This is a genomic window from Nocardia sp. NPDC055050, assembly GCF_053608345.1.
This window is the reverse complement of record NZ_JBSGVG010000006.1, coordinates 56,582-113,283: the sequence shown is the minus strand read 5'-3', so window position 1 is coordinate 113,283 and position 56,702 is coordinate 56,582. Positions and strand designations below refer to the sequence as shown.

Here is a 56,702-nt window from a genome sequence, read left to right as displayed (position 1 = left end):
GCGTGGTCCACCCCGGAGCAACTGCAGTACCGCATCGTCGCCGCGGGGCCGCAAACCGATCCGGTGGTGCTGCCCGACGAGGTGGCCGCCCTGTTCGCCGACCTCGACACCGCTACCAGCCAGGTCCGCGCCACCGAGGCGGGTCGCAAGTCCACCCGGTCCGCGGTCACCACCGCGCTCCAGGAATTCGACGCCGCGCTCACCGCCTCCGGCCGCGACTACCGGCTGAACTGGGACGCCGCCGACGGACTCACCGTCGTCGCCGTCCACGACGAGAACGGCCAGGCCGCCCTCGCCGACTTCGCCGCCCGCATCGACGCCGCCCGCCGCGACCAGGAACTGCTGCTCACCGATGCCGAGCGGCGCATCCTCGAGGACGCGCTGCTCACCGGTCTGGCCCAGCAGATCCACGAACGGACCACCGACGCTCGCGAACTCATCTCCCGCATGGGAGCGGAGATGAAGCAGCGGCGGATGTCGTCGGGCAACACCATCGGTGTGCACTGGATCCTCGCCGACGGGTTGTCGGAGTCCGCGCGCTCCATGTGCAAACTCCTCGACCGCGACACCACCGCCCTGAGCCCGGAAGACCTCGGCTCGGTGCGCGCCCACTTCGCCGCCGAGATCCGCGCCGCCCGCACCGCGCACCCGGAGCGTTCGTACCCCGAAATCCTCGCCGCGACTCTCGACTACCGGACTTGGCGAGTCTTCTCCTTCACGCTGATCTCCGGCGACGGCACCGAGGACAAGCTCACCGTCGCCCGGCACAGCGCCCTCTCCGGCGGCGAACAGTCGGTCTCCCTGCACCTGCCCCTGTTCGCCGCCGCCCACGTGATGCTCGACTCCGCCGACCCGCAGGCGCCTCGCCTACTCGCTCTCGACGAAGCCTTCGCCGGCGTCGACGACAACGGTCGCAGCGAATTGCTCGGCCTCAGTGTGCAATTCGACCTCGACCTGTTCATGACCGGCTACGACCTGTGGATCACCTACGCCCACGTCCCCGGCTGCGCGCACTACGACCTGGCCCACTCCACCGCCGAGAACACCGTCAGCGCGACCCTTCTCGTCTGGGACAGCGGTGAGCTTCTCGCCGAACACGACGGCGGCGACCTCACCACGGCGCTGGGCTCCCCCAACCGCCGCCGAGTACCCAACACGATCGAGGGCGGGTTGACCCTGGAAGGGATGCCGGGCGAACCCGCTCCGGTGGGCTGATCAGCGGTACGGGTTCGCCCGGCGCGGGCCGAAGATAATCATCGTTCTGATGACACCGCGTATCGGGCCGCGATCGCTGCCGCGCGGTCGCGCAGGGTGGTGCGTAACCACTGCGGGGCAACGACTTCCGCGTTCGCGGCGAGCTGCCACATCGCCCATTCGGCGTGTCGGCGATCCTGGAAGGCCACCTCCAGCCGCAGTCGTCCGTCGTCGTCCACTTCTTCGCGGTGGACAGCCACCGCGGTGCCGACCAACTCCTCGCGCCGCGCCGGATCGACCAGAACCCGTACGGTGACGAGATCTCCGCCTGCGCGAAAGCGGGCGCTGCGCTCCTGCCAAGCCCGGTCCAGATCGACCCGGTCCGGTCGCTGGGCCGGTTCGGCGAGCGCCTCGGCGGCCACGACCCGCGACAGCCGGTAGGTGCGGTCCGCGCCGGATCTGGTGGCGAGCAAGTAGCCTTGGCCTCGGACGGTGACCAGGCCGATCGGGTCCACCGTGCGCCATGCGGGGCTCTGGTCGACGGCGGCGTAGTGGATGCGCAGCTTGTGTCCGGCGAGCACCGCGCGCCGGACCTCGCTGACGATGGTGTCGGGCAGCTCCTCGGCATCCAACCGGCGCGAGAGCAGATCGGTCTCGGGATCGATGAGCAACCGTTCGGCCGCGTCGCTCGCGGTCTCCCGATAGCTTTCGGGCAGCGCGTCGACCACCTTGAGCATGGCCGACGCCAGCGCCGAGCCGAGCCCGAATGCCTGTGCGCCACGGCGTGATCCGGCGATCAGCAGGGCCAGCGCCTCCTCGTGGTTCAGCCCGGTCAGCTCGGTCCGGAATCCGGGCAGCAGCGCGAACCCGCCGTGCCTGCCCCGTTCGGCGTAGACCGGAACGCCCGCCGTGGACAGCGCCTCGATATCGCGCAGCACGGTCCGGGTGGACACCTCCAGTTCGCGGGCCAGAGTGTCCGCCGACAGCTGACCGTGCCGCCGCAGCAGCAGCACCAGGGAGACCAACCGGTCAGCTCGCATACGAAAAACTATGCCAGGAATACACGACACAGGATGTCGTGTATTCCTGGCAGGTTCATCGCCATGACAAACATCGACCACGCGCGCCACACCATCGTCAACCCCGACGGCCTGCACGACCCGACCCCCTTCGGCTACAGCCACACCGCCGTCATCCCCGCTGGTACCGAACTGGTTCTCGTCTCGGGACAGTACGGATCCCGACCCGACGGCGCGGTCGTCTCCCCCGACTTCACCGAGCAGGTCGACCGAACCTTCCGCAACATCGCCACCGCCCTGGCCGCCCACGACCTCGACCTCAGCCACGTCGTCCAGCTCCGGACCTACGTCGTGAATCACGACGTCAGCAAACTGGGCCCCATCGCCGGTGCCGTCCAAGCGAACTGGGGCACAACCCCTCCCACCCAAACCCTCATCGGCGTCGCGAGCCTCGCCACCCCCGACGTCCTGTTCGAGGTCGAAGCCGTCGCCGCCCGCCCCTGAGTGTTCTCCCCACCTGCATCGGGCTCTCGAACCCGGTGCAGGTGGGGAGAGTTGCCGGGCCGCTTTCCGCACGGGCAGATGGTCGATGGCCGCAACCTCATCGGTGACGATCCGAGACGCTCGAACGAGCACGGGCGGTCGCTCGATCACCCAGGGCGGCTTGCAGGCGACTCGTGAGGGCACGCAATGCCGCGGTCAGTTCAGGCGAATCATGGACGCGGAACGGCACTCCCAGGGACGTCAGTTGTCCGGCGAGCCAGGTGGGGTCGTCGTCTCGGGTGGCGGTGAGGCGGCAGGTGGTGTTGCTGTCGGCGCGAAGGGTGTTCGGTTCCTCGCCGAGCCGGCCTGCGATTCGGCCGCGTGGAGCTTCGATGGTGACATCCACCTGGTATTCGGGTGTGGCCCAGTCGGTTCGGCGGCCTGCGACGTAGTCGGCCGGGTCGGCGGCGGGGAGGTCGCGGGGGGCGATCCGGGCGCCGGTGGGGTGGGGGGTTTCGATGCGGTCGGCGCGGTAGCTGCGCCAGGCGTCGCGGTCGAGGTCGTAGGCGACGAGGTACCAGCGGCGGCCTGCGGCGGCGACGCCCGCGGGTTCGGTGTGGCGGCGGGATTCGGCGCCGGTGGCATCGCGATAGGTGAAGCGGAGGCGTTCTCGGTTGGTGACGGCGGCGGCGAGGGTGGTGAGGACCTCCGGGTCTACGGTGGAGCCCTCGCCCGCTCGGACCGTGACCGCCGCGCCGACCACGCGCACTCGTCTGCGCAGTGTCGCGGGCAGGACTTGTTCGAGTTTGGTCAAGGCTCGCACCGACGCGTCCTCGATGCCCGCGACCGCCTGTCCCGCGGCGACTCTCAGCCCCACCGCGACGGCGACGGCCTCGTCCGCGTCGAGGATCAGCGGTGGGAGCGCCGAGCCCGCGGTGAGCCGGTAGCCGCCGGCCGCACCCATCGCGGCGACTACCGGATAGCCCAGGTCGCGCAGGCGGTCGATGTCGCGTCGCACGGTCCGATCGGTGACGCCGAGCCGGTCGGCCAGTTCGCTGCCCGGCCACTCCCGTGGCATCTGCAACAGGGAGAGCAGGCGGAGCAGGCGGGCGGCGGTGTCGGTCATGTTTTCCATTCTCGCGCACATCTAGGACCAGAACTGTCCTAGATGGTCGATAACGTCGACATCACACCGACGACGAGGAGTCCCGATGACCACCATCCGCCCGTTCCACATCGACATCCCCCAGGCCGACATCGACGATCTGCACGACCGGCTGAGCAGGGCGCGCTGGGCGGCTCCGCTGCCGGGCGAGGGCTGGGAACGCGGCATCCCCACCGAGTACCTGCGCGAGCTCGCCACGTACTGGGCGAACGAATTCGACTGGCGGGCACAAGAAGCCGCGCTGAACGCGTTTCCCCAGTTCATCACCGAGATCGACGGCCTCGATGTCCATTTCGTGCACGTGCGCTCCCCCGAGCCCGACGCGGTGCCGCTGCTGCTGACCCACGGCTGGCCCAACTCGTTCGTCGAGTTCATCCGCACCGTCGGCCCGCTCACCGATCCGCGCGCTCACGGTCTCGATCCCGCACTCGCCTTCGACGTGGTGATCCCGTCCGTCCCCGGCTTCGCCTTCTCGGCGGCGCCGCGCGAACCCGGCATGACCACCGCACGGGTCGCCGCGATGTGGGCCATTCTGATGGACCGCCTCGGCTATGACCGCTACGGCACGCAGGGCGGCGACCTCGGCGCCTACGTAGCGCCGGAGATGGCGCTGGCGGCCCCGGAACATGTGATCGGCGTGCATCTCGACGGCGGGATCGGCATGCCGACCGAGGCCGACGTGCCCGCGATGTCGGCCGAGGATCGTGCGCAGTGGGCGCAGATGCAGCAGTGGATGACCGGCGGCGTCGACCACCACGCCCTGTTGCGGGCGGCCCCGCAAACGTTCGCCCTCGGCTGGAACGATTCGCCGGTCGCACTGCTGGCGTGGATGATGCAGAAGTTCCAGGAGTTCGCCTATATGGCCGACCGCGCCGAAGACGTGATCGAGCGCGACCACCTGCTGACCAATATCGCCCTGTACTGGTTCACCCAGACCACCGGCACCTCGTCCTGGCCGATGTACGACGGGCTGCGCACCGGCGGCGGGTTCGGCTGGCCCACCGACCAGAACCTGGTGCCGACCGGCGTCTACGGTGGCGGTTCACCGCTCATGCGCACACTCGCCGATCGCGGCAACAAGATCACCCATTGGCCGTCGGGAAATCCGGGCAACCATTTCGTCGCGATGGAAGAACCCACCGCGTACGTCGCCGACATCCGGACCTTCTTCGCCGGGCTGCGCTGACGGGGTTCGGCTCTAGCGTTGACTCGCGTCCGGCACCCGCGGCGGACACGGCGCACCGGGCGCGGTCACCAGCTCGAAATGCCACCATTCGTTGTCGAAGGTCCGGCACAGTCCCCACCGGTTGCCGTTGTCCTCGAGCCACTGTGCCCCCACCTGCGGGCCCACATCGACGGCACGGCCGGAGACATGCGTGGACTCCTCCGGCGGCAGCACCCAGCGTCGCGCTTCCTCGGGGCTGCCGTAGGTGGCCAGGCCGTCCTGCCAGAGCCACAGCTGCTGCTCGTAGGTGCGATGACCGGAGGTGATCGACAGCGGCACGTCCTCGGCGTGCGCCTGCTGTTCGGCGAGGGTGTAGGCGGCGGCGAGCGGCGGGTCGAGGCCTTCGGTGCCCGCTGCCGATTGGAACTGTTCGCGCGGCTCGGGTTGGGCGTCGGCGGCGCCGATGCCGACGGCGGTGACGGCCGCGGCGGCCGTCACGGTCACCAGGATCCGGTCGGCCACGCGGCCGAGCACAGTATTCATAGGCGGATTCTATCGACCCGGCCGGTCGTCGAGACCACGGCGCCACTGCTCGATCGCCCGGCCGATCTCGGTCTGCGGGGGTTCGCCGTAGAGCCATTCGCGGGCGAGCTGATGCCAGTTGGCGGTAACGCGCAGCTGACCGAGGGTGGCGAAGGTGAACAGGTCGGCGCGGCGGGAGAACACGTGCTCGGGTGGCAGCAGCTGTTTGTGCATGCCCTGGAAGTCCGACGCTCGCGGGTCGACGGCGAGAAGCAGTGCGCCGGTGGCCAGTTCGGGGGTGATCGTGACTTCCTCGTCGAGCAGGTGCCAGCCGGTGGCGGCCCAGACGTAGGCCAGACTCTCCTCCACGGTGACCTCGGAATCGGGGTCGATGATCCCCCTGCCCAGCCACGCGGCGAACAGATCCTCACCGCGGCCCTCCGCGGCGGCCCGCAGGACCGAGCGCTCGAACTCGACGTGCTCCGGATCCATCTCCTTGTAGAGGCCGAAATCGACGAAGGCGAGTTTGCCGTCGGCGGCCAGCAGCACGTTGCCGGGATGCGGATCGCCACAGAACTCGTTGTCGGCGAACAGACCGGCGATGTAGAAGCGGTAGATCAGCTCGCCGAGCCGGTCCCGCTCGGCGGCAGGCAGTGTCTGGATGTGCGAAAACGGATGCCCTTCGACGAATTCGGTGACCAGCACATTGTGCGTACAGAATTCCTCGATGCTGTCCGGCACGGTGATGAAGGGATGGCCACGATAGCGCCGTGCGACCCGATGCTGGGTCTGAGCCTCGCGTTCGTAGTCGAGTTCGCTGCGCAGATTGCTGGCGACCTCCTCCAGCACACCGGTGTCGGCCATGCTCGGCAGCACTGTTCTGGCCATCTTGCCGAGAAACTCGAGATTGCTGATGTCGGCGTGGACGGCGCGCTCCACCCCGGGATACTTCACCTTGACCGCCACGACGCGTCCGTCGTGCAGTCGCGCCCGGTGTACCTGCCCGATCGACGCCGCCGCGATCGATGTCTCACCGAACTCGGCGAACGTCTGGGCCAAGGGGCCGAGGTCGTCCTCGATCACCTGCCGCATCGTCGCGAACGGCATCGCGGGCGCCCGGTCCTGCAGGGCCGCGAGCTGGGCGCGGAACTGCTCGCGATGGGCTTCGGGAACGAAGTCGAGATCGAGCACCGAGCCCATCTGCCCGAGCTTCATCGCCGAGCCCTTCATGCTCCCCAGCACCGCGACGATCTGCTGCGCCTTCATCATCGCCGACCGCTCCGCCAGCACCTCACGGGCCTCGTCGGTGCGCCCGATCATCGACAGCCGGCGCCCGACCTCGCGCACCGCCTGCCCGGCGGCGAACTGCCCCAGCTTCGCGCTGCGCGTCGCCCGCCCCCGGGGAACTCCACCGCTCGCCAATCCGCACCCCTGTCAGGCTGTACACCGTATGTCGTGCGTCACATTACACCGGGGTGGCGGACGTCGCCGGGCCCGCGGAACAGACGAAAACCCCGGCGCTCACCGCAGTGGGCACCGGGGTATCGACGACCGGATGGCTACACGCGTTCCTTGGAACGGGTGCGCACGCGCAGGGCGATCGGCTTGGAGGTCTCGGCGAAGAAGTCGTTGCCCTTGTCGTCGACGACGATGAACGCGGGGAAGTCCTCGACGTCGATCTTCCAGACCGCTTCCATGCCGAGTTCGGCGTATTCCAGGACCTCGACGTTCTTGATGCAGTCCAGGGCGAGACGGGCGGCGGGACCGCCGATGGAGCCGAGGTAGAAGCCGCCGTGTTCGTTGCAGGCCTTGGTGACCTGGGCCGAGCGGTTGCCCTTGGCGAGCATCACCATCGAGCCGCCCGCGGCCTGGAACTGGTCGACGTAGGAGTCCATGCGACCCGCGGTCGTGGGGCCGAAGGAGCCCGACGCGTAACCCTCGGGAGTCTTGGCCGGACCGGCGTAGTAGACGGCCATGTCGCGCAGGTACTGCGGCATGGGTTCGCCCGCGTCGAGCCGTTCCTTGATCTTGGCGTGCGCGATGTCACGGGCCACGACCAAGGGGCCGGTCAGCGAAAGACGGGTCTTGACCGGGTATTTCGACAACTCGGCGCGGATCTCGTCCATCGGGCGGTTCAGGTCGATCTGCACCACGTCGCCGCCGAGGATGTCGGCGGTCTGCTCCGGAAGGTACTGGGCCGGTTCGGTTTCCAGCTGCTCCAGGAAGATGCCGTCCTTGGTGATCTTCGCCAGCGCCTGGCGGTCGGCCGAGCAGGAGACGGCGATCGCGACGGGGCAGGAGGCGCCGTGGCGGGGCAGACGGACCACGCGCACGTCGTGGCAGAAGTACTTGCCGCCGAACTGCGCGCCGATGCCGAACTCACGGGTGAGCTGGAAGACCTCCTCCTCGAGCTCGACGTCGCGGAACGCGTGACCGGTGATCGAGCCCTCGGTGGGCAGGTTGTCCAGGTAGTGCGCGGAGGCGTATTTCGCTGTCTTCAAGGCGAATTCGGCGCTGGTGCCACCGATGACCACCGCGAGGTGGTACGGCGGGCAGGCCGCGGTGCCGAGCGAGCGGATCTTCTCGTCGAGGAACTCGAGCATGCGCTCGGGGTTCAGGACGGCTTTGGTCTCCTGGTACAGGAACGACTTGTTGGCCGAACCGCCGCCCTTGGCCATGAACAGGAACTTGTACACCGGGTTGTCGGCGTCGCCCTCGGTCGAGTACAGCTCGATCTGGGCCGGCAGGTTGGTGCCGGTGTTCTTCTCGTCCCACATGGTGATCGGGGCGAGCTGGGAGTAGCGCAGGTTCAGCTTGGTGTAGGCGTCGAAGATGCCGCGGCTGAGCCATTCGGCGTCGTCGGCACCGGTGAGCACGCCCTCGCTCTTCTTGCCCATCACGATCGCGGTGCCGGTGTCCTGACACATCGGCAGCACGCCGCCGGCGGAGATGTTGAGGTTCTTGAGCAGGTCGAGCGCGACGAAGCGGTCGTTGCCCGAGGACTCGGGGTCGTCGATGATCTTGCGCAGCTGCCGCAGGTGCGCGGGGCGCAGGTAGTGGCTGATGTCGTGGATCGCCGTCTCGGTCAGCAGCCGCAGCGCCTCGGGCTCGACCTGCAAGAAGGTGCGCCCGTTGTGCTCGAAGGTGCTGACCCCCTCGCTGGTGAGCAGGCGGTAGGGCGTCTCGTCGGCGCCGATGGGCAGCAGATCGGAATAGCGGAACTCCGGCGCGGTCACGGATCGCACTCCTTCGGGCAGGGCGGGCACCGCAACACTGCGGAGCACCAGGCATGGCTGGTCACAAAGCAATCCGCAGCCTATCGACCACCCACACCCGCACGACGGTTAGGCAACCCTATGTGAGGTTCCTGACCTACCCTAACTAATATCGAGGTTGCACGTTCAACCCAAACGGTGCTACCCATTCTCCGGGCGGTGGCGGGAGTGCACCGTTCAATCCGAAGCCTGCACCTTCAGAATCTGGAGCTCGATCGTGACCGATCCACAGTGGCTCGATGATGTCGAAATGCGTGCCTGGCTGGGCTATGTCCGAACCCGCGACCTGATCGCCGCGGCGATCGGGCGCGACGCCGGCCGGGCAGCCAACCTGAGCTATGTCGAGTATTCCGTGCTGGTCTACCTAGCCGACGCGCCAGGTCAGCGACTCACCTTCGCCGACCTGGCCTGCGCGCTCGAATGGTCGCAGAGCCGGCTCTCGCATCAGATCACCCGCATGCAGAAGCGCGGTCTGGTCTCCCGCGAGACGATGCCGCACGACCAGCGCCGGACCGTGGCCAAGCTGACCCCCACCGGCGGGCAACTGCTCACCACGGCCGCGCCCGCCCATGTGCGCAGTGTGCGCAAGCACATGATCGATGTCCTCGATCGCGACCAGCTCGCGACCCTCGCGGAGATCTACGACGTGCTCGTCGATCACCACCGCGGCGCGAAGTCGGCCGAGCCGGTCGGCCGGCTACAGACCGCCGCGCCCGGCGAGGACTAGGACCCGCCGCTGCCGCCCCCGCCGGAGGAGTCGGGGCGGGCCTTGCCCAACCCGCCGCGCGCGATGCTGCCACCCTTGGTGGGTGCGCCGCGATCGAAGACGTCGCCGCTGGTCGGGCGCAGGAAACTGCCCGCCGCCAGCGCGACAGCGACGCCGATCGCCGGGTAGACGAACGTATCGGTGTGCTGATACCAGAAGCGCGAGTACGTGGTATCGCTGGTGTCGCACTGGTCGTCGGCCACGCGGACATTGGTCGTCTTGTCCACGCAGACACCGACCGACGCCGGTGTGGCGGCGGTCGAGGTCGTAGCGGTCACCCGCGATGTCGTTGTCGGCGGCGGCTTCGAGGTGGTCGTGAGGGTGGTCGACGCCGCGCGCGGTGCCGGTTTCGGGGTGGCGGTGCCACATCCGGCCGAGACCAGCGCCACCGCCACCACGGCGGGCAGCGTGTAGGACACGCTGCGCGACATCATGATTCGCCTGCGCGAACCCTCGATTTCCGAAACCACACTCACGAAATTCCCCCTCGGGCGGTGTTGACCAACCGCCGATACTATCCAGCAGCGGCGCCGCTCACGACAGTTCCGTTGGTAGCGAAATCCCCTTCGCCGGAATCCTTTCGACCCGAAACGACGCCCAACGCGCGTTCGAAACCGGCGGGAACGATGATGTCGTCGCGGGTCAGGTCGGTGATCGAGGTCTTGCGCAGACCCAGCAGCGCCGAATCGATACCGCCACGCAGGATGTCGAGTACGTTCTCGACACCGGCCTGGCCGTTGGCCGCCAGACCCCACAGGGAGGCGCGCCCGATCAGCACCGCGCGCGCACCGAGCGCCACGGCCTTGACGACATCGCTGCCGCGCCGGATACCGCCGTCGAGGAGCACCTCGATCTGGTCGCCGACCGCGTCGGCGAGCACCGGCAGGGCGCGGATGGCGGCGGGGGTGCCGTCGAGGTTGTTGCCGCCGTGGTTGGACACCGAGATGCCCGCGACGCCCGCGTCGACGGCACGCAGGGCGTCGTCGACCCGCATCACGCCCTTGAGCAGCACCGGGCCGTCCCACTGCGCGCAGATCCAGGCGACATCGTCCCAATCGGGTGCCGGGGTCTGCATCCATTCGCCGTAGGCGCCGAAGAACCCGGGGGCCGCGCCGCCGCCGACCGCCATATTGGGCGCGGTGAGGTCGGGGATGCTGCCCGAGCGCAGGTAGGTCGCGAGCCAGCGGGGGCGCGCGAGGGTCTGCGGCGCGAATTTCATCATCGTGCGCAGGTTCAGCGACTCCGGGATCACCGGGCTGCCCCAGTCCCGACCGTGCGAGAACGACCAGTCCAGGGTGAGGATCAGGCCCACGGCACCGGCCTTCTTCGCCCTGGCCATCCGCTCGAGGATCTGATCCTTGTTGCCACACCAGTACAGCTGGAACAGGGTCGCCGGGTTGGCGGCGACAACGTCCTCGACGGGCTTGCTCGCGAAGGAACTGAGCCCCATGGCGATTCCGCGGGCCGCCGCGGCGCGGGCGACCGCGACCTCACCGTCGGGGTGCACCGCCTGCACGCCGGTCGGCGAGATCAGCACCGGCATCGACACCTGCTGACCGAGCACCGTGGTCGATTGGTCACGGTCGCCGATCGGGCCCGCGCAGTGCGGGGCGAAACCGAGTTCGGTGAACGCGGTCTGGTTGTCTTCGATGGTCTGTCCGCGTTCCGATCCGGCGATCAGCGCGCCGTACACCGACTTCGGCAGGCGCTTGCGGGCGCGCCGCTGCGCCTCGGCAACGGTCTCGAACCAGGGATTCATCGGGGTCCTTCCTCATGATCCTGCGGCCACCATCGGCGCAGGTCTTCCAGCAGTGCGGTAGTGGCGATCGTCAGCAGGCCGGCGCCTTCTTCGGCGCTCGATCCGGTGGGGTCGCCGAGGATTCCGTTGGGGCTGGCAGCCCGCACCCCGCCCATGCGCAGCAGCGGCAGCAGTTCGGCCAGCGGGCGGCGGTCCCCCGGTTCGGCCAGTTCGGCGCGCACCCGGTCGGGGCGCAGCGCGAGCTGGATCGAGGTCTCGGTGCGCCCGGCGTGCGGGTCGCCGCCGTAGCCGGGCGAGAACAGCCGCACGTCACGCGACTCCGACCGCAGCAGCGCGACGGCTCGGCGCAGCGCTTCCACGTTTCCGCCGTGCCCGTTGACCAGCACGATCCGCGAAAACGTGTCCGTGGCGGAGCGGCACAGCTCGACGACGAGCAGTTCCAGCGCCGCCTGTCCGATCGACAAGGTGCCCGCGAACCCCGCATGCTCGCCGCTGGCCCCGTAGGACACGGCAGGCGCGATCAGCAGATCGGTTCGCTCGGCCGCGGCCCGCCTGCTCACCGCCGACGCGATATCGCTGTCGGTCGACAGCGGCAGATGCGGGCCGTGCTGCTCGGTCGCGCCGAGCGGGATGACCAGGATCACTCCCTCGGCGGCGCGCACACCTGCCTCGGGCGATGTGAGGTGCGCCACGAACATGGCGCCCACATTAACGTCAGTCACTGACATAATCAAGAGCGCGTGCAGGTCGAAAGCTCGCCGAGTCCCTATCCTGTATCCATGTCCGCCCCGCCGCCGCGCGCACCGATGTCGATTCCGAAGCAGTCGGGGCACCGCGGGCGTCCGCCACGCACCACGCGCCGCGAGCTCGAGGTGATCGCGATGAAGCTGTTCGCCGAACACGGGTTCGACGACGTCACCGTCGAACGCATCGCCGCCGAGGCCGGGGTGAGCGAACGCACGTTCTTCCGCTACTTCCCCACCAAGGCCGAGGTGCTGTGGCACCAGTTCGACAACGAGGTCGACGACCTGCGCGCCGCGTTCGCCGCCGTCCCCGGCGACGAGCCGATGATGGCCGCGGTGCGCCGCATCGTGGTGGCGGCCAACAGATATCGCCCCGAGGACATCCCCGAACTGCGCACCAGAATGCGGCTCGTCTCCGGAGTTCCCGCCCTCTCGGCAGGCGCGGGGGCGCACTACGACGCGTGGGAACACGCCGTCGGCGAGTTCGCCGCGAGCCGTCTCGGCGCGGGCGCGGGCGACCTGATTCCGCTCGCCATCGGGCGCACCACCCTGGCCGCCGCGCGGGCGGCCTTCGATGCCTGGCTCGAGCGCGGCGACACCGATCTCACCGTCTATCTCGACCGGGCACTGCGCGCGCTGGAACGCGGGTTCGCCCCGGATTAGCCGGGCGCGCCACGTTTGGGCAGCACCACAGAGGGGGTATGAGTAGGCTCAGGCCCAACGCGCACTGTGCGCACCGAAAACGTCCGTCGTCGAAAGGGGCAGGGGTTTCCATGTCCGAGGTGTCCACGAGTCTTTCGGCGGATTCGCTGCCGGCGCAACCGCTCGACAACCTGCTGCCACAGCTGGTCGAGCACCTGCGGCAGAACCGCACCGGGCTGCGGGAAGAGTGGGCACGGCGCATCACCGAAGCCGAACTGCTGACCGCGATGACCCCGGAGGAGATCTTCTCCGAGGCGACGTCGATGTACGACAACTACGTCGAGGTGCTCGTCACCGGTAGCGTCGAGGCACTGCAGGCCTACGCCCGCGACCTGTCCGAGCGCATCATTCCGCGAGGCGTCGAGACCGACGAGGTCATCGGCATCGTCCTGCTGCTGCGCGACGTCCTGGCACGCAGCCTCTTCGAGAAGTACCAGTCCAACTTCGAGCTGCTCAATCGCGTGCTCGACGCCTACGAACCGGCCGCCAACCGCATCGCCAACACCGTGGCCGTGTCGTTCGTGCAGGAGCGCGAGCGCGTCATCAGCCGCCAGCAAGAGGCCATCCGCGAGCTGTCCACCCCGGTTCTGCAGGTTCGCGAGCAGCTGCTCATCCTGCCGATCATCGGCGTGCTGGACTCCCAGCGCGCCCGCCAGCTCACCGAGCAGCTGCTGCGCGCCATCCGCGCCAATCGCGCCAAGGTGGTCGTCATCGACATCACCGGTGTGCCCGCGATCGACTCCGTGGTGGCCAACCACCTCGTGCAGACCGTCGACGCCTCGGGCCTGATGGGCGCGAGCGTGATCATCACCGGCCTGTCCTCGGAGATCGCGCTGACCCTGGTGACCATCGGCCTCGATCTGTCCAAGATGAACGCGGTCGGCGACCTCCAGGGCGGTATCGAAGAGGCCGAGCGTCTCCTCGGATACGAGGTCTCCCGAGTGACCGAGCGCTTGAGCGAGCGGGACGGGCGCTGACCAAGCCACCATGCCGGTACCTATTCTCAAGCAGGGCACGTACCTGATCGCCTCGGTACAGTCGGCCCTGACCGACGCCGACACCGAGCGGCTACAGGACGACCTGATGAAGCAGGTCAGTCGCTATCGCGCGACCGGCATCATCGTCGACGTCACCGCCATCGATGTGATGGACTCCTTCGCCGCGCGCTCGTTGCGCACCATCGCGCACATGACCCAGTTGCGCGGCGCGGAAACCGTCATCGTCGGACTGCAACCCGAAGTCGCCTTCGCCATGGTGCAACTGGGCCTTACCTTCGAAGACATGCACACCGCGCTGGATCTCGAGGAAGGCCTCTCCTGGCTGAATCGGCACCCGCGGCGACGAGACGGTCGCGACAGTGGCCGCTGAGCAGGTGGCGATCGCGGTCAAGGTGTCCGAGGACATCGTCACCGCCCGGCAGGCCGGGAGCGAGTTGGCCGGTGACCTCGGGTTCACCCTCACCGACCGCACGATGATCTCCACCGCCATCTCCGAAATCGCCCGCAACATCACCAGTTACGCGGGAAGCGGCGAGATCAGGCTGCTCATCGACTTGCGCGAGGGTCGCCGCGCGCTCGTCATCCAAGCCGAGGACCAGGGTCCCGGCATCCGCGACATTCCCCGCGCGCTGGAGGACGGCTATTCCACCGGCCGCGGACTCGGACTCGGACTGCCCGGCGCGCGCAGGCTGATGGACCGCCTCACCATCGATTCCGCCCCGGGCCGCGGGACGTTGATCGAGATGTGGAAGTGGGTACCCGACGTTGCATGAGGACGGGATCATCGGGCGCATGGAGTGGTCGACGGCCGGTCGGGCGCTGCCCGGCCAGGACGTCTCAGGTGACCGCGCGCTCGTGCTCGACACCGGCGCCGGTGTGCTGTTCGCGGTGCTCGACGGGCTCGGTCACGGTGCGCCCGCGGCCGAGGCCGCCGATCGCGCGACGGTCATCCTCACCGAGAACTGTGGCGAACCGCTGGATGTGCTGATGGTGCTCTGTCATCGCGCGATGGTCGAAACTCGCGGCGCCGCAGTGTCTTTGGCGTTGATCGAGCCGGGCGAGACGCTGCAGTGGCTCGGCGTGGGCAATGTCGATTCGCGACTGCTCACCCTCGGCCCGGCCGGTCCGGAGCTGCGGGCCACGATGCTGCTCACCGGCGGCATCGTCGGGTACCGGCTGCCCTCGCACCTGCAGCCGCAGACGCTGCCGATCCGCCCCGGCGATCTGCTGCTGATGGCGACCGACGGGATCGTCGCGGTCGGCCCGGAATCGCTGGACCTGGCCAAACCGGCCACTGCCATCGCGGGCGATCTGCTCGCCCGCGACGCGAAGGACACCGACGACGCGCTGGTGCTCGCGGCGCGTTTCCGTGGGCCGTGCCCGTGAGGCCCCGAGACCGCGGTCTGTTCGCACCGACCCGGCCGATGAGAGGTTGCCGATGAGCGCTGTCCTGGTCGCATTTCTCGACGACTATTCGGCGGCCATGCGCCGCCACGTCGCCGCACCAGGCCAGGCCGGCCTCTCGGAGGGTTACGACCTCGGCAGGCGGGCCCTCGTGGAGGGCATCAGCCTGCTCGATCTCACCGAGCATCACTTCCGGGCGGTCGCCGAGGACGCAGGCACGCAGGCCGATCCGCGCCGCGCCGAAGTGGCACTGGAATTCCTGCTGCAGACCATGGCGGCCCTCGATATCGCCACCCGCGGCTATCTCGACGGCACTCGCCGCTACGAGCAACAGCGTTCCCGCGCGGAGGATCTCGAAGGCCGCGACGCGTTTCGCACCGCGCTCGTCGAATCGTTGCAGGACGGGTTCTTCGTCGCCGACGACCACGGCACCATCGTCGAGGTGAACTCCGCGTTCGGGGTACTCACCGGCTACGGCGCCACCGAGGTGCCGTTCCCGCTACCGCACCCCTGGGCACTGAGCGATCGCACCGGCTACCCCCAGATCGGCACGGAGGCAGCGCGATTCGTGATGCCGGTGCGGCATCGCGACGGCCGGGAACGCTGGCTGGCGGTGAGCGCGAGTTCGCTGGTGAAGCAGGAGAACGACGAGCGGATCTTCGTCGGCACCGTGCGCGATGTGACCGCCGAACACGACGCACAGGCCCGCGACCAGGCCGCCTCGCGTCTGGCCACCGCCGTCGGGGCCGCGACGAGCATGGTGGAGGTCCTCGCGGTCGGACTCGACGAGCTGCGCCGGACCATGGGCGCCGAGACCGCGCTGGTCGCGATCTGGCCTAGCCGGACCGGGCGCCCCGATGTCTACTCCTGCGGCGTGACGCCGTCGGGCAGCGAAGAAGCGGAGCCCGCTCCCGAAACCATCGCCACCGCGTCACAATTCACCGCGACGCCGATGCGGCAGAGTGGCCCGCGCGCGGACGGCCCCGTTGTACTCGACGACGACACCCAGGCCCTGCTCGATCGCTCGCGCAGGCAATCCGCCCGTGGCCTGTCGGCCATCACCGGTGACGAGGGCGGGGTCGACGCGGTCGTCGCACCGCTCGGCGAGACCGGTGACGCGGCACTGTGGGTGCGCTTCGGCGCGCCGCGCGCGGTGAGCGCCGCCGACTGGGCCCTGTATTCATTGCTCGTCGGCCATCTCAGCGTCGCACTGCAGCGCGCCCGCAACTTCGATCAGGCGCGCGCCACCTCGCTCACCCTGCAGCGGGCGATGCTCGGACCGATCGAACTGCCGCCCCGTTTCTCGGTGCACTACGAACCCGCCCTGCCACCGCTGGAGATCGGCGGCGACTGGTACGACGTGGTGCCGTTGCGTGACGGCACCATCGGCGTCGTCGTGGGCGACTGCGTCGGCCGTGGCCTGTCGGCCGCGGTGGTGATGGGCCAATTGCGTACTGCGGCAAGAGCTCTGCTGCTGCGCGGCGCCGGACCGGCACAGCTGCTCGCCGAACTCGACGCCGTGGCGTCCCGGATCCCGGGCGCCATGTGTACGACGGTGTGCGCGGCGGTGCTCGACCCAGAGCGCGGGATGGTGCGGTACTCGAACGCGGGCCACATGCCGCCGGTCCTCGCGCCTCCCGGTGGGCCGGGCCGGATCCTCGAGGGTGGACGCGCGGTTCCCCTGGCGACCTTCGACACGCCGCGCAGGCCCGAGGCCACGACCGCGCTCCCGCCGGGCGCGACCCTGGTGCTGTTCACCGACGGTCTGGTCGAGCAGCGCGGATACGACATCGCCGAGGGCTTCGTCAAGATCGCCGAAGTGCTCAGCGAAACCGGCGCCGCACTCCCCCGCGACGTCGCCGACGCCGTGCTGTCGCGGCTGTGCCCGCCCGCGGGCTACGACGACGACGTCGCCATGGTCGTCTACCGCCAGCCCCCGGAGCCGCTGAGCCTCGATTTTCCCGCCGCCGCCACCGAATTGGCCGGCGTGCGCCGCGGCCTCTACCGCTGGTTCGCCACCGCCGCGGTCCCGCACGACCTGGCCGCCGACCTCGTCGCGGCCGCCAACGAGGCCTGCAGCAACAGCGTCGAACACGCCTACCGCGACTCCGAACCGGGCCGCGTGAGTCTGACGGCCCGCTGCGACGGTGACCGGGTGGTCCTCGAGATCGCCGACAACGGCAACTGGATTCCCACTCCCACCGATCCCGGCTATCGCGGTCGCGGCGTCGAGATGATGCGGGTGCTCACCGAGGACCTCACCTTCGACCACGACGAGAGCGGCACCCGGGTGCGCATGTGGGTGACCCTGCCCTCGATCACCTTCCCCACCGCGAACCCGCTGCGCGCCTCCTCCCGACCGCCGGCGGTCAGCTCCCGGCAGAACTCGTTCTGACCGGGGTGGTCTCGTAGGCCGCCACGTCGAAGCTCTTCAGCAGCCGGTGGAATCGGAAGCTGAAGTCCGGCCACAGCGTGGCATTGTGGCCGTCCTCGTCGACGAACCAGCTGGTGCAGTCGCCGGCGTTCCACACGGTGCCGTCGAATTTCTTCTGCAGGTCCCGGTTGTAGCCGGCCTGCGCGTCCGCCTTGACCTCGACCGTGCGTAGCCCATCGGCCGCCATCGTGGTGATCGCGTCGCTGATGTAGTTGATCTGGGATTCGATGGTGAAGATCGCCGAGGTGTAGCTCAGCGCGGAGTTCGGGCCGATCATCAGGAACATGTTGGGGAAGTTCGCGATCGTCGTACCCTTGTACCCGCTCATCCCCTCGGCACCGAAAACCTCGGACAGCGTGCGGCCGTCGCGCCCGCTGATCAGGTCGTAGGTCGGCGAGTCGGCGATCCGGAAGCCCGTCGCCAGCACGATGGCGTCGACTTCACGCTCGGTGCCGTCGTTCGCGACGATCGACTGCTCGCGGATCTCGGCGATGCCGTCGGCGACGACCTCGACATTGTCGCGGGCCAGCGCGGGGTAGTACACGTTCGAGACCAGCATGCGCTTGCACCCGAGGCGGTAGCCGGGCGTGACGGTGCGACGCAGCTCCCGGTCCCGGATCACCCACCACATCTTCAATCGCGCACCGCGCGAGAAGAAGTCGGCGAACGGCGGGTACTTGGACTGCCAGAGCACGAACGACTCACGCACCCAGTACACGCCGATCCGCGCCAACCGCTGCGCACCCGGAACACGCCGGTAGTAGAGGCGTTCCAGCCACGAGTACTTGCGTCCCATGCGCGGCAACACCCACGGTGCGCTGCGTTGATACAGGTCGAGCTTGGCGACCTCGCCCGCGATGGACGGCACGATCTGGATCGCGGACGCACCGGTGCCGACCACCGCGACCCGCTTGCCCGCGAGCTCGAACTCGTGATCCCAGCGCGCGGAATGGAACATCACCCCCCGAAAGGTGGTGATGCCCTTGATGTCGGGCAGCTTCGGTGCACTCAGCGGGCCGGCCGCCGACACCATGATGTCGGCGGTGTAGGAGCCGTCGCTGGTCTGGATCTCCCAGCGCGCGGTGTGGTTGTTCCAGCGCGCGCCGATGACCTCGCAGCCCAGCACGATCGAGTCGCGCACCCCGTGCCGGTCGACCACGTCCTGGACATACCGCTGGATCTGCGGCTGTGTCGAGAACGAATGCGTCCAGTGCGGATTGCGGGCGAACGAGTACGAATACAGCTGCGACGGCACATCGCACCCGGCGCCGGGATAGGTGTTGTCGCGCCACGTGCCGCCGATGTCGCTCGCCCGCTCGAGGACGACGAAGTCGGTGATCCCCAACTGGCGCAGCCGAACAGCCACACCCAGCCCGGCGAAGCCGGCGCCGATGATCGCGACGCGGGTGTGACGCGTCGACGGTGCGGTCATCGTGTCTTCGTCGTGGTGTCGTAGGCGTCGATGTCGAAAGTGCGCACCATTCGCCGATATTTGAAGCTGAAGTCCGGCCACAGCGCCGAGTTGTTGCCGTGCTTGTCGAGGAACCAGCTGGTGCAGCCGCCGTTGACCCACACGGTGCGGGCCATCTTCGGCTGCAACTGCTCGTTGTATTCGACCTGCGCGTCCAGACGGACCTCGAACGATTGCAGGTTGCGCTGCTCCATCGTGGTGATCGCGTCGACGATGTAGTTGATCTGGGATTCGATGATGTAGATCAGCGAGGTGTAGTTCAACCCGGAGTTGGCGCCGAGCATGAAGAAGATGTTCGGGAAATTGGCGACCGTGGTGCCCTTGTACATCTGGTAGCCCTCGGCATCGGCTGCCTCGGACACGGTCCGGCCGTCGCGACCGGTGTACAGGTTGAAGGTCGGCGAATCGGCGACGTGGAAGCCGGTGGCCAGCACGATCGCGTCCACCTCCCGCTCCGTGCCGTCCTCGGAGACGATCGAACCGCTGCGGACCTCGGCGATGCCGTCGGTGACGACGTCGACGTTGTCACGATCGAGCGCGCCGTAGAACTTGTTCGACACGAGCATGCGCTTGCAGCCGATCCGGTGCTGGGGCAGCACTTTTCGGCGCAGCTCCGGGTCACGGATCTCGAAGCGCATCTTGAATCGCCCGACCGTCTCGAGCACGATGCCGGTCCACGGATACTTCACCTGCGTGATCACGAACAGCTCGCGCGTGATGTAGATCAGCGCACGGATGAACCGTTGCAGGCCCGGAACACGTTTGAAGGCAAAGCGTTCCAGTCCCAGGTACGGCCGCGAGATCTGCGGCATCACCCAGGTGGCGGTGCGCTGGTACACGTCGAGGTGCTCCACCTCGGGCGCGATCGACGGAACGATCTGCACCGCCGAGGAACCGGTGCCGATGACGGCGACCTTTTTGCCGGCCAGGGTAGCGTCGTGGTTCCACCGCGCGGAGTGGAAGATCTCGCCCTCGAAGCTCGAGATGCCCTTGATATCGGGCAGATTCGGCTCGGCGAGCACACCCGCCGCCGAGACGATGAAATCGGCGGTGAAGGTGCCCTTGCTGGTCTCGATGTCCCAGCGGCCGTCGGCGTCGTTCCAGCGGGCGCCGGTCAGCGCGCAGTCGAAGATGTGCTTGTCGCGAACGCCGTAGCGTTCGGACACGGTGCGCAGGTACTGCTCGATCTCGGGCTGGGGCGAGAACGAGCGGGACCAGTCGGGATTGAGCGCGAACGAATACGAGTACAGGTGTGAGGGCACATCACAGCCCGCACCGGGATAGGTGTTGTCGCGCCAGGTTCCGCCGACATCGGGGCCGCGTTCGATGACCACGAAATCGGACAGGCCACGCTGGCTGAGCCGGATCGCGGTACCCAGGCCGGAGAGCCCGCTGCCCACGATCATGACCTGGACGTGGCGGGTGTCGTTACTGCTCATGGGGCGACCTCAGCGGGATTCGTAGATGCGTTTGTGACCGGAGACAGCGGCCAGCCGGAACGGACGCCGCGTTTCCTCGGCCATGGCGTGGTACGCGCCGTCACTGGGCGAAGTGGCCTCGTGCAGTGCCCGGTAGTGCTCGTAGCCGAGCAGCTCACGCGAGCTGATCGCGGCGAGATTCGCCTCGGTCCGCAGGTGCTCGCGGTAGCCGGGCGTCACGGTGCCGCTGAAGAATTCGGCGACGCTGCCCGATCCGTAGCTGATCATGGCCAGGGCCTTGTCGGTGAGGTCGTCCGCGTGATCGAGCAGCGAGGCCAGGCCGAGGTACAGCGAGGCGGTGTAGCTGTTGCCGACCGTGCGGTTGTAGGTCGTCGTCGTACCGATGGCGGCCTCGATCGCGTCGGCGTCGGCGGTGTGGCCCTGGCTTTCGAGCAGATGCCGGTGCGCCTTGTAGGCCATCTTGGTGAAGGGCTGGTGGTAGCAGAACGCGGCGAACTCACCGAGCTCACGACCGCCCTGACGGCGGTAGTCCGACCAGGCCTCCTGGGCGGCCTTCTGGTAGGCGTTGACCGAGGTCTTGCCGTCCACGATGGCCTCGGTCCGGTAATTCGGACGCCAGAAGTCCATGATGTCGGCGCTGTAGAGGCCCGAAATCGGGTCCAGCGCCAGGATCGCCGGATCCGCGGTGACCAGCATCGCGACAGCGGCGGCGCCCTGGGTCGGCTCACCCGGGGTGTCGAGTTCGTACTTCGCGATGTCGGCGGCGATGACCAGCACCCGCTGCGACGGGTCGCGAGCGATCAGCCCCGCGGCGAACTGCAGCCCGGCGGTGCCGCCGTAGCAGGCCTGCTTGAGCTCGACGACGCGGGCGGCGTTGGGCAGCCCGATCAGCGAGTGCAGGTACAGCGCAGCGGCTTTGGACTGGTCGACACCGGTCTCGGTGGCCAGCAGCACGGTGCGGATATTGTCGGTGCCGTGCCGTTCCAGGATCGGCTTGGCGGCGGCCGCGGCGATGGTGACGATGTCCTCGTCGGCGGCGGCGACGCTCATCTTCTCCTGGCCGATGCCGAGGTAGAACTTGTCGCGATCCACGCCGAGTCGCTCGGCGAGGACGGCGTGATCGAGAGCGTAGTGGGTGGTGGCGAACGAGAGGTCGTGGATACCGACCGGTGTAGTTGTCATCGTGGGCTTCCGTTGCTCGTGGTGGACCGCTCGAATTGGGTATGGGCACGCATCAATTCACCGCGGTTGGTCTGTGCCGCCATCAGCGACAGCTCCCCGCACAACACGGTGGCCGCCCCGATCACCGCGAGGCGTCGGGCGTTCTCGCCGGGCTGCCGGTCTTCGCGGCAGCCGAGGCGTTCCAGGTTCTCGTCGACGAAACTCGCGTGCTTGCCGTTGCCGACCGTGCCCACGATCAGGTTGGGCAGGGTGCACGAGAAGTAGAGGTCGCCGTCACGATCCTCGGCATGGGTGATGCCCTGGGATCCTTCGACGATATTGGCGGCGTCCTGGCCGGTCGCCAGGTAGTACGCGAGCAGCATGTTGGCGTAATGCGCGTTGGCGGAACGGATTCCACCCGCCAGCAGGGTGCCGATCAGGTTCTTGCGGATATTGAGCTGGGTCACCTGCGCCGCGGTGGTGTGCAGGCGCTGCTCGACCACCTCGCGCGGGATGAGCAGTTCGGTGATCACGTTCTTGCCGCGACCGAGAATGCCGTTGACCGCGGTGGCCTTCTTGTCGGTGCAGTAGTTGCCCGAGATCGAGCCGTAGCGCACCCCGGGCATGGTCGACAGGATGTGATCCATCAGGTGGTCACTGGCCAGGGTCGCCATGTTGTGGCCCGACGCGTCGCCGGTGGTGAACTCGAAGCGCAGGAACAGCAGGTTGCCGGTGATCTGGTGGTGCAGGTCGATGAGCCGGGCGAAACGACTGCTGCCGGCGACCACCTCCTGGAGCTCGGCCATGCGGCCTTCCAACTGCCCGACCGTGGTGTAGGCGGTGTACGCGTCGTCGGCTTCCAGCAGGATCGAGCGCGTCATCCGCTCGTCGATCAGCGTCGCGACGATGCCCTTCTCGGCCAGGGTGCTGATGCGCGCGCCGCGCCCGACCGAGGGCCACAGCGGGGTTTCGTAGGTGGCGAGGGGAACGTCGACGGCGTCGTCGACGACATTTCCGGTAATGCGGACAGGCCCCACCCACTGCAGCGGCACCGCCGCGTACGACATGTCATTCATGGGTGACTCCTTCTCGATTTTCGGATTCACGCCACCAGGGGCTCCGGTGGGCAAGTGCTGCGGCGTCGATGCCGCGAAGCAGGCAGAAGTTCGCGACATCGCCGGTGACGAGCAGGTCGGCGCCGACCAGATCGGCGGGGGTGCGGGCGCCGAGGACGGTGAGGATGGTGCGCAACTGGTCGAGCCAGGTCCCGATCTTGTCGACCAGGGCGGCGGTGTCGTGGCTGACCAGAGTTTCCAGGAACGCGCCCGCGACGCCGGTCGCGTCGGCGCCCAGCGCGAGTGCGCGCGCGATGTCCAGTGGCGAGCGGATGCCACCGGTGGCGGCGATGTCGATGCCGGGGATGCCGGCGCAGTCGAGCAGGCAGTTCGGGGTGGACTGGCCCCAGCTCTCGATGAACCCGAAGTCACCGCCCACACGCCGATCGTTCTCGATGCGAGCGAAGTTCGTGCCGCCGCGGCCGCCTACATCGGCCACGGACACACCCGCGTCGCGCAACCAGGTGACGGTCTGCCTGCTCAGGCCGAACCCGACTTCCTTGACGAAGACCGGCACCGCGGTATCGGCGACGATGCGTTCGATCTGGCGCGGCCACGCCCCGAACGAGCGGTCGCCCTCGGGCATGACCACTTCCTGCACGGCGTTGAGATGGATCTGCAACGCATCGGCCTCGAGCAGATCGATGGCGCTGCGCACCTGGTCGACGGTCGCGTTCGCGTTGACGTTGGCCATCACGAATCCGTGCGGGTTCTCTTGGCGCAGCACGCGATAGGTGCCCGCGACCGACGGATCACGGAAGTAGGCACTCATCGAGCCCGAGGCGATGGGGATGCCGGTCTCGCGCGCGGCGATGGCGAGCTGGCGGTTGATCTCGCCGGTCTTGGTGCTGCCGCCGGTCATCGCGTTCACGAACAGCGGTGTGTTCCACTGCTTTCCCGCGACTTCGACGGCCAGGGAGACATCCTCGGCATCGATGCCGGCGAGGGCGTGGTGGACGAAGGTGACAGAGTCGAAGTCACTGACTCCGGTGGCCTGGCGGTGGTGGTTCACCGCGTGGCGAACGTGGTCGTCCTTGCGATCGGCGATCATCGTGGGTCCCCTTCGACAAGGTGGGTTCGCAGGGACAGCGGGCGGATTCCGGCGGTGATCCAGCGCCCGGTGAGCTCGGCGATCGCCGCGGGGCGGGTGCGTTCGATGAGCGCGATACCGCAGTCACCACCACCGGCGCCCGAGGGTTTCGCCGCCGCACCCACCGCGGCGCCCGCGTCGCACAGTGCGTGCAGACGCGGTGTCATGATGCCCAGGCCCGACGTCGCGTCGAGATCGACGAGCAGTGTTCGCGCGCTGTCGATTTCGACTCGCACAGCGCGGGAGTCATCGGCTTCGATGGCGGCGACCAGCCGTTCGACACACTCGTTGCTGTGCGCCCGGAAGGTGCTGCGGTCGCCGTCGAGGCCGGCGACCAGCGCCGGTGTGGAGGCCGGGTTCCCGGTCCAGCCGACCTGCAGGGTGAGCTCGGTCGGGGTGGGCAGCGGGCGCACCGACAGGCCCGGCCACGGGGAACGCAGGGTCGCGTCGACGCCGTCACGGGCCAGCGAGGCCGCCACCTGCGCACGGTCCGGGGATCGATAGGCGAGCCAGCCGCCCCAGGTGCTCACGGCGACATCGCCGCCCGAAGCGCGCGGATTGACCGCGATCGTGGCGAGCATGGCCAGCCGGTACCGGTCCATGGGATCGAGCCCGAGGGCGAAGTGCTGCCCGAGGGCGGCGACGGTGGCCACCGTGACGGCCGCGCTGGACCCCAAGCCGAACTTGCGACCATCGGCGTCGCCGAGGTCGGCGGTGACGCTCAGCCGGAAGTCGGAGACGGGGACGCCCCGTTCCAGGAGCAGCCGGTGAACCAGCGAAACGGCCGCGAAGACATAGGAAAATGCCGCTGGTACACCAGCATCGGAGATCGGTGCCAATTCGTCACCGTGACGCCCACACGACAGCGTGACACCGCCGTCCAGATCCGAGTGCACGGTGATGCCGTCGCCGGGATCCGCCGCCGTGACCGTGGCGGTCGCGTAGCGGTCGACCGCCGTGAGCACCGCGAGGTGTCCCGGCTCGACCACGGCGTATTCACCGGCGATGAAGAGCTTGCCCGGTGCGCGACAACTGGTCATCGATCGTCACCCGCCGCCGGTGCACCGGCCGTGGTCAGCGACGCACCGGGACCGATGTGCGCGATCCGGGTGGTGACGAAGTCGCCGAGTCCGTTCAGGGTGGCATCGACCAGTGGCGCGTCCGCACGCGAGCACAACACTTTGACGTTCGGACCCGCGTCGATCGTGGCGTAGGCCATGATCCCGTCGGCGCGCAGCGCGAGGACCGCGTCGAGGATGGCGATCGAATGCGGTGACAGGTACCGGATTCCGGGTCGAGCGGTAAGCATGGTGGCGTGCATGCCGAGGGCGTTGCGCTCGGCGATCTCCCCGATCGCGGGAAGGTCCTGTCGTGCAATGGCTTTGCGCATCTCCGCCAGATCGAGCACCGACGAATCGGCCCACGGCCGATAGAACGGCGAGGTGGCGGTTGTCTCGCGCATGGCGACCCGGCTCGAGACGGCCTTCGCGCCCTGGTTCACCACGGCGACCACCAGAGCCGGATCCAGCTCGTCGCCGCCGATCGGCTCCGCGAACGAACTCAGGTCCCCCGCTTCGCCTTCGCCGTCACCGGCGTGCCAGACGACGAATCCACCGAAGATGGAGCGCGAGGCGGAGCCGGAGCCGCGCCGGGCCAGTCGCGACAGGGCGCGACCGTCGAGGTCGAGCTCATAGGCGGCCGCCGCAGCGGTGGCCAGGGCCGCGAAGCCGCTCGCCGAGGAGGCCAGACCGGCGCCGGTGGGCCCGGCGTTGGACGTCACCACCATCGCACGGTCGGCACGACCGGCCTTGGCGCGCACCAGATCCAGGAACGTCTCGATGCGGGTACGCGCGGCTCCGGTGGCCGCGACACCGTTGAACTCGACGACATCGGCCGGTCCCTCGATCACCCGCACCGATGTGGTGGTCGGGAAGATGTCGAGGGTCATCGACAGGCTGCCCGTGACGGGCAGGAACAGGGCTTCGTCCCGCTTGCCCCAGTACTTCACCAGGGCGATGTTCGGGTACGCGACCGACTCGGCGGACGGCCCGGTCACGGCGCCGCGCTCGGCGACCGCGGGTGATGCGGGAGTGAAAGTCATGGATTGACACCGTGTTCCGAGGTCGAGACGGATAGGGACTCCGCGCCTGAACGCAGGCTGCGGGTGGGGACCGTCCAGGTCTGTACCGCGCCTGCGCGGCGCAACGCGGCGCTGACCGTGCGCGCGTCACCGGTCTCGGTGAGCGCGAGGACGCAGCCGCCGAGACCGGCGCCGGTGAGCTTGGCGCCGTACGCGCCCGCCTCCAGCGCCGCGGCGACCAGTGTGTCGATATGCGGGGTGCTCACGCCGAGTTCGGCGAGCAGGTCCTGGAAGTCGAGCATCGCCCGGCCCAGCGACGCGGCGTCGCCCGCCGCGAGATCGGCCGCTGCGCCGCCGATCAGCTCGCCGGCCCTGGTCAGCACGCGGCGCGCGGACCGCGGGTCCCGGTCGAGTGTGCGGCGCACCCCGGCGACCGCGTGCTGGGTGGACCCGGGCACCCCGGTATCGGCGATCACCAGCGCGGCGTCGAGACCGATATCGAGTGCGGTGGCGGTGCCCTCGCGGAACAGGATCGGGCCGTCGGCCAGCACCGCGCTCGCATCGATGCCGCTGGCTCTGCCGTGCGCGACCTGTTCACCACACTGCACGAGTTCGTAGAGCGTGGCGGCGTCGACGGTTCGGCCGTGCAGGTCGGCGACGGCACGCACGGCCGCGCCGGCGCACGCCGCGCTCGAGCCGAGCCCGCGAGCGAGCGGAATGTCGCACTCCATCACCACATCGGCGATATGGCCGGTCAGGCCCCAGCGCCGCAATGCCTCCTCGACCGCTACGCGCGGTCCGGACAACGTGTTCTCCGCGGCATTCGGGTTGCCCGCGACGAACCCGAAGTGTCCTTCGGGAACCTCGACGATGCCGCCGGGGGTGCCGGGACGCGCGACCGCCCGCACCGACAGGGTGGGCAGCGGAAACGCGATGGCGGGTGTCCCGTGCACCACGGTGTGCTCACCCAGCAGGATCGCCTTGGCGTGGGCTCGGCCCACGCCACGGACCGGGCCGGTCGCTGTGGAGCTGTGTTCAGTACGTTCTCGAACGGGACTGTTCACGACGATTCCTCTCCAGACTCGGCCCGGCCGTGCCGGTTACCGAGACGATCGGCCGAAAATGGCGCGCACGGACGGGAAGAACGCGGGCACCTGCGCGGCGTACGCGCGATAGGACGCACCGAAACGAGCGATGAGATCGCGCTCCTCCAGGTAGGTTCCGAGCAGGATGTACCCGGTCAGCCCGAGCGCCCACACCAGGTGTCCGACGGTGAACTCACTGGCGAACCAGAACGACACCAGCAGACCGGTCATCAGCGGATGACGAACCAGCTTGTAGACGCCGTTCACCTGCAGACGGTCGACCGTCGCGTCCGGTACCTGGATCACGTACTGGCGGTAGGCCTGACTGATGCCGAGCAGGTGGAAGTGGTTCAGCAGCAGGGTAGCCGCGTAGACCAGCACGAAGCCGATCCAGAACCCGGTGTCGAGCACCACCGCGAGCGCGCCGTCGGCCGACCACAGCACGTGCGGCACCGGCTGCCACGCCAGCATGATCACCCACATCACCAGGCACACGCCGATGATGTAGACGGTGCGCTCGAGCGCCTCGGGCACCCAGCGGGTGATGAACGCCTTGAACGAGGGCCGGGCCATGCCCGAGTGCTGCAGCGCGAACAAGGCGAGCAGCACCAGGTCGATCGCGATCGCGGGGACCGCGGACAGGTGCGGTCCCTTGTCCACCGTCTTGGGCAGCCACCAGCCGCCGGCGAACAGCAGCATCAGCGGCACCGTGATGCCGGCGAAACCGTAGACGGCGAAGGAGAACAGGAACGGGACGAGCCGCGAGGGGCTCGTCACCACGCCCCGAACCTGTTGCGGTGACATCAGATCCATGCGAACCACGGCAGGTAGCGTGAGCGAACGGTGCCCGCTTCCAGACGCGACTCCAGGCGCGCCTTCCACTTGTTGCCGTACCCCTCGTTGAGGAAGCCGCCGGGCACGACCAGACGCCAACCCGACTGCGCCACCATCCAATACGGCACGATGACGCCGGGGTTCACGTCACGCATGTAGTCGAGCTTGTCGGGGATCTGGCTCCAGTGGATGCCGGGGTAGCGGTGGTGCACGCTGTGGTAGCCCTGGTTGAAGATCAGGAAGTTGAGGATGTTGCCCGCGTTGTTCAGCGAGGTGCTCGGCTCATCGGTGAATCCGCGTGCGGGAGCGTGGCTCAGCCAGGCGAAGTAGCCGGCGTTGACCTGGGTGATCAGGAACGGCACCCAGTAGAACAGCACGAACTTCTCGAAGCCCGCGACATACCAGACAGAGCCGATCACGAGGGTGTACACCGCGAGATCGAAGATGAACTGGTGACGCGTCTTACGACGGCGCGGCGCCGGGTTCGCGGCGAACACCGTCCGCACCGTGTGGATCTTGACGACCATGCCGTAGCGGACCCAGTACCAGAGGGCGCCGATGCCCTTGTCCAGGCCGGTGGTCGCGGTGACATCGCCCGGGCCGTCGTTGAACCGGTGATGGTTGAGGACGTGCACCTCGCGCATCTCGGCCGCGGTCAGGTTGCCGGGCAGGCAGCACAGGATGTCGACCACCCGGTTGGGGAACTTGGACACGAACAGCGGGCGATGGGTGTGCATGTGCATCACGCCGATGGTCAGCGAGAGGTTCAGCAGCGAGAGCACGATGATCAGCGGTACCGCGATGTACCAGGTGGAGGTGCCGGGGATGAACAGCGCGGCTGCGGTCATGCCGATCCACAACGCGATGTGGAGCAGCGGGCCGACGTTGGATGCGTGCTCGAGTTTGAACACGCGCCGGCTGAACGGCGGTTTCTCTGTGGGCGCGACGGGCGTTCCGGTGCTCATGGGAGAGCTCCTTCGCTAGTAGTGACGATCATCGAGGAGGTGTTCCTCGACTACTGGTGGCTGCTGTTGTCGAGAGCGGCGAGCTGCAGCCGTGTGGCCAGCGCCCGGATCGCGTCGGGTTCGTGGCTCGGCACCCGCTCCATGGCACCGAAGGCCAGGTGATCGGCGATCATCATGGTGCGGATCGCCGAGTCGGAGAGTTCGCCGGTCAGGCGGCCTTCGGGCAGGGTTTGCACCAGCGCGAAGGTGGTGTCGACGATCAGCGGCATCAACGAGGTTTCCGTCGAAGCCAGGTCGCCCGCACCGAGCACCTGCGAGGCCGACGCCGAGCCGGTGGTGAAATCCGGTGAGGCGTCGAGCATCTGATGGATCGCGGCGTCGCCACTGCGGCGCACACGCTCGAGCATCGTGGTCCAGTAGGTGGACGAGGCGGCGGCCAGCGTGGCCGCGGCGACCGGGCGCCGGAAGGGGGCGGGCGCCCCGACCGCGCCACACAGGAACGCCGAGGTCGTGATCGTCATGTACGCCATCGCCGCCCGCGCGCCCAGGCTCGGCGTGCCGGGACCGAGCTTGGCCAGCAGCGCGAAGCCGCCGAGGGCGGGGGTGAGCTGGCGCAGCATCACCATCCGGGTGAGTTCCTCACGGTCGGCGGCGCCGTAGATCGCGAGTTCGTTGTCGCGCAGGTCGTTGGCCGACTGGGCGATCACGGCGACACAACCCGTCAGTTCCCGCAGATCCGCTTCGGGCAGCACATCTTCGGCGACCAGGGCGCAGGCGTAATGGGTGATCCGGCCGAGCACGCCTTCGCTGTAGGCCACGCGGGTCAGCGGTGCGTCGATATTGCGCGCCATGACCCGGCCCACATCGGTGAGCACCAGCCCGACCCGCTCGCGACCCTGCTCGGACAACGCCGCGAGCAGCGCCCTGATGTCGGCGATGCGCTCGGCGAGTACCCGGTCGACGGCTTCGCTGTCGCGGATCTTGCCCTCGAGCGCGGGCAGCGGCGGTGGGAGGGTGTCGCTCGCGCCGTTGAGGTAATCCACTGCCGCCAGCACGGCGCCGCTGGCTACCGCGCGATCGCTGAGGTCTTCGAAAGCGTCGAGCACACGACAGGCGAGCAGCGCTGCGGTGGCCTCGTCGCGCAAGGTCGCAGGCAGCAGACCGACGGCGATGCCCAGGTTGCGGCCCGCGGGGATCAGCGCGAGCGCGGCCAGTTCCTGCGGTGACCGCGCGGCGCGCAGTGCGTCCAGATCCGGTGCGCGGCGTAGGTTGCGCAGTCCGCGGATCAGGAGGGGAAGTCGTGCTGAGCTCATCGGGAGATCACCTGCTCGAGAAGTTCGCGCAGGTCGTCGCGCGCGAGGGAAGGGGGAAAGACGTCGAGTGCGCGGGTGGCCTTCTCGGTGGCGTCCATCGCGACCAGGCGGGCCGCTTTGGTGGCACCGCTCTCGACCAGGTCTTCCTGCAGGGTCGCGCTGGAAATCTCTGCGTCCAGCCACATTTCGCGGGCGCCGGGCCGCGAGCCGAGCCATTCGATGACCGGCCAGGTCGGCACCCGGCGTTCGAGGTCACCGCCGGCGTCCTTGCCCAGGCCCGGTCCGCCCTCGATGTCGCGGACGTCGTCCATGATCTGGAAGGCGAGCGCGAGCTGGTCGGCGTACTCCATCAGGGCGTAGAGCCGGTCGAGATCGACCCCGCCCGCGGTGCCGCCGTACGCGCACGACAGCCGGAACAGGGTGCCGGTCTTGGCCCCTGCCACGAGTTCGTAGTGGCGGCGCAGCGCGACCTCGTCGATCGAGGGCGGCAGGGTCTCGATGAGCTGACCGTAGGACAGGTCGGAGAGCCGGTCGGCGTAGGTGATGCCGGGCGCCTCACCGACCCGCGCGAAGACCTCGGGGTTGTCGGTCAGCACGCGGGCGACGACCTGCATCGATGCGCCGGCCAGGTGGAATCCGGCGCGGGCACTGGTGCGCACGCCGAACGCGGCGGGCACCGACGGTGCGTCGCGGCGCAGCAGCGATCCGTCGCAGATGTCGTCGTGGACCAGCGAGGATTCGTGCAGCATCTCCATCGCGCAGGCCAGGTCGACGGCGTCGCCCAGCGGGGCAGCGGTGTCGGCGGCGTCGGGGAGCAACCCGGCGCAGGCCAGGACCAACCGGGCCCGCACCCGTTTGCCGGGAGCGGCCAGGATGTGGGTGTAGATCGCGTCGAAATCCTCACCGGTGATGAGCAGTTCCCGCAGTCGTGCGGTGACCAGCGCCAGCTGCTCGGTCGGTCCGGCCGGTCTGGGCATGACCACCACTTGGTCGCCCGAGTGCTGGTCACCCGAGTGCTGTGCTGCGGGTAGCGCGGGATTATCCATAGCGCTGAGCTCCTTTGGTGTGGTCACGATGCGGAGAGGTTCACCGGCAACTGCCGGACACGGGTTTATGGAGTTTCCGGCGGGGCAGTCGTAGGGAGTCACCTCTCGCAGCCGACGGGGTCGAGCGTCCCGTTCGCTGGCTACCGACGGGTAGTTTTGTAGAGGAAGCTCGAGATGTCAAGCATTCCAACATGTTCCAAGTTTGAAACCTACAATTGTGCTGTACCACAATGGTTTACGGATACTTCAGGCGGGGAACACAGCAGGGACAGCCGACTGCCGGTTCCAGGTGTGCGGCGTAATCGCCTGCACTACAACGGCTTCCGCGTCATCGCGATAATTCGGGGGCGAACTCATGAGTCGCGGAGCTGCCCGGGGTAGACACCTCGGGAGTCATCCGGCGATGCGTGGGGGTCGACCGCGATACGGTCGGGTCGGCGCTCGCAACGTCAATGTTGTTGGCACACACACGATTCGGGACCAGAGTGACACGAACTGTCCGTCCGTCAACAACTCCGGTGACTGGGACAGCCCTGTGTGAACCATACAATCCGATTCGCGTTACCGCGAGCCGAGGCGCGATCGGGAACCGACCCGAAGGCCCGCGGCGATCCGATATCACGCCCACCGTAACGATGAAACCTGTTGCAGCACTGTTAGTTTCGCTAGCAACGCAGCGGTCAGCGAGGCGGCCGAGTGAAAAGCCGCGACCGGGTTCGGTCAGCGGGCGGCGGTGCTGCCCAGGCTGCCGAGGACCAGGAGGTTCGGCGCCGGGTGGTCGACGGACGGGGACGGAGCCGTGGAACGGGCAGGGGGGCGCATGATCGTGCAGCGACGGACCAAAACGGTGCCACAGGCGTGGACGGTGGTGGTGATCAGGTCCTCGGCCAGCGGCAGGTCGTCTTCGCGATAGGCGTAGACCGAGAAGCGCACCGTGCGACATTCGCTGTTCGGGTCGGCCTGCTGAACCGCTTCGGCGGGGCAGCTCGACAGGAGCATGATCGCGGCGGCCAGGTCCGCACAGGGATCACCACCGACCAGCGAGCCGGCGGCGAAGGCAGCGAAAAGTGTGCGCAGGCAAGGCTGTTCGGGTCTCTGCTGGGAGTCCTGGATCTGCGACCAGCGGCGCAAGGCCGGATGGTCGGCGATGTCGGCCCTGCCCTGCCACCGCCGGCGCGCGCAGTCGAGCAGCCGGGCGGACGTCGAGTCCCACACATGGGGAGCCTCGATCCGGGCGACGATCCGCAGTAGGCGGCATTCGTCGGCAGCGGTGGCCACGGGCGGTTCGATGAGCGGCGCCGTCGCCTGTCGGTGCGTCTGCATTGTCGACCTCCTACCGCACGAGAGAAGAACCGAACGGGCGCTGCGCGGCGGCGGAACCACGCCGCCACGCCAGGCGGAACGCCCACGCCGAGGCCAGCACCGACATGACGACGACGGTCGCGATCACCCCGAAGACCACCCCACCGGACCACCCGACACCGTCGTATCGCGCGATCAACGCCGACGCGAGAATCGGGCCCGCCGTGATGAACACGGGAATCAGCAAGATCAACCCGAGGGTTACCAGGCTCGACGGCGTCATCACTGTTTTCGCTGCGGAGAAATCACGTCGAGAGATCATGGTGTGCGGCCCCGACGGCTGCGTGACTGTAGCCATTTCCGCCCTCTCCGTTACCTGAATGGAACCCAGCGAAACTATCGAGTCCCAAACGTACAGCCCCGATCCGGCCAACCGCGTACTTCGTCACGAAACAGTGATAACCCGAAACTGAACCAAATCCGTGCAGCAGGCATAACCCCAGCTCAGGCAGCATTTACTCGGTAGCCATCAATTTGCTGTCCCTGTTTATCATTCAGATCGGATAACAATTTCAGGGGGCTATCATGCACACGTCAGCCTTCTCGATGAGCACGTCTTCAATCTCATCCGGAAAGCAATCAGTTCGACAATCTGCCTGATCGAAATCTCGTCGCGCAATTGCCAAGCGGCGACAGCTGTTTCGAGTCGGGAACATTGTTCGGCGCGTACGACGCGGAGTCAGCCCGGTTCGCTACCGAAGCTGCCTTCCAGCCGATTGCGCGAACCCGGATGCACGAGCCGTGCCACGCTGACCAACCCGCCCGACGACCAGGTGCGGCGCCGGATGAGCAGGCACGGCTCGTCGGCGTCGATGCCGAGCAGCACGCACTCCTCGCGGGCGGCCCGCACCGCCTCGACGACATGCTCGCCGCGCAGCAGCGGCGCGACCTCACTGAGGTAGCTGTTCGGGGTGACGGTGGTGAAGTCCTGGGCGAGGTAGTCGGGGGCCTGCGCCGGGTTGACGTAGCGGTCCTCGAGCTGGATCGGCACGCCGTCCTCCAAGTGCACCAGCAGCGAGTGGAATACCGTGCCGCCCATGGCATTCGCCATTTCCGCGTCGCCGGGCACCTCGGACCGCACGAACACCACCTCGGTGCGATGACGATGTCCGCGACCGGTGATCTCGTCGGCGATGTTGCGGACCTCGAACAGCGGTGAGGTGGCCTTGCTCGCCGCGACGAAGGTGCCCACACCCATCACCCGGGTGAGCGCGCCGTCGGCGGTCAGGTCACGCAGGGCGCGATTGATCGTCATCCGGGACAGCCCGAGTGCGGCGACGAACTGGTTCTCCGAGGGGATCTGCTCCCCCGCGTTCCACCGGCGCGCTTTGATCTGCGCCATGATCAGCTGCTTGACCCGTTCATACGCCGCGAATTCGCTGCCGAGCTCGCCGTAGAGCGCGGCCAGCTCCGCATCGACCACCTCGATCGCCACCACCGAACATCTCCTCGCCTCGCCCAGAGAATACGTTGCGCTCGAACCTCGTCGGCACTTGTATATACAGGACTATACTGCCCTCATGACCGACGCGACACCGCCTGTCTCCGGCCCTCGTCCCGTGTCCGCTCCGCGCGGCACCGAGCTGCACACCCTCGGCTGGCAGCAGGAGGGCGCCTTGCGGATGTTGATGAACAATCTCGATCCCGAGGTCGCCGAACGCCCCGATGACCTGGTCGTCTACGGCGGGACCGGGCGAGCGGTACGCAGTTGGGCGGCATTCGACGCGATCGTGCGAACGCTGAAGACCCTCGCCGCGGACGAGACGTTGCTCGTGCAGTCCGGGAAACCGGTGGGGGTGTTCCGCACCAACGAGTGGGCGCCGCGGGTGCTGCTGGCGAATTCGAATCTCGTCGGCGACTGGGCCACCTGGGACGAGTTCCGCAAGCTCGAGCAGTTGGGGCTGATGATGTACGGGCAGATGACGGCCGGGTCGTGGATCTACATCGGCAGCCAGGGCATTCTGCAGGGCACCTACGAGACCTTCGGCGCGGTGGCACGCAAGCGATTCGGCGGCACCCTCGCCGGCACCATCACCCTCACGGCGGGCGTCGGCGGGATGGGTGGCGCGCAACCGCTCGCGGTGACGATGAACGACGGCGTCGCGCTGTGCGTGGACTGCGATCCGGCGCGTATCGACCGGCGGATCGCGCACGGCTACCTCGACACGAAGGCCGCGACCTTGCGGGAGGCACTGGATCTCGCCGTCGCCGCGCGTGACGAGCGCAGGCCGCTCTCGATCGGCCTGGTCGGCAATGCGGCCGAGGTCTTTCCCGCACTGCTGGCCATGGGCGCACCGATGGACATCGTCACCGATCAGACCTCGGCCCATGATCCGTTGTCCTACTTGCCGATCGGCGTCGCGCTCGAGGACTGGCACACCCTCGCCGAGAAGGATCCGGTCTGGTTCACCACCGAGGCGCAGGCGTCGATGGCCGCGCACGTCGAGGCGATGGTCGGATTCATGGACGCGGGCGCCGAGGTGTTCGACTACGGGAACTCGATTCGCGACGAGGCCCGCAAAGGCGGCTACGACCGGGCTTTCGCCTTTCCCGGCTTCGTTCCCGCCTACCTTCGCCCGCTCTTCGAAGAGGGCCTCGGTCCGTTCCGCTGGGCCGCGCTCTCGGGTGATCCGGCCGATATCGCCGCCACCGACCGCGCGATCCTGGAACTGTTCCCCGGCAACGACCATCTGCGCCGCTGGATCACCCTGGCGGGCGAGAAGGTGAAGTTCGAAGGTCTGCCCGCGCGGATCTGCTGGCTCGGTTACGGCGAACGCCATCGCGCGGGCCTGAAATTCAACGAGATGGTCGCCTCGGGTGAGCTGTCGGCTCCCCTGGCCATCGGCCGCGACCACCTCGACTCCGGCTCGGTGGCCTCCCCCTACCGCGAAACTGAGGCGATGGCCGACGGTTCCGACGCGATCGCAGACTGGCCGCTGCTCAACGCACTGCTCAATACCGCGTCCGGGGCGAGCTGGGTGTCGATCCATCACGGTGGCGGGGTCGGGATGGGCCGTTCGATCCACGCGGGCCAGGTGTGTATCGCCGACGGCACCGAGCTGGCCGCGCGGAAGCTGGAGCGGGTGCTGACCAACGACCCGGGCACCGGGGTGATGCGACACGTCGACGCGGGTTACGAGCACGCGGCCGAGGTGGCTCGTGAACGGGGTGTGCGGATTCCGATGCAGGAGGGCTGACCAGCCTGGAAAAGACGAGAGCCCCGGCATCGCCGGGGCTCTTTCCACTTTCAATATATAGCGTAAACAGGGACTTGCGGCAAGGCCCCGGGGTTGCTGCACAATCATCCGGTCGCACCGGAAAAAGTACAGTTAGGGGCCTATGTCAGCGCACGGGTACGAAGAGGAATGCCGATCCGAGCAAAGCTATGTCGCCGGGTTGTACTCGCGCCTCGATGCCGAGCGGGCACGGGTGAAGGGTCGCTACAGCGCGGCGCTGCGCACCAAGGGCGACTCCCCCATGGAGCGCGACAACGAGGTGCGGGCGCTGGGCAAGGAAGTACAGCGCCTCGACGTGGCCGACAACGGGCTGTGTTTCGGCCGGCTCGACGCGGCCTCGGGCGAGCGGTCCTACATCGGCCGGATCGGGCTGTTCGACGAGTCGAACGATCTCGAACAGCTGCTCCTGGACTGGCGGGCACCCGCGGCGCGCGCTTTCTATGTCGCCACCGCGGCCAACCCGGAGGGCATGCGCCGGCGGCGGCAGTTCCACACCCGCGGCCGCCGGGTGGTCGATTTCACCGATGAGGTGCTCGGCCGCCCGGACGGGAGCGAGGGCGGAACCGACGCCGCGCTGCTCGCCGCGGTCGACGCGCCACGCGGGGACGGGATGCGCGATATCGTCGCGACGATCCAGGCCGAACAGGACGAGATCATCCGCCTGGAGCACCCGGGTGTGACCGTGATCGAGGGCGGTCCCGGCACCGGGAAGACCGTGGTGGCGCTCCACCGCGTCGCGTACCTGCTCTACACCCAGCGCAGGCGGATGGAGCGCCAAGGCGTGCTCGTGGTCGGGCCCAATCCGGCCTTCCTGAACCACATCGCCCATGTGCTGCCCTCGCTCGGCGAGACGAATGTCGTGTTCGCCACCACCGCCGACCTCGTGCCCGGTCTGCGCGCGACGGCGGAGGACACTCCCGAGGCGGCCCGGCACAAGGGTTCGCTGCGAATCCTCGACGTCCTCGCCGCGACGATCGCGGATCGCCAGCGACTGCCCGAAGCGCCGCTGACGATCGCGCTGACCGATGTGACGGTGCGGATCGATGCCGCGACCGCGGAGTGGGCCAGGCAGGAGGCGAGGGAGAGCGAGCGCCCGCACAACGAGGCGCGCGCGGTGTTCACCGAGATCATCACCTACGTTCTCACCGAGCGCGCGATCGCCCGGATCGGCGAGGGCTGGCTGACTCGCGACGACACCGAGGCATGGGAACAACTACGCGCCGACCTGGTCCGCGAGCTCGCCGACAACGACGAGTTCACCGCGGCGCTGGATCAGTGCTGGCCGATCCTGAAGCCGGAAACCGTGCTGTCCCAGCTGTATTCGTCACACGATCGGCTGCGGGCAGCAGGCGCGGACGCCGCGCTGTGGCGGGCCGACGGTGGCGCGTGGACGGTCTCGGACGTGCCGCTGCTCGACGAACTCGTCGACCTGCTCGGCCGCGACACAGCCGCCGACGACTCCGCCGAGCGAGAGCGCAAGGCCGAGGCCGAGTACGCGGCCGGCGTGCTGGACACCCTCATCAGCCGCGAAGACCTGATGGACGACGAGGACCACCTGCTCGCCCAGGACATGCTCTACGGCGAAGACCTGGCCGAACGCTTCCTCGAACGCGACACCCGCGAACTCGCCGAACGTGCCGCGGCCGACCGGGAGTGGACCTACGGACACGTGGTGGTCGACGAGGCCCAGGAGCTGTCGGAGATGGACTGGCGGGTGCTGATGCGGCGGTGCCCGAGCCGCTCCTTCACGATCGTCGGCGATCTCGCGCAGCGCCGGTCGGCGGCGGGCGCGAGGTCCTGGGCCACGATGATGGAGCCCTACGTCCCCGGCCGCTGGATCTATCGTGCCCTGACGGTGAACTACCGAACCCCCGCTGAGATCATGGCCGTGGCCGCCGATGTGCTCGCCGAGTTCGCGCCCGATGTCCGCCCGCCGGACTCGGTGCGATCCTGCGGTGTCGCACCCTGGTCGCATCGGGTCACCGACCACGAATTGCCCACCGCGATCGAGGAATTCGTGCGGGCTGAGGCGGGCCGCGAGGGAACGAGCATCGTGATCGGGCCACCCGGGGTACCCGGCACGGTGCCCGCGTCGGCGACGAAGGGCCTCGAGTTCGACGCGGTGCTGGTCGTGGATCCGCAGCGCATCCTCGCCGACGGCCCCCGCGGCGCCGCCGAACTCTACGTCGCCCTCACCCGGGCCACCCAACGCCTCGGCGTCCTGCACCAGACCTCGCTGCCCGAGTCGCTGCGCGGGCTCACCGAGATCGAACCGGCACAGCAGCTGCAGGCGTAGCGATGTCACGCACGCGATCGCCGACTGCGGCAATCGCCTTCGCCGTCGGCCCGCGTGGGGCCGATCGCAGGTCAGCGGCAACAGCGACGATGCCATCGGGCGGATCAGCGCAGGCGAGACAGCGGTCCCCGGCCGGGGTTTCGCTCGCGCGTACCCCCGCTCAGCCGAGCGGACCGGTCACCGATTCGGCGGCGGCGAGCAGCGCGCCGGATGCCGCGAGGCGGACCGCTGCCTCGATGTCCGGGGCGAGGTAGCGGTCGGGCCCCGGGCCGGGGACTCGGTCGCGCAGCGCGGTCAGTACGGCAGCGGTCGCGGGCGCCGGGGTCAGCGGGGCGCGGAGGTCGAGGCCGCGGGCCGCGGTGAGGGCTTCGATGGCCAGGACTCGGGTGAGGCCGTCGAGGGCGCGGCGGAGTTTGCGGGCGGCGGACCAGCCCATCGAGACGTGGTCCTCCTGCATGGCCGAGGAGGGGATCGAGTCGACCGAGGCGGGCGCGGCCAGGCGTTTGAGGTCGGAGACGATGGCGGCCTGGGTGTACTGGGCGATCATGTGACCGCTGTCGACGCCGGGATCGTCGGCCAGGAACGGGGTGAGGCCGTGGTTGCGGGCCTTGTCGAGGAAGCGGTCGGTGCGGCGTTCACTCATCGAGGCGACGTCAGCGATCACGATGGCCAGGAAGTCCAGCACATAGGCGACGGGGGCGCCGTGGAAATTGCCGTTGGACTCGACCCGGCCGTCGAGGGTGACGACGGGGTTGTCCACGGCACTGGCCAACTCGTGGCCGGCGACGCGTTCGGCGTGGTCGAGGGTGTCGCGGGCAGCGCCGGCGACCTGGGGTGCGCAGCGCAGCGAGTAGGCATCCTGGACGACGGTGCAGTCCGGGGTGGCGTGGCTGGCCACGATCGGCGAATCCGCCAGCACGCGCACCATATTGGCGGCCGCGACCGCCTGGCCCGGTTGCGGGCGCAGTGCTTGCAGGTCGGCGGCGAAGACCTTGTCGGTGCCGAGCAGACCCTCCACGCTCATCGACGCGGTCACATCGGCCAGGCGCAGCAGGGCCCGCAGGTCGTGGCAGGCGAGTACCAGCATGCCGAGCATGCCGTCGGTGCCGTTGATCAGCGCGAGGCCTTCCTTCTCCGCGAGCTCGACCGGGGCGATACCGGCGTCGGCCATGGCCTCGGCGGCAGATCGCAGCTCGCCGGTCGCGTCCCGGACGGTGCCCTCCCCGATCACCGCCAGTGCGACGTGGGCCAGCGGCGCGAGATCACCGGAACAGCCCAGGCTGCCGTACTCGTAGACCACCGGGGTAATGCCCGCCGACAGCAGCGCGGCATAGGTCCGCGCGACCACCGGGCGCACCCCGGTCCGGCCGGTCGCGAGGGTCGACAGGCGCAGCAACATCAAGGCGCGCACCACCTCCCGCTCCACTTCTGCGCCCGACCCCGCCGCATGCGAGCGAATCAGACTCCGCTGCAACTGCTTGCGTGACTCCGGCGGAATATGACGGACGGCCAGCGCACCGAACCCGGTCGACACCCCGTACACCGGCCTCGGGTCCGCGGCCAGCGCTTCGATTCGCGCACGACTCGCCTCGATGGCGGCGACGGCATCGTCGGACACCACCACCGCGACGCCGTCCCTGGCCACCCGGACCAGATCCCGCGCCGAGACCGGACCCGGGCCGACGACGACCGGTCCGGGCCGATCCGGGTCGATGCTCACGATGCTTCTCCCATCACTGCGGGCTACCCCTTGACGTTCTTGTCTATACAGGTCTATACCTACCGTACGTGTCCTGGCGCGCATCCGCCGGGCCCGCGCCACCTGATCTCGAAGGAACACGTCGACCTGCCCGCGCTCTACGATCCGAAGGGCCGCTACGGTGCGAGCAACGTGCCCGCGCTGCTCGCCCGCGCACAGGGTCTATCGCGCGCACACCGCCATACTCGACATCCGCGCCGAGGAGGACTCCTCCATGCCCACCACCGTGCTGACCGATATCGGCACTCTCGTCACCAACGACCCGGCGCTGGGCGAGGGCCCGCTGGGGCTGCGGCGCGACGCCGCGCTGGTCATCGACGACGGGCGGGTGGCGTGGGTCGGTGACAGTGCCGCCGCGCCGGCCGCCGACACCGCGTTCGATCTCGGCGGACGCGCGGTGCTGCCGGGGTTCGTCGAGTCGCATGCGCATCTGGTGTTCGCGGGCGACCGCGCCGAGGAGTTCGCGGCGAGGATGGCGGGGCAACCCTATGGGGCCGGTGGCATCCGCACCACGATCGCGGCGACGCGGGCAGCGAGCGACGAGCAGCTCGCGGCGACGGTACAACGGCTGCTGGACGAGTCCTTGCGGGCAGGCAGCACCACGGTCGAGTGCAAGAGCGGCTACGGGCAGACCGTGGCCGACGAACTGCGCAGCGTCCAGATCGCGGCCCGCTGCACCGACGAGGTGACGCTGCTCGCCGCGCACGTGCCGCCGCCCGAATACGCCGGGCGCGCCGACGACTACGTGACGATGGTGTGCGAGGAGATGATCCCGCGGTGCGCGCCGTACGCCCGGTGGATCGATGTGTTCTGTGAGCAGGGCGCCTTCGATCGCGATCAGGCGCATGCCGTGCTGACCGCGGGGATCGCGCACGGGCTGGTGCCGCGAGTCCACGGCAATCAGCTGCACCAGGGACCAGGGGTGCAGTTGGCCGTCGAGCTCGGCGCCGCGTCGGTGGATCACGTCTCGCACGTGAATCGTGCCGATATCGATGCGCTCGCGGGCAGCGATACGGTGGCCACGCTGCTGCCCGGCGCCGACTTCTGTACGCGCAACAGCTATCCCGATGCCAGAGCGCTGGTGGACGCGGGGGTCACCGTCGCGCTCGGCGCGGACTGCAATCCGGGCACCAGCTACACCACGAGCTTGCCGTTCTGTATCGCCCTGGCGGTGCGGGAAATGCACATGACACCCGACGAAGCGGTCTGGGCGGCAACCGCAGGTGGTGCGAAGGCGTTGCGGCGCACCGATATCGGGTCCCTCTCCCCCGGTTTCCGTGCCGATGTCATCGCGCTCGACGCCCCCTCGCACCTGCACCTCGCCTACCGCCCCGGCGTTGCGCTGGTCGGTCAGGTGTGGCGCGAAGGAACCCTCGTCGCGAATCGAGGTGGGGTGCGGTGACTTCCGAATCCGCCTGGACCGGTCGCGTCGACGGCACGACGCCGGAGCACCTGCGCTGGCATCAGGCCGTCACGCCGTACGAGCCGGGCAACGACGATCCCGGCGCCTGTGTTTTCGTCGGCTTCGCCTGCGAGGAAGGCGTGCGCCGGAACAAGGGCCGCCTCGGCGCGGCGGCGGGCCCGGACGCGCTGCGCCGCGCGTTGTCGCCGATGGCGCTCGCCACCGAGCTGCGCGCCTTCGACGCGGGGACGATCGCCGTCACCGACGACCGGCTGGCGGACGGTCAGCGCCGACTGGGCGAGACGGTGTCCGCGCTGCTGGACGACGGCGCTTTCCCGGTCGTGCTGGGCGGCGGCCACGAGGTCGCCTACGGCACCTACCTCGGACTGGCCGGTTCGGCTCGCGGCGTCCCGGGCAGCGTCATCGGAATCCTCAACCTCGACGCGCATTTCGACCTGCGCCCCGATCCCGTGCCCAGTTCCGGCACCCCGTTCCGGCAGATCCTCGAGACCGGCGACGACGTCCGGTACGCGGTGATCGGGATCAGCCAGCCCAGCAACACCCGGGTCCTGTTCGACACCGCGGACAGATTCGGGGTGCGTTATCTCCTCGACGACGACTGCGAGCCTGCCCGGGTCACCGCCTTCGTCGACGACTTCCTGGCCGGGATCGACCTGCTGTATCTGACGATCGATCTCGACGTCCTCCCCGCCGCGGTGGCTCCCGGTGTGAGTGCCCCCGCGGCCTACGGTGTCGCGCTGTCCACGATCCAGGCCGTCTGCGACCGCGTCACCGCCTGCGGCAGACTCGCGGTTGTCGATGTCGCCGAACTGAATCCGCGGCTCGACATCGACAACCGCACCGCCCGCACCGCCGCCCGGCTGATCCACCGGATCGTCACCCGCCACGTCGGGTGAGCACCGTCGCGGGACTCAGAAGTACCGGATCCACACATAGATCCAGGCGATGACACTGCTGAGCAGCGTGACCAACATGCCGTACTTGGTGAACTGCCAGAAGGTGATCCGCTGCCCCGCGCGGGCGGCGATCCCGAGGGCGACCACATTGGCGCTGGCCGCCACCGCCGTGCCGTTCCCGCCGAAGTCGGCGCCCAGGGCGAACGCCCACCACAGCGCCTGCCCGGTAGCTGGATCCGGTGCGCCCGCGACGATGTCCTCCACCACCGGCGCCATGGTCGCGGTATAGGGAATGTTGTCGACGAACGCGCCGAGGATCGCCGAACCGAACACCAGCGCGGTCGCGGCCAAAAAGTAGTTGTCCCCGACCCAGCCGATCGCGGCGTCACCGATCGTGGCGATCACCCCGGTGTGCACCAGGCCCGCGACCATCACGAACAGACCCATGAAGAACACCAGCGTCGGCCATTCCACCTCGTGTAGGACATCGCCGATGTCGAGGCCGGAGACCAGCACCATGATGCCCGCGCCGACCAGCGCGATCACCGACGGCGCGACGTGCAGCACGCTGTGCAGGCAGAAGCCGACGACCACACCGGTGAGCACGATCATCGAGCGCACCAGCAGTTTCGGATCGCGGATCGCGCGCCGTTCCTGCAGCGCCATCACCGCGTCGACCGAGGTGGGATCGGTGCGCAGCGCCGAGCGGAACAGCACCCGGGTGAGCGCGACGAACAGCACGAAGGTGATCACCACGATCGGGGCCATGTGCACGAGGAAGTCGTTGAACGTCAGCCCGGCCCGGCTGGCGATGATGATGTTGGGCGGGTCACCGATCAGCGTCGCCGCGCCGCCGATATTGGACGCGAGCACCTCGGCGATCAGGAACGGTTGCGCGGCGATGCCGAGACGTCGGCACACCACCAGCGTCACCGGGGCGACCAGCATGATGATGGTGACGTTGTCGAGAAACGGCGACGCGACCGCGGTGATCAACATCAGCATCACCATCAGGCGATACGGGTTACCGCGCGAACGTTTGGCCGACCAGATCGCCAGGTAGTCGAACAGGCCGGTCTGCTTGATGACGCCGACGATGATCATCATCCCGAGCAGCAGGAAGATGACGTTCCAGTCGATGCCCTCGTGGGCGGAATAGAAGACCTCGTCGCCGGGGATCAGGCCGAGCAGAGCCATCGCGCCCGCGGCGATCAGGACGGTTTTGACCTTGTCGGCTTTCTCCGTGGCGATGAAGAAGAAGGCGATCACGAAGATGACGACGGCAAGCGCTGCAGCCATGCGCGGCGTGGCGTTCAGTCGCCGGGGCCGACGACAGCGAGGCTGGTCAGCAACCGTTCCAGGGTGATCGCGCCGCGCAGGGTGCGCGAACGGTCGACCACGGCGATGAGCGGACTGTGCTTGCGCGCCATCAGGATCGCGATTTCGAGCAGGGTCGCGTCGGGGGGGACCGTGGCCGGCTTGCTCGCGCCGTCGGGCAGACAGTCGCCGACGGTGAGGCTGCCGGGTTCCTGCCAGAACAGGTCGGCGTGCACCTCGTCGATCGTGCGGACCAGCGTCGGGTCGTCGTGATAGGAGGCCGGAATCGCCAGGCGTAGCACCTGGGTTCCCGGCAGGACCGCCACCGGCCGGTCGAGTTCGTCGACGACGATCAGACCGGGCAACCGGTTGACGACCATCAGCCGCACCGCACGGGCGACGGGGTCGCTGGTGCGAACGGTCGGCAGGTTCATCGCGATATCGCGTGCGCGCATGGCATGGCTCCGGGGGGATTCGACGGTGCTCACGGCTGGGCCTGCCGTCCGGTCAGGTGGTCCAGGCGTTGTTCCAGGCGGGCGAGCCGGTCGCCGAACGGCCGCGAACGCATCAGCTCGGCGACCTGGTCGGCCTCGTCGGGTTCCAGCTCGATGTCGACCGTCGGTTCGTCGCTGCCCCCCGCGTAGGCGAGCAGGCGTCGCGCACCCGACGAGTGCGTCAGCAGGGCGAAGCGAATGCCGTGGCGGGTGTGGAAGCTGTGCAGCACACCGGCTCCCGGGATCGTGGTCCGGTCGATATCCATGGCCGGCGGTCCTTCCTCGGATCGTCGAAAGCGTCTGATCGAAGTCTGGTTCGCGCAGGTGGCGGGCACTATCGGCCGTGACACCCATTTCCTGGGCAGGTCGGTGCCGGTCAACGGGTGCGGGATGGGTGCTGGGCACCATGGACAGAACGCGGGGGCGCCAGCATGCTGGTGTCATGAACCGTCTCGCAGCGCTGCGAGCAGGACGCTCGCGGCGAATCCGAACGCCGGTGACGGCGTTGTTCTGGCGGATCTGCTTGCTCAACGGCGTGATCTTCACCCTCGGCACGCTGATCTTGGCCTTCTCACCGGCCACGGTGTCGGCCCGGCTGCGCCTGACCGAGGTGCCGGTGCTGGTGATCGGGCTCGCGGTGATCCTGACGGCGAACGCCGTGGCGCTGCGCACGTCGCTGGCTCCGCTCGACGAACTGGTCGCCTCCATGCGCCGCGTCGATCCGCCCCGGCGCGCGGTCCGCCTCGAGCGCGGTGCGAGCGGGGACTTCCATCAGCTGATCGAGACCTTCAACGCGATGCTCGACCGCTTGGAAGCCGAACGTTCGGTCGCCGGTGGGACCGCGCTGGCCGCCCAGGAGGGTGAGCGGCGGCGCATCGCCCGCGAACTGCACGACGAGATCGGCCAGAGCCTGACCGTGGCGCTGTTGCGGCTCAAACGGGTTGTCGACCGGGCGCCCGCCGACCTGCGTGAGGACGTCGAGCAGGCGCAGGAAACAGTGCGCGGTTGTCTGGACGAGGTGCGCGGGATCGCCGCGCGGCTGCGGCCCGACGTGCTCGAGGAACTCGGCCTGCACAGCGCGATCACCGCGCTGTGTCACGAATTCGGCCGCACGGCAGGCATTTCCGTGCGTCGCGAGGTCGACCCGGCGATCAGCCGCCTCGACCCCGACATCGAACTCGTCTGCTACCGGGTCGCTCAGGAGAGCTTGACGAACGTGTTGCGCCACGCCGACGCCGACGAGGTGAGCTTGCTGATCGCACCGCGAGCCGGCACCGTGCTGCTGCGGGTGACCGACAACGGTCGCGGCGGCGCGGTCGAGGACGGGGCGGGCATCCGCGGGATGCGCGAGCGCGCGATGCTGATCGACGCCACGCTGACCATCACATCCCCGGCATCGGGCGGTACCGCGGTCGAACTGATCGTCCCGGTCGCCGCACGCGAAGGAGTGCCCGCATGAGCGCGCCGACCCGGATTCTGCTGGCCGACGACCACGCCCTGGTGCGCAGCGGGTTGCGCATGATCCTGGACAACGAACCGGACCTGCTCGTGGTCGCCGAGGCCGCCAACGGGCTGGACGCGGTCACCGCCCTCGCCGACGACGGCATCGACCTGGTGATCCTCGATATCGCCATGCCGCGGATGACCGGCATCCAGGCCGCCCGCGAGATCACCAGGAACAACCATCCGGTGCGCATCCTGATGCTGTCGATGTACGACAACGAGCAGTATTTCTTCGAGTCGCTGAAGGCGGGCGCTTCCGGCTACGTGCTGAAGTCGGTGGCCGATCGCGACCTCATCGAGGCGTGCAGGGCCACGATGCGCGGTGAATCGTTCCTCTACCCGGGCGCGGTCACCGCACTCGTGCGCGACTACCTCCAACTCGCCCGGCAGGGCTCCGCGCTACCGGAAACGATCCTCACCCCGCGCGAAGAGGAGGTGCTCAAGCTGATCGCCGAGGGGTACTCGGCGCGCGAGATCGCCGCCGAGCTGGTGATCAGCGCGAAGACCGTCGACCGGCATCGTGCCAACATCCTGCAGAAACTCGGCCTGCGCGACCGGCTCGACCTGACCAGATACGCCATCCGCGCCGGATTGATCGAGCCGTGAGAACATCGAGGGCCCCCGCAGCGAACGATCGCGCGGGGGCCCCGGACACGGGTGGTTATTCCGCGTGCGGGTCGACCGTTACACGCTGCTTGCGACCGACCACCAGTCGCATCACCGGTTCCACGATGCGGGCGCCGATCGGGCCGATGATGGCCATCAGCAACACGTACGTGGTGGCGAGCGCGGCGAACTCGGCGGGCACCGCTCCGGCGGCCACCGCCAGGCCGGCGATGACGATCGAGAACTCACCGCGCGCGACCAACGCGGTACCCGCGCGAGCGCGGCCCAGTTGCGAGGCCCCCGCCCGTTTGGCCGCCCACCACCCCGTGGCGATCTTGGTGACGGTGGTGACCACCGCCAACAGCACCGCCCAGCCCAGCACCGGCGGAATACTCGCCGGATCGGTACTCAAACCGAACAGCACGAAGAACATCGCCGCGAACAGATCACGCAACGGTTCGAGGATCTTGGTGGCGTCGTGCGCGGTCGAATCCGAGATCGCGATACCGAGCAGGAACGCACCGACCGCCGCCGACACCTGCACCGCCGAGGCGATACCCGCCACCAGCAGCGCCGAACCGAGCAGCTTGAGCAGGAAGATCTCCCGATCCTCACTCGCCACGATCGCCGAGACGTACCTGCCGTATCGCAGCGCGACGATGAGCACCAAGGTCACCGCGACCAGCGCGATACCGACCGTGGTCATCCCCGCCACGAATCCGACACCGGCCAGCACGGCGGTGAGCACCGGCAGGTACACCGCCATCGCCAGGTCCTCGAACACCAGGATCGACAGCACCGTCGGCGTCTCCCGGTTACCCAGGCGGCCGAGGTCGTTGAGTACCTTGGCGACGATCCCGGAGGACGAGATGTAGGTGACGCCCGCCATCGCGATGGCCCCCGTCGGCCCGAGGCCGAGCATCAGCGCCACGATCACACCGGGAGTCGCGTTGAGCACCAGGTCGAGCAGACCGGCGGGCCACGATTTACGCATGCCGGTGACCAGTTCACCGGCGGTGTATTCCAAACCGAGCAGCAACAGCAGCAGCACGACGCCGATCTCGCTGGCGATGTGGATGAAGTCCTCCACCTCGTGCAACTCGATCAGACCGCCCGTACCGAAGACCAACCCCCCGAGCAGGTAGAGCGGGATGGGCGAGAGGCCGATGCGGGCGGCGATCCGCCCGAGCACCCCCAACCCGAAGAACACAGCCCCCAGCTGGATCAATGCCAGCGCGGTTCCACTGATCTCCACCGGCTCAGCCGTCGGTCAGGATCGAAGCGGCGGCGTCGAGTCCGGCATTGGTGCCGACCACGACGACCATATCGCCGCCCGCGAACACGAACTCCGGTCCCGGCGATGCCAGGACCTGGCCCGCGCGCAGAACCGCCACGATCGAGGCGCGGGTTCTGGTCCGCAACTCGGTGTCGCCCAACCGTCGTGACGCATAGGGCGAACTCGGCGGTACCAGCATCGACCGCGTGCTCACTCCATCGAGTTCGCGATGTTCCTCGCGCAGTTGCGCGACCAACTGCGGTGCGCCGAGCAGACTCGCCAGCGTGCGGGCTTCGACGGCGGACAGTGGAATCTGGACCGTGGAATCCGGGTCGCCGACCTTCGTGAAAATCAGATCGGTACCACCATCGCGGTGGTCGACGATGCCGATCCTGCGGTCCACCTTCGACAGTGAAAACTCTTTGCGGACACCGATTCCCGGCAGGGATGTCACTTCTACATTCATGGGATCACCTAACCTCAGCTAGGGATACCTTACCTGCCCTTTACTATCGGCATGGATTGTCAGCCGGCGTCGAGGAGCCGTCCTGCCGCGTCCAGACCCTCGTCGGTGCCGACCACAACGACAAGATCACCGGGGATGAAAGTGAAATCCGTTCCCGGCGAAGGAGTCACCTCACCCGCGCGCACCACCGCCACGACCGAGGCCTTGGTGCGCGTGCGCATCTCGGTGTCGCGCAACGGCCTACCGTCGAACGGGCTGCCGCGATCGATCGCGAACTGCCTGGTCGACAGCTCGCCCGCGCTGTGGGTCTCGCGTGTCTTCTGCACCACCTGCGGTGCGCCGAGCAGGCCGGCCAGCACTCCGATCTCGGTGTCGGACAGGGGAATCGAGGTGGTCGAGTCGTAGTCGCCCGCTCGCGAGACGACCAGGTCGACGGAGCCGTCGCGATGTTCGATCACGCCGATCCGGCGGCGCGCCTCCGCCAGCGGAAAGTCCTTGCACACGCCGATTCCCGGTAAAGGCGTCACATCGATGTTCACGCCCTCACAGTACGACCAGATGGGAATAACACCAGCCCCTACCCTGCGCACCGGGCATACCAGGCGAAACAACTCGCGACCCGCGGGCTGTTCGCCTCGTTCACGATGGCGGTGACGACACGGTCGAGATCATCGGACTCGCCGCCGCCGACGCCGGGCACGAGCGCCTGTTCGGCTTCGGCGGCGAGGAGCACCAGCACCGCCGCAACCGAGGCCGACCATGGCGATCCCGTGGCGAGCAACCGCGGTGGCTTGCGTATTCGGGCAAAGTTGTGTGTTGTTGAACAGTGACCAACTCTTCCGGAGACGCGTATCCACTCACGGACACGATGACCACCACGACGGCGGTACACGACGGCGTCACGGTGCTGACGGTGACCGGCGAGGTCGACCTGGCGACCGCACCCGCGCTCGATGCCACCATCGAGGCCATCCTGGCCGAGAAACCGGCGGCGCTGGTGATCGACCTGACCGCGGTCGGGTTCCTGGCGTCGGCGGGCATGGCGACGCTGGTCGCCGCGCATCAGCGGGCAGGCGAGACCACCGCGATCGCGGTCGTGGCCGACGGACCCGCCACCAGTCGTCAGCTGAAGATGACGAGCCTGGACCAGGTGTTCGCCATGCACACCACCCTGGACGCCGCCTTGGCGTCGTTCACGTCCTGACACAACACAACGCGCCGCCGCCCGGGAATCCTCCGGACGGCGGCGCGTTTGTCGTCGGTGGGGGTCAGCAGAGCGAGCGCAGCTGCTCGATCAGCTTCACGCGACCGGCCGCGTTCTCGGCGATCGGCGTGACGTTGAGCGTGGTGACGCCGGCCTCGGCCATCGCGGCGATGCGCTCCTTCACGAAGCTCTCCGGGCCGATCAGCGACACGTCGCGCACCAGCTCGTCGGGCACTGCCTGGGTCGCGGCCTGCTTGTCGCCCGCCAGGTACAGCTCCTGGATGCGGTCGGCGGCCTCGCCGTAGCCGTACTTGGTGGCGAGGGTGTGATAGAAGTTCTTGCCCTTGGCACCCATGCCGCCGATGTAGAGCGCCAGGTGCGGCTTCACGAACTCGAGCAGCGGAGTGACGTTCTCACCGATCGCCAATGCCGGACCGGCGAAGATGTCGAGCTCGCCCAGCGCGGGATCGCGCTTGGCCTTGCCCGCGGCGAGCGCGTCGCCCCACACGTCCTTCGCCTTCTCCGGCAGGAAGAAGATCGGCTGCCAGCCGTTGGCGACCTCGGCGGCCAGCTCCACGTTCTTCGGGCCGAGCGCGGCCAGCAGCACCGGGATGTCCGCGCGCACCGGGTGATTGATCAGCTTGAGCTCTTTGCCGAGGCCGGTGCCACGCTCGGCGGGCAGCGGGATCTGGTAGTACTTGCCCTGGTAGTTGAGCTTCTCGCGGCGCCACACCGTGCGGCAGATTTCGAGGAGTTCGCGGGTGCGCCCGATCGGGGCGTCGTAGGGGACGCCGTGGAAGCCCTCGATGACCTGTGGGCCCGACGCGCCGATGCCGAGGATGAAACGGCCGTCGGAGACGTAGTCCAGGCCCGCCGCGGTCATCGCGGTGAGGCTGGGGGTCCGGGTGTAGAGCTGCAGGATGCCCGAGGCCAGCTGCACCCGCTCGGTGCGGGCGGCCAGGAAGCCCAGCGCGCTCACCGCGTCGAACGAGTACGCCTCCGGCACGAAGACGATGTCGAGGCCGGCGCGTTCCAGGTCGGCGACCTCGGCCGCCGTCTCCTTGAAACCGTCCGTGTAGTTGATGCTCAATCCGATCCGCATGCACCCAACATAGCCCCGGACAACACGCGCACCCCGACCGGTCGGTCTGTCGGCACAGGTGCTGGTCGAGCGGGGTGCGTGGGCGGGCACGCGGTAGCGTTGAGGGGAAGATTCCACGCAATTCTCGCCGCATCGAAAGGCCACCCCGTCGTGTCGCAGCCCACCGTGTCGCCGCAGCAGATCGCCCCCTCCTTCGGTTCGGTGACCTTGGAGCACTACCTGTCGGAGCTGGCCGCGAAGGTGCCCGCCCCCGGCGGCGGGGCCGTGGCCGCGCTGCACGCCGCGCAGGCCGCCGCGCTGGTGGCGATGGTGGCGCGCTACACCACCCGCGCCAAGGACGCGCAGAACCGGCCGGTGATCGACCAGATCATCGTGGCCGCCGACGCCGCGCTGGCCAGGTCGCTCGCGCTCGCCGACGCCGACGCGGCCGCGTTCACCGCCGTCGGCGCGGCCTACAAGCTGCCCAAGGACACCGACGCCGAGATCACCGCCCGCACCGCGGCGATCAACGCGGCACTCGTCGAAGCCGCGCGGGTGCCCGCCGCCGTGGTCGACGAGGCCGACGAAATCCTCTCGCTGGCCGCCGAACTGCTGCCGATCGGCAATCCGAACGTGGTCACCGATATCGGCGCCGCCGCCGACGCCGCCCGCGCCGCGGCGATGAGTTCGCAGCTCAATATCGAGATCAACGTCGGCTCGCTGCCCGCCGACCTCGGCGACCCGTTCGCCGCCGCGCTGTTGCGCGTCGATACCATCGCGGCCCGCGCCGACGCCCTGCACGGCGACGTACTGCACGCGGTCCGCGGCTGAGTCAGCGGTCCGCGGTGAGCACGATCTTGCCGCGGACCCGACCGGATTCGCTGCGCCGATGCGCGGCGGCGAGTTCGGTGATCGGCAGGATCTGCGCGATGTCAGCGGTCAGCTCCCCGCGGTCGACCGTCGCCGCGAGCTCGTCGAGAACGGCCGTCGTCGGATCCACATAGAGTCGGCGCACGCGCGAATCCGGGTGTGTCGCAGGGCCTTCGGCGGCCACCACCTGCCCGGTGCCGCTCAGGACGGTCAATGATCGATCCGTGTAGTCGCCGCCGATCAGGTCCACCACCAGGTCGACCTCGCGCACCGCGGTGGTGAAATCGGTGGTCCGGTAGTCGATCGGTTCGGTGACGCCCAGTTCACGGAGATAGGCGTGATTGCCGGTCCGCGCGGTGGCGGCGATCGTCGCGCCGCGTCGCGCGGCGATCTGCACCGCCAGATGCCCGACGCCACCGGCCGCCGCGTGCACCAGCACCCGCTCACCCGGCCGTACCGAGGACAGTGCCTGCCAGGCGGTGACCCCGGCCACCGGCAGTGCGGCCGCGTGCACCGGGTCGATCGAGGCGGGTACGCGGGCAAGTCGATTCTCCTGCGCCACTACGTATTCCGCGTTGGCGCCGCCGAACACCATGCCGTATACCGCGTCTCCCGGCGCGAAGCGTGTCGCCTCGTCACCCACCGCGGCGACGATCCCGGACACATCGAGCCCGAGCACCAGCGGCGGCTCCCCCAACCGCCGGATCACACCGCTGCGCACCTTCCAGTCCGCGGCGTTGACGCTGGTCGCCACGACGCGCACCAGCACCTCCCCCGGACCCGGTGCCGGCCGCGGCACCTCTGCCCTTTCGAAGACGTCCGGACCGCCGAAAGATCTCTGCACCATCTGCCACATACCGCCGAGTCTGCGCCGAGTGGTGTCCCAGCGGTAGTAGGCACCTTTCGGATACCGTGGTACCCCGTGGATACCGTCAAGGGCGATCAGAGTTCGGTAGAGGCGTTCCTGCGGGACTGCCCCGCGCGGCAACTGCTGTCGGTACTCGCCGACAAATGGGTCCTGCTGGTCCTCGGCAGTCTGCGCGAGGCGGGCGGGCCGGTGCGTTTCAACGCTTTGCGCAGGCGCCTGGACGGCATCACCCAGAAGGTGCTCACCCGAACGCTGCGCGACCTGGAACGCGACGGCCTGGTCCGGCGCGAGGTATTCCCCACGATGCCGCCCCGGGTGGAGTACAGCATCACCGCGCTCGGGGCCGATCTGGGGCGGATCAGCCAGGCGATGGGCGCCTGGGTGGTCGAACACCACGCGGAGATCACCGCCGCCAGAGCCGAATTCGATGCCGCGCGCACCGCCGAACCGGCCCCGGTGCCGCAACCGGGGCGCCCGCTGTCACCGGTCTCGAAGTGAGAACGGTTTATCGGGGCCCCGACCTGCGTGAACGCAAGACGACACACCGTTGACCCCGTCGGCCGTTACCACTTCGATAGGTCGAGTTGATCATGGCGGCCTAGACTTGGAATCCGCCTACGAGTGAGTGAAGGGGTGGCGTTTATGAGGAGCGCATTTCGTGTCCTGTTCGTCGCGATCATGGCGGCAATACTGGCCGCAGCCTGGTCGGGAGCTGCGTCCGCGGACCTGATCGGAGGCCAGCGCACCCAATACGGCGGTGGCACTTACGCCGAGGCCAACCTGTCGACGCACACCTTCACTGTCAGCCAGGGTGGACAGGTAGTGCGGGTGATGCCCGCGTCGATGGGCAAGCCCGGATTCGAGACTCCCACCGGCACCTTCAGCGTGCTGGAGAAGGATCGGTCGGTGGTGTTCGACTCGCGCACCATCGGCATCCCGCTCGACGACCCCGAGGGCTACATCATCGACGGTGAATACGCCGTGCGCCTCACCTGGGGTGGCGTGATGGTGCACTCGGCTCCGTGGTCGGTCGACTCGCAGGGCAACGCCAACGTGAGCCACGGCTGCATCAACCTCGCACCCGACGACGCCGCCTGGTACTACGAGAATGTCGGCATCGGCGATGAGGTCTATATCCACTGGTAAACATTTTCCCTCGTGGCATTCGGCGAACGCGCCGTCAGGGCAGTATCGTGCCCGTAACGAAATCGTTGCGGGACATACCCTGACGGCGACGAGCCTGATGAAGGTGGGGCGATGGATCGACCGGAAGCGCACAGACCGATCGGGGCTCGACAGCACGACCCGGGATCGGCCGGTGCTCCGCTCGCGGCTGTCACCCCGATTCGACGGTCCCGCGACCTGAGCGCGCCACGGCCCCGCCGGGCGAGCGATCAGCCCGCCGGCGGCGCCCGCCACCGGATCGAAGGCGGACCGACGACACCGGCCGGTATTCCGGTCATCTCGGCGGCCCGGCTTCGCGACGCCGAACACGACGAGGTCGTTCCCGTCGTTCCGGCGGACGCCACCGTCACCGATCGGCTGCCCGTGGTCGGCGGGAAATTCGATCCCGGTGCGCGCCACCGCCTCCCGGACACCGCGTTCTCGATCGACGACAACGGCCCCGACACCGATCAGCTGCCGATCGTCACCGCTTCCGGCCCCGCGTGGGCGGCCCTCGAACATCCGAGGCCCGGCTACGACGCCGCGGCGACCTGGCATTCGCGTCCCACACCCGAGTACCCCGGTGCGGACACCTTCCCACCGCGCCCGGCGGCCGTGCCGACCAGCGGCGCGGACACGTTCCCACGGCGCCTCGCGCCCGAGGACCGTGCGGATACCTTCCCACCACGCCCCGCACCCGAGAACCGTGCGGATACCTTCCCACCACGCCCCGCACCCGATTACCGCGGACCGGACAGCTTCCCACCACGCCCCGCACCGGACTACCGCGGACCGGACAGCTTCCCACCACGCCCCGCACCCGATTACCCGGACACGGACGCCTTTTCGCCACTCGCCGCTCCCAGCTCCGACGGTGCCGACAGCGAGCCTTCGCGTCCCGCACCCGACTACAACGGTGATGACGAAGTCTTCGCGCGGATGATCGATCGATCCAAGCGACGGCGTGTGCCCCGCTGGGTCGCACCACTGGTCGCGTCGGTGGCAGGCGCCGTGCTGCTCGGCGGCACCTACGTCCAACTACGCGGGCCCGCACCGGCATCCACGGCGGCCAGTACCCCACTCGCACCGAGTTCGGTGAGCCCGGTGACGGCCGAGTGCCCCACCGAACAGATCGGCGCCATGGTGCGGGGCAACGGCGCGGGCGGCACCGAGTCCGGCATCGCGGCGATCATGGCCTTCCAGTACGCGTACTACGTCGCACGCTCCGGCGACCAGGCCCGGACCCTCGTGGCATCGGACGCGGTCGCCCCCTCGGCGGCCGCCATCCAGGCCGGGATCGACTCCACTCCGGTGGGGACCACGCACTGCGTGGAGATCACACCGGGCGCCTACGCCGGGCAGTTCCTGGTCAAGATCACCGCGTTCCGACCGGATTCGGCGCCGAGCACCTACACCCCGCAGCTCGTGGGAACCGCGGAGGTCGGCAACAAGACGCTGATCACTTCGTTCGGAGCCGCACCCCGCTAGACCCCGAACACGGATCGTTGTGCACCACCGCGGCCCCGGTAGTGCTCCCCGCTGACCAGCAGACGACCGCCGGTCTACCGCCATGCCGGTGGCCGGGCTCGGTGCGATGCAGCATCGAGACCGACGGCAGCTGCGTCGTCAGCAGGCGGTAGACCCCGCGACCGGATGGCGAAAGGTGTTCAGGCGCGGGATTTTTCGGCTGCGACGACCACATGGCGCATGAGCAGCGCGGTGGTCACCGGGCCGACGCCGCCGGGGACGGGGCTCAGCGCCGCCGCCTTGCCGATGACCGACGCCGCGTCGACATCGCCGACGATTCCGCCGTCGGCGGACTCGTTGGTGCCCACGTCGATCACCACGGCGCCGTCACCGATGTGCTTGCCGGTGACCAGGCCGATGCGGCCCGCCGCGGCGACCACGATATCGGCGGGGGTGGTGACCGCGGCCAGGTCTGCGGTGCGTGAATGCGCGACGGTGACGGTCGCGTTCTCGGCGAGCAGCAGCTGAGCGAGGGGCTTTCCGACGATGTTGGAGCGGCCGACCACGGTGACCAGACGTCCCTGCAGCGCGATCCCGTGATGCTTCAGCAGCTCGACGACGGCTTCGGAGGTGGCGGGGACGAAACCGTCGAGGCCGGAAGCGAGCAGGCCGAGCGAGAGTGGGCTGACCCCGTCGACGTCCTTGGTCGCGGCGATCGCCGAACTCACGTCGTCGAGGTTCACGCCCGCGGGCAGCGGGGTCTGCAGCATGATCGCGTCGGTCGCCGGGTCGGCGCTGCGCGCGCTCAGCTCGGCGCGGATCGTCCCGGCGCTCGCGTCGGCGCCGAGATCGATGCGCTCGCAGGCTATTCCGAGTCGTTCGGCCGCCTTGCGCAGGGAGTTCACATACCAGGCGCTGGCCGGGTCGTCGTTGGCGACGATCAGCGCCAGCGTCGGCGCGGTGCCCGCGGCGGTGAGCGCGGCCGCGCGCTCCTTCGAGTCGGCGTTGATGGCGGCGGCGAGTTCCTTGCCGGTCAGCGAAGCGGTATCCACGGTGTGACACCTTATCCGCCGCCGGACCGACGACGTGGCGCCGGGCCGCGACGCGCGCAAGCTGGTCGAGGTCCACCGCGGTCCGGACAGGCGGTCGTAGGGTGTCGGCAGCTCTGCTCTGCCAGCACGTACCGAACCGTTCGCGGGAAGGGTTGCGACTGTCGTGAAGATCTCGAAACACTGGAAACACCTGGCCGCCGCTGTCCTGGCGACCGCCGCGCTGACCGGCACCGCGGTCGGTCCGGCCGCCGCGGAAGCCGATGTGGCCGCGCTCTACAACTCAGCACAGCGCCACTTCACCGACGGTGACGACGCCGCGGGACGCGCCGACCTGCGTGCCCTGATCGCCGCCGACCCCCATGACGCCGACGCGCTCGCGCTGCAGGCGATCTGGTCGCACTACGCGGGTGACGGGGCCGCGGTCGGTGACGCCCTGGCCCGGCTCGGCGGCATCGACGCGGGCATGGCGGCGGGCACCAATCGCGTGCTGCACGCGGTGACCGCGGCGGCCGCCACCCTGCCCAACCCGCTGCCGGCGCTCGTCGGTCCACAGACCGGCATCGTGGTTCTCGGCTACGGGCTGCTGCCCGACGGCGCGTTGCGCCCGGAGCTGGAGAACCGGCTCACCGCGGCGTGGTTGCAGGCGATCGCCGCACCGTTCTCACCGGTGATCGTGACCGGCGGCAATCCGCAGAACGGCATCTCCGAGGCCGAGGCGATGCGGCGCTGGCTGGTGGCGCGCGGGCTGCCGGGCGATCGGATCCATGTGGAGGACCGGGCCGGGTCGACCGTGCAGAACGCGCTGTTCAGCACGCGACTGCTGCGCGATCTCGGCGCGACCAGCGCGGTGGTGGTGACCTCGCCGAATCACATTCGGCGCGCGGTCGCCGACTTCATCGTCGCGGGGACGACCGTGGTCGGCGCGACGACCTCGCTCGAACAGCTGGTTTCCCAGTTGCCCCCGCCCGCGCGCAACGCCCAGCGCGGGATCTATCTCGACGCGACGCGCACCTTCGAACTCGACACCGAGCGCTGATTCGTCGCACCGCCACCGGCGGTGAAAATTCGGTTGCCCGGTCAGGAACAATCGGCGCATGAGTGGTTCCGGTTTTCCCGAGGTGGTCGTCGAGTTGC

At 68.7% G+C, this 56,702-nt stretch carries 56 protein-coding genes and 1 pseudogene (2 of these 57 running past the window's edge); 23 read left to right on the top strand and 34 right to left on the bottom strand.

Features of this window, described 5'->3' with window-relative positions:
• On the top strand, positions 1-1,215 hold the 3' portion of the coding sequence (locus ACWGCN_RS08690; RefSeq protein ID WP_452457558.1) for an SbcC/MukB-like Walker B domain-containing protein. The gene continues 3,192 nt to the left of window position 1, outside the view; only the last 1,215 of its 4,407 coding nucleotides appear in the window; its start codon lies beyond the left edge, outside the window; the stop codon is at positions 1,213-1,215.
• A gap of 38 nt (positions 1,216-1,253) precedes the next feature.
• Here ACWGCN_RS08690 and ACWGCN_RS08685 read toward each other — a convergent pair whose 3' ends face one another.
• The gene (locus tag ACWGCN_RS08685; protein ID WP_452457557.1) at positions 1,254-2,234 is read right to left on the bottom strand and encodes a helix-turn-helix transcriptional regulator; all 981 of its coding nucleotides are present in this window, start codon (positions 2,232-2,234) and stop codon (positions 1,254-1,256) included.
• A 63-nt stretch (positions 2,235-2,297) separates the two neighbouring features.
• On the opposite strand from ACWGCN_RS08685, the gene ACWGCN_RS08680 reads away from it, so the two are divergent.
• A complete protein-coding gene (locus tag ACWGCN_RS08680) occupies positions 2,298-2,717 on the top strand; it encodes a RidA family protein (RefSeq protein ID WP_452457556.1) in 420 nt (139 codons plus the stop codon).
• A 97-nt stretch (positions 2,718-2,814) separates the two neighbouring features.
• Here the strand turns inward: ACWGCN_RS08680 and ACWGCN_RS08675 are convergent, their stop codons facing one another.
• Positions 2,815-3,822, bottom strand: coding sequence for a helix-turn-helix transcriptional regulator (locus ACWGCN_RS08675; protein ID WP_452457555.1), 1,008 nt, complete (start codon positions 3,820-3,822; stop codon positions 2,815-2,817).
• Between the two features lie 85 nt (positions 3,823-3,907).
• On the opposite strand from ACWGCN_RS08675, the gene ACWGCN_RS08670 reads away from it, so the two are divergent.
• On the top strand, positions 3,908-5,047 hold the full coding sequence (locus ACWGCN_RS08670; RefSeq protein ID WP_452457554.1) for an epoxide hydrolase family protein: 1,140 nt from the start codon (positions 3,908-3,910) through the stop codon (positions 5,045-5,047).
• A 12-nt stretch (positions 5,048-5,059) separates the two neighbouring features.
• On the opposite strand, the gene ACWGCN_RS08665 is transcribed toward ACWGCN_RS08670, so the two are convergent.
• From ACWGCN_RS08665 to ACWGCN_RS08655, 3 genes are all read right to left on the bottom strand, one after another.
• Positions 5,060-5,569 (bottom strand): M15 family metallopeptidase, encoded by a 510-nt coding sequence (locus tag ACWGCN_RS08665; protein WP_387443241.1) that lies wholly within the window; start codon positions 5,567-5,569, stop codon positions 5,060-5,062.
• Positions 5,570-5,578: 9 nt separating this feature from the next.
• Complete coding sequence (locus ACWGCN_RS08660) at positions 5,579-6,970, bottom strand: ABC1 kinase family protein (RefSeq protein WP_452457553.1); 1,392 nt, start codon at positions 6,968-6,970, stop codon at positions 5,579-5,581.
• A gap of 137 nt (positions 6,971-7,107) precedes the next feature.
• Positions 7,108-8,784: a fumarate hydratase gene (locus ACWGCN_RS08655; RefSeq protein ID WP_378988222.1), complete on the bottom strand. Its 1,677-nt coding sequence runs from the start codon at positions 8,782-8,784 to the stop codon at positions 7,108-7,110.
• A gap of 256 nt (positions 8,785-9,040) precedes the next feature.
• On the opposite strand from ACWGCN_RS08655, the gene ACWGCN_RS08650 reads away from it, so the two are divergent.
• Entirely contained in the window at positions 9,041-9,550 is a 510-nt protein-coding gene (locus tag ACWGCN_RS08650; RefSeq protein WP_378988225.1) for a MarR family winged helix-turn-helix transcriptional regulator, read from the top strand.
• On the opposite strand, the gene ACWGCN_RS08645 is transcribed toward ACWGCN_RS08650, so the two are convergent.
• From ACWGCN_RS08645 to mftE, 3 genes are read right to left on the bottom strand one after another with little or no spacing between them, the layout of a single operon-like run.
• Complete coding sequence (locus ACWGCN_RS08645; protein WP_452457552.1) at positions 9,547-10,065, bottom strand: hypothetical protein; 519 nt, start codon at positions 10,063-10,065, stop codon at positions 9,547-9,549. The genes ACWGCN_RS08650 and ACWGCN_RS08645 overlap by 4 nt on opposite strands.
• A 38-nt stretch (positions 10,066-10,103) precedes the next feature.
• Entirely contained in the window at positions 10,104-11,348 is a 1,245-nt protein-coding gene (gene mftD, locus ACWGCN_RS08640) for a pre-mycofactocin synthase MftD (protein ID WP_378988231.1), read from the bottom strand.
• Positions 11,345-12,070 (bottom strand): mycofactocin biosynthesis peptidyl-dipeptidase MftE, encoded by a 726-nt coding sequence (mftE, locus tag ACWGCN_RS08635; RefSeq protein ID WP_452457551.1) that lies wholly within the window; start codon positions 12,068-12,070, stop codon positions 11,345-11,347. The genes mftD and mftE overlap by 4 nt, the downstream gene beginning before the upstream one ends.
• Positions 12,071-12,127: 57 nt before the next feature.
• On the opposite strand from mftE, the gene mftR reads away from it, so the two are divergent.
• The 6 genes from mftR to ACWGCN_RS08605 all read left to right on the top strand — a co-directional run bounded on the left by mftR (position 12,128) and on the right by ACWGCN_RS08605 (position 17,590).
• On the top strand, positions 12,128-12,754 hold the full coding sequence (gene mftR / locus ACWGCN_RS08630) for a mycofactocin system transcriptional regulator (RefSeq protein ID WP_378988234.1): 627 nt from the start codon (positions 12,128-12,130) through the stop codon (positions 12,752-12,754).
• A 110-nt stretch (positions 12,755-12,864) separates the two neighbouring features.
• The gene (locus ACWGCN_RS08625) at positions 12,865-13,770 is read left to right on the top strand and encodes an STAS domain-containing protein (protein ID WP_056809988.1); all 906 of its coding nucleotides are present in this window, start codon (positions 12,865-12,867) and stop codon (positions 13,768-13,770) included.
• A gap of 10 nt (positions 13,771-13,780) precedes the next feature.
• Positions 13,781-14,161, top strand: a complete 381-nt coding sequence (locus tag ACWGCN_RS08620) for an STAS domain-containing protein (protein ID WP_056809990.1) — start codon at positions 13,781-13,783, stop codon at positions 14,159-14,161.
• The gene (locus ACWGCN_RS08615; RefSeq protein WP_056809992.1) at positions 14,151-14,564 is read left to right on the top strand and encodes an ATP-binding protein; all 414 of its coding nucleotides are present in this window, start codon (positions 14,151-14,153) and stop codon (positions 14,562-14,564) included. Before ACWGCN_RS08620 ends, ACWGCN_RS08615 begins: the two co-directional genes overlap by 11 nt.
• A gap of 19 nt (positions 14,565-14,583) precedes the next feature.
• A complete protein-coding gene (locus tag ACWGCN_RS08610; protein ID WP_170112222.1) occupies positions 14,584-15,177 on the top strand; it encodes a SpoIIE family protein phosphatase in 594 nt (197 codons plus the stop codon).
• Between the two features lie 52 nt (positions 15,178-15,229).
• Entirely contained in the window at positions 15,230-17,590 is a 2,361-nt protein-coding gene (locus tag ACWGCN_RS08605) for a SpoIIE family protein phosphatase (protein WP_378988237.1), read from the top strand.
• Here the strand turns inward: ACWGCN_RS08605 and ACWGCN_RS08600 are convergent.
• The 15 genes from ACWGCN_RS08600 to hutC form a co-directional block, all read right to left on the bottom strand.
• A complete protein-coding gene (locus ACWGCN_RS08600) occupies positions 17,565-19,061 on the bottom strand; it encodes a flavin-containing monooxygenase (RefSeq protein WP_452457550.1) in 1,497 nt (498 codons plus the stop codon). The genes ACWGCN_RS08605 and ACWGCN_RS08600 overlap by 26 nt on opposite strands.
• Positions 19,058-20,539 carry a flavin-containing monooxygenase gene (locus ACWGCN_RS08595; protein WP_378627352.1) on the bottom strand — a complete coding sequence of 494 codons (1,482 nt, stop codon included), beginning with the start codon at positions 20,537-20,539 and terminating at the stop codon, positions 19,058-19,060. The genes ACWGCN_RS08600 and ACWGCN_RS08595 overlap by 4 nt, the downstream gene beginning before the upstream one ends.
• A gap of 9 nt (positions 20,540-20,548) precedes the next feature.
• On the bottom strand, positions 20,549-21,721 hold the full coding sequence (locus tag ACWGCN_RS08590) for a hydroxymethylglutaryl-CoA synthase (RefSeq protein WP_378988243.1): 1,173 nt from the start codon (positions 21,719-21,721) through the stop codon (positions 20,549-20,551).
• Entirely contained in the window at positions 21,718-22,776 is a 1,059-nt protein-coding gene (locus ACWGCN_RS08585; RefSeq protein ID WP_378988246.1) for a hydroxymethylglutaryl-CoA reductase, read from the bottom strand. The genes ACWGCN_RS08590 and ACWGCN_RS08585 overlap by 4 nt, the downstream gene beginning before the upstream one ends.
• Positions 22,769-23,866, bottom strand: coding sequence for a type 2 isopentenyl-diphosphate Delta-isomerase (fni, locus tag ACWGCN_RS08580; RefSeq protein WP_378988249.1), 1,098 nt, complete (start codon positions 23,864-23,866; stop codon positions 22,769-22,771). Before fni ends, ACWGCN_RS08585 begins: the two co-directional genes overlap by 8 nt.
• Positions 23,863-24,945 carry a phosphomevalonate kinase gene (locus ACWGCN_RS08575; protein WP_452457549.1) on the bottom strand — a complete coding sequence of 361 codons (1,083 nt, stop codon included), beginning with the start codon at positions 24,943-24,945 and terminating at the stop codon, positions 23,863-23,865. Before ACWGCN_RS08575 ends, fni begins: the two co-directional genes overlap by 4 nt.
• On the bottom strand, positions 24,942-26,006 hold the full coding sequence (mvaD, locus tag ACWGCN_RS08570; RefSeq protein WP_452457548.1) for a diphosphomevalonate decarboxylase: 1,065 nt from the start codon (positions 26,004-26,006) through the stop codon (positions 24,942-24,944). Before mvaD ends, ACWGCN_RS08575 begins: the two co-directional genes overlap by 4 nt.
• On the bottom strand, positions 26,003-27,049 hold the full coding sequence (mvk, locus tag ACWGCN_RS08565; RefSeq protein WP_452457547.1) for a mevalonate kinase: 1,047 nt from the start codon (positions 27,047-27,049) through the stop codon (positions 26,003-26,005). The genes mvaD and mvk overlap by 4 nt, the downstream gene beginning before the upstream one ends.
• 36 nt (positions 27,050-27,085) lie before the next feature.
• Positions 27,086-27,883 carry a methyltransferase family protein gene (locus tag ACWGCN_RS08560; RefSeq protein ID WP_378627342.1) on the bottom strand — a complete coding sequence of 266 codons (798 nt, stop codon included), beginning with the start codon at positions 27,881-27,883 and terminating at the stop codon, positions 27,086-27,088.
• On the bottom strand, positions 27,874-28,869 hold the full coding sequence (locus ACWGCN_RS08555) for a fatty acid desaturase (RefSeq protein WP_378988261.1): 996 nt from the start codon (positions 28,867-28,869) through the stop codon (positions 27,874-27,876). The genes ACWGCN_RS08560 and ACWGCN_RS08555 overlap by 10 nt, the downstream gene beginning before the upstream one ends.
• 50 nt (positions 28,870-28,919) lie before the next feature.
• Entirely contained in the window at positions 28,920-30,182 is a 1,263-nt protein-coding gene (locus ACWGCN_RS08550) for a hypothetical protein (protein ID WP_452457546.1), read from the bottom strand.
• Entirely contained in the window at positions 30,179-31,228 is a 1,050-nt protein-coding gene (locus ACWGCN_RS08545) for a polyprenyl synthetase family protein (RefSeq protein WP_378656323.1), read from the bottom strand. The genes ACWGCN_RS08550 and ACWGCN_RS08545 overlap by 4 nt, the downstream gene beginning before the upstream one ends.
• Positions 31,229-31,948: 720 nt before the next feature.
• Entirely contained in the window at positions 31,949-32,551 is a 603-nt protein-coding gene (locus ACWGCN_RS08540; RefSeq protein ID WP_452457545.1) for a hypothetical protein, read from the bottom strand.
• A gap of 10 nt (positions 32,552-32,561) precedes the next feature.
• A complete protein-coding gene (locus ACWGCN_RS08535) occupies positions 32,562-32,888 on the bottom strand; it encodes a hypothetical protein (protein WP_378988270.1) in 327 nt (108 codons plus the stop codon).
• A 381-nt stretch (positions 32,889-33,269) separates the two neighbouring features.
• Entirely contained in the window at positions 33,270-34,025 is a 756-nt protein-coding gene (gene hutC / locus ACWGCN_RS08530) for a histidine utilization repressor (protein WP_452449510.1), read from the bottom strand.
• Positions 34,026-34,110: 85 nt separating this feature from the next.
• Between hutC and hutU the strand changes: the two genes are divergently transcribed.
• Both hutU and helR read left to right on the top strand, forming a co-directional pair.
• The gene (gene hutU / locus ACWGCN_RS08525) at positions 34,111-35,787 is read left to right on the top strand and encodes a urocanate hydratase (RefSeq protein ID WP_452457544.1); all 1,677 of its coding nucleotides are present in this window, start codon (positions 34,111-34,113) and stop codon (positions 35,785-35,787) included.
• Between the two features lie 142 nt (positions 35,788-35,929).
• A complete protein-coding gene (gene helR / locus ACWGCN_RS08520) occupies positions 35,930-38,122 on the top strand; it encodes an RNA polymerase recycling motor ATPase HelR (protein WP_452457543.1) in 2,193 nt (730 codons plus the stop codon).
• 160 nt (positions 38,123-38,282) lie between these two features.
• On the opposite strand, the gene hutH is transcribed toward helR, so the two are convergent.
• A complete protein-coding gene (gene hutH / locus ACWGCN_RS08515) occupies positions 38,283-39,842 on the bottom strand; it encodes a histidine ammonia-lyase (protein WP_452457542.1) in 1,560 nt (519 codons plus the stop codon).
• A gap of 253 nt (positions 39,843-40,095) precedes the next feature.
• On the opposite strand from hutH, the gene hutI reads away from it, so the two are divergent.
• A complete protein-coding gene (gene hutI, locus ACWGCN_RS08510; RefSeq protein WP_452457541.1) occupies positions 40,096-41,283 on the top strand; it encodes an imidazolonepropionase in 1,188 nt (395 codons plus the stop codon).
• A complete protein-coding gene (hutG, locus tag ACWGCN_RS08505) occupies positions 41,280-42,200 on the top strand; it encodes a formimidoylglutamase (protein ID WP_452457540.1) in 921 nt (306 codons plus the stop codon). Before hutI ends, hutG begins: the two co-directional genes overlap by 4 nt.
• Before the next feature lie 15 nt (positions 42,201-42,215).
• On the opposite strand, the gene ACWGCN_RS08500 is transcribed toward hutG, so the two are convergent.
• The 3 genes from ACWGCN_RS08500 to ACWGCN_RS08490 are packed head-to-tail and all read right to left on the bottom strand — an operon-like array spanning position 42,216 to position 44,277.
• Positions 42,216-43,499, bottom strand: a complete 1,284-nt coding sequence (locus tag ACWGCN_RS08500) for an ArsB/NhaD family transporter (RefSeq protein WP_378988291.1) — start codon at positions 43,497-43,499, stop codon at positions 42,216-42,218.
• A gap of 14 nt (positions 43,500-43,513) precedes the next feature.
• Positions 43,514-43,972 carry a CBS domain-containing protein gene (locus tag ACWGCN_RS08495; protein ID WP_378988294.1) on the bottom strand — a complete coding sequence of 153 codons (459 nt, stop codon included), beginning with the start codon at positions 43,970-43,972 and terminating at the stop codon, positions 43,514-43,516.
• 29 nt (positions 43,973-44,001) lie between these two features.
• Positions 44,002-44,277, bottom strand: coding sequence for a hypothetical protein (locus ACWGCN_RS08490; RefSeq protein ID WP_378988297.1), 276 nt, complete (start codon positions 44,275-44,277; stop codon positions 44,002-44,004).
• Positions 44,278-44,453: 176 nt separating this feature from the next.
• On the opposite strand from ACWGCN_RS08490, the gene ACWGCN_RS08485 reads away from it, so the two are divergent.
• Positions 44,454-45,470, top strand: a complete 1,017-nt coding sequence (locus ACWGCN_RS08485) for a sensor histidine kinase (protein WP_378988300.1) — start codon at positions 44,454-44,456, stop codon at positions 45,468-45,470.
• Positions 45,467-46,120 (top strand): response regulator transcription factor, encoded by a 654-nt coding sequence (locus tag ACWGCN_RS08480; protein WP_364405344.1) that lies wholly within the window; start codon positions 45,467-45,469, stop codon positions 46,118-46,120. The genes ACWGCN_RS08485 and ACWGCN_RS08480 overlap by 4 nt, the downstream gene beginning before the upstream one ends.
• A 55-nt stretch (positions 46,121-46,175) precedes the next feature.
• Here the strand turns inward: ACWGCN_RS08480 and ACWGCN_RS08475 are convergent, their stop codons facing one another.
• Genes ACWGCN_RS08475 through ACWGCN_RS08460 form a run of 4 tightly spaced genes read right to left on the bottom strand, consistent with a single transcriptional unit; the run spans position 46,176 to position 48,643 of the window.
• Entirely contained in the window at positions 46,176-47,369 is a 1,194-nt protein-coding gene (locus ACWGCN_RS08475; RefSeq protein WP_378988475.1) for a cation:proton antiporter, read from the bottom strand.
• A 10-nt stretch (positions 47,370-47,379) separates the two neighbouring features.
• On the bottom strand, positions 47,380-47,862 hold the full coding sequence (locus ACWGCN_RS08470) for a cation:proton antiporter regulatory subunit (RefSeq protein ID WP_378988303.1): 483 nt from the start codon (positions 47,860-47,862) through the stop codon (positions 47,380-47,382).
• Positions 47,863-47,921: 59 nt separating this feature from the next.
• Entirely contained in the window at positions 47,922-48,401 is a 480-nt protein-coding gene (locus tag ACWGCN_RS08465) for a cation:proton antiporter regulatory subunit (RefSeq protein WP_378627311.1), read from the bottom strand.
• Between the two features lie 38 nt (positions 48,402-48,439).
• Positions 48,440-48,643, bottom strand: coding sequence for a hypothetical protein (locus ACWGCN_RS08460; RefSeq protein WP_452457539.1), 204 nt, complete (start codon positions 48,641-48,643; stop codon positions 48,440-48,442).
• Between the two features lie 87 nt (positions 48,644-48,730).
• On the opposite strand from ACWGCN_RS08460, the gene ACWGCN_RS08455 reads away from it, so the two are divergent.
• Positions 48,731-49,066 carry an STAS domain-containing protein gene (locus tag ACWGCN_RS08455; RefSeq protein WP_378988309.1) on the top strand — a complete coding sequence of 112 codons (336 nt, stop codon included), beginning with the start codon at positions 48,731-48,733 and terminating at the stop codon, positions 49,064-49,066.
• A 64-nt stretch (positions 49,067-49,130) separates the two neighbouring features.
• Here ACWGCN_RS08455 and ACWGCN_RS08450 read toward each other — a convergent pair whose 3' ends face one another.
• Positions 49,131-50,168: an LLM class F420-dependent oxidoreductase gene (locus ACWGCN_RS08450; protein WP_378627308.1), complete on the bottom strand. Its 1,038-nt coding sequence runs from the start codon at positions 50,166-50,168 to the stop codon at positions 49,131-49,133.
• A 150-nt stretch (positions 50,169-50,318) separates the two neighbouring features.
• On the opposite strand from ACWGCN_RS08450, the gene ACWGCN_RS08445 reads away from it, so the two are divergent.
• Positions 50,319-50,978, top strand: coding sequence for a cyclodeaminase/cyclohydrolase family protein (locus ACWGCN_RS08445; protein ID WP_378988312.1), 660 nt, complete (start codon positions 50,319-50,321; stop codon positions 50,976-50,978).
• A 1-nt stretch (position 50,979) separates the two neighbouring features.
• Here the strand turns inward: ACWGCN_RS08445 and ACWGCN_RS08440 are convergent, their stop codons facing one another.
• Positions 50,980-51,864: an NADP-dependent oxidoreductase gene (locus ACWGCN_RS08440; RefSeq protein WP_452460101.1), complete on the bottom strand. Its 885-nt coding sequence runs from the start codon at positions 51,862-51,864 to the stop codon at positions 50,980-50,982.
• A 75-nt stretch (positions 51,865-51,939) separates the two neighbouring features.
• Between ACWGCN_RS08440 and ACWGCN_RS08435 the strand changes: the two genes are divergently transcribed.
• From ACWGCN_RS08435 to ACWGCN_RS08425, 3 genes and pseudogenes are all read left to right on the top strand, one after another.
• Positions 51,940-52,383, top strand: coding sequence for a winged helix-turn-helix transcriptional regulator (locus ACWGCN_RS08435; RefSeq protein ID WP_379311982.1), 444 nt, complete (start codon positions 51,940-51,942; stop codon positions 52,381-52,383).
• Positions 52,384-52,614: 231 nt separating this feature from the next.
• Positions 52,615-53,031 (top strand): annotated as a pseudogene (locus ACWGCN_RS08430) (L,D-transpeptidase); the annotation flags it as partial.
• A 111-nt stretch (positions 53,032-53,142) separates the two neighbouring features.
• The gene (locus tag ACWGCN_RS08425; protein ID WP_452460102.1) at positions 53,143-54,537 is read left to right on the top strand and encodes a hypothetical protein; all 1,395 of its coding nucleotides are present in this window, start codon (positions 53,143-53,145) and stop codon (positions 54,535-54,537) included.
• A 179-nt stretch (positions 54,538-54,716) separates the two neighbouring features.
• Here ACWGCN_RS08425 and ACWGCN_RS08420 read toward each other — a convergent pair whose 3' ends face one another.
• Positions 54,717-55,568 carry a bifunctional 5,10-methylenetetrahydrofolate dehydrogenase/5,10-methenyltetrahydrofolate cyclohydrolase gene (locus ACWGCN_RS08420; protein ID WP_452460103.1) on the bottom strand — a complete coding sequence of 284 codons (852 nt, stop codon included), beginning with the start codon at positions 55,566-55,568 and terminating at the stop codon, positions 54,717-54,719.
• 163 nt (positions 55,569-55,731) lie between these two features.
• Between ACWGCN_RS08420 and ACWGCN_RS08415 the strand changes: the two genes are divergently transcribed.
• Both ACWGCN_RS08415 and ACWGCN_RS08410 read left to right on the top strand, forming a co-directional pair.
• Positions 55,732-56,604 carry a YdcF family protein gene (locus ACWGCN_RS08415; protein ID WP_379311979.1) on the top strand — a complete coding sequence of 291 codons (873 nt, stop codon included), beginning with the start codon at positions 55,732-55,734 and terminating at the stop codon, positions 56,602-56,604.
• 58 nt (positions 56,605-56,662) lie between these two features.
• Positions 56,663-56,702, top strand: the 5' end (the start) of a protein-coding gene (locus ACWGCN_RS08410; RefSeq protein WP_378988330.1) for a putative protein N(5)-glutamine methyltransferase. Its footprint extends 764 nt past the window's final position; the window shows 40 of its 804 coding nt (coding positions 1-40); the start codon lies at positions 56,663-56,665; its stop codon lies off the right edge, out of view.

Bases quoted from the DNA above. Each gene is read 5' to 3' on its own strand.
- ACWGCN_RS08605 (WP_378988237.1), top strand. From the start codon at position 15,230: ATGAGCGCTGTCCTGGTCGCATTTCTCGACGACTATTCGGCGGCCATG.
- ACWGCN_RS08490 (WP_378988297.1), bottom strand. From the start codon at position 44,277: ATGGATATCGACCGGACCACGATCCCGGGAGCCGGTGTGCTGCACAGC.
- ACWGCN_RS08470 (WP_378988303.1), bottom strand. From the start codon at position 47,862: ATGAATGTAGAAGTGACATCCCTGCCGGGAATCGGTGTCCGCAAAGAG.
- ACWGCN_RS08610 (WP_170112222.1), top strand. From the start codon at position 14,584: ATGGAGTGGTCGACGGCCGGTCGGGCGCTGCCCGGCCAGGACGTCTCA.
- ACWGCN_RS08620 (WP_056809990.1), top strand. From the start codon at position 13,781: ATGCCGGTACCTATTCTCAAGCAGGGCACGTACCTGATCGCCTCGGTA.
- ACWGCN_RS08685 (WP_452457557.1), bottom strand. From the start codon at position 2,234: ATGCGAGCTGACCGGTTGGTCTCCCTGGTGCTGCTGCTGCGGCGGCAC.
- ACWGCN_RS08485 (WP_378988300.1), top strand. From the start codon at position 44,454: ATGAACCGTCTCGCAGCGCTGCGAGCAGGACGCTCGCGGCGAATCCGA.
- ACWGCN_RS08495 (WP_378988294.1), bottom strand. From the start codon at position 43,972: ATGCGCGCACGCGATATCGCGATGAACCTGCCGACCGTTCGCACCAGC.
- ACWGCN_RS08590 (WP_378988243.1), bottom strand. From the start codon at position 21,721: ATGACAACTACACCGGTCGGTATCCACGACCTCTCGTTCGCCACCACC.
- ACWGCN_RS08560 (WP_378627342.1), bottom strand. From the start codon at position 27,883: ATGGATCTGATGTCACCGCAACAGGTTCGGGGCGTGGTGACGAGCCCC.
- ACWGCN_RS08625 (WP_056809988.1), top strand. From the start codon at position 12,865: ATGTCCGAGGTGTCCACGAGTCTTTCGGCGGATTCGCTGCCGGCGCAA.
- ACWGCN_RS08545 (WP_378656323.1), bottom strand. From the start codon at position 31,228: ATGGATAATCCCGCGCTACCCGCAGCACAGCACTCGGGTGACCAGCAC.
- mftR (WP_378988234.1), top strand. From the start codon at position 12,128: ATGTCCGCCCCGCCGCCGCGCGCACCGATGTCGATTCCGAAGCAGTCG.
- hutU (WP_452457544.1), top strand. From the start codon at position 34,111: ATGACCGACGCGACACCGCCTGTCTCCGGCCCTCGTCCCGTGTCCGCT.
- ACWGCN_RS08680 (WP_452457556.1), top strand. From the start codon at position 2,298: ATGACAAACATCGACCACGCGCGCCACACCATCGTCAACCCCGACGGC.
- ACWGCN_RS08575 (WP_452457549.1), bottom strand. From the start codon at position 24,945: ATGACCAGTTGTCGCGCACCGGGCAAGCTCTTCATCGCCGGTGAATAC.
- ACWGCN_RS08480 (WP_364405344.1), top strand. From the start codon at position 45,467: ATGAGCGCGCCGACCCGGATTCTGCTGGCCGACGACCACGCCCTGGTG.
- ACWGCN_RS08500 (WP_378988291.1), bottom strand. From the start codon at position 43,499: ATGGCTGCAGCGCTTGCCGTCGTCATCTTCGTGATCGCCTTCTTCTTC.
- ACWGCN_RS08600 (WP_452457550.1), bottom strand. From the start codon at position 19,061: ATGACCGCACCGTCGACGCGTCACACCCGCGTCGCGATCATCGGCGCC.
- ACWGCN_RS08535 (WP_378988270.1), bottom strand. From the start codon at position 32,888: ATGGCTACAGTCACGCAGCCGTCGGGGCCGCACACCATGATCTCTCGA.
- ACWGCN_RS08550 (WP_452457546.1), bottom strand. From the start codon at position 30,182: ATGAGCTCAGCACGACTTCCCCTCCTGATCCGCGGACTGCGCAACCTA.
- mvaD (WP_452457548.1), bottom strand. From the start codon at position 26,006: ATGACTTTCACTCCCGCATCACCCGCGGTCGCCGAGCGCGGCGCCGTG.
- fni (WP_378988249.1), bottom strand. From the start codon at position 23,866: ATGATCGCCGATCGCAAGGACGACCACGTTCGCCACGCGGTGAACCAC.
- ACWGCN_RS08665 (WP_387443241.1), bottom strand. From the start codon at position 5,569: ATGAATACTGTGCTCGGCCGCGTGGCCGACCGGATCCTGGTGACCGTG.
- hutI (WP_452457541.1), top strand. From the start codon at position 40,096: ATGCCCACCACCGTGCTGACCGATATCGGCACTCTCGTCACCAACGAC.
- ACWGCN_RS08450 (WP_378627308.1), bottom strand. From the start codon at position 50,168: ATGCGGATCGGATTGAGCATCAACTACACGGACGGTTTCAAGGAGACG.
- helR (WP_452457543.1), top strand. From the start codon at position 35,930: ATGTCAGCGCACGGGTACGAAGAGGAATGCCGATCCGAGCAAAGCTAT.
- ACWGCN_RS08440 (WP_452460101.1), bottom strand. From the start codon at position 51,864: ATGGTGCAGAGATCTTTCGGCGGTCCGGACGTCTTCGAAAGGGCAGAG.
- ACWGCN_RS08555 (WP_378988261.1), bottom strand. From the start codon at position 28,869: ATGAGCACCGGAACGCCCGTCGCGCCCACAGAGAAACCGCCGTTCAGC.
- ACWGCN_RS08675 (WP_452457555.1), bottom strand. From the start codon at position 3,822: ATGACCGACACCGCCGCCCGCCTGCTCCGCCTGCTCTCCCTGTTGCAG.
- ACWGCN_RS08455 (WP_378988309.1), top strand. From the start codon at position 48,731: ATGACCACCACGACGGCGGTACACGACGGCGTCACGGTGCTGACGGTG.
- ACWGCN_RS08425 (WP_452460102.1), top strand. From the start codon at position 53,143: ATGGATCGACCGGAAGCGCACAGACCGATCGGGGCTCGACAGCACGAC.
- mftD (WP_378988231.1), bottom strand. From the start codon at position 11,348: ATGAATCCCTGGTTCGAGACCGTTGCCGAGGCGCAGCGGCGCGCCCGC.
- ACWGCN_RS08670 (WP_452457554.1), top strand. From the start codon at position 3,908: ATGACCACCATCCGCCCGTTCCACATCGACATCCCCCAGGCCGACATC.
- ACWGCN_RS08595 (WP_378627352.1), bottom strand. From the start codon at position 20,539: ATGAGCAGTAACGACACCCGCCACGTCCAGGTCATGATCGTGGGCAGC.
- ACWGCN_RS08540 (WP_452457545.1), bottom strand. From the start codon at position 32,551: ATGCAGACGCACCGACAGGCGACGGCGCCGCTCATCGAACCGCCCGTG.
- ACWGCN_RS08585 (WP_378988246.1), bottom strand. From the start codon at position 22,776: ATGAATGACATGTCGTACGCGGCGGTGCCGCTGCAGTGGGTGGGGCCT.